Origin of the sequence: Janthinobacterium sp. Ant5-2-1 (genome assembly GCF_001445815.1) — a bacterium.
GTDB lineage: Bacteria > Pseudomonadota > Gammaproteobacteria > Burkholderiales > Burkholderiaceae_D > Janthinobacterium > Janthinobacterium lividum_E.
This window is the reverse complement of record NZ_LNCE01000055.1, coordinates 1-57671: the sequence shown is the minus strand read 5'-3', so window position 1 is coordinate 57671 and position 57671 is coordinate 1. Positions and strand designations below refer to the sequence as shown.

Genomic DNA, 57671 nt, shown 5'->3' with positions numbered 1-57671 from the left:
TGCGACAGTCTGGTCTGCAGTTGTCCATGCGTGGCGCCCGTGTTCCTGGCGCTGCGCTCTATCCACAGCATGCCCAGCGCCATGCGCACGGCCAGCACGGCGGCGCACAAAGCCCACACGCCGACGACGGCGCGCAGCAGCAGGTCCAGGTCGGGCAGGCTGTCGGGTGCCAGCAGGGCGGCGGGCAGCAAGGCGCTGGAGAACGGAGCGCCCGTGGCGTCGCCACCGGCCAGGCGCAGATACAAGCCCGCCGCCGGCCATGCCAGGCAGGCCAGCAGGGCGCCGCAACCGACGGCGTAGCGCGCCTCCGGACGCGCATTGCGCAGGGCCGCCCACGCCAGCGCCGTAGCGCAGCCGATCAGCAAGCCTTGCCACAGGAAGTGCAGCAGGGTCCAGCCCAGCGCTGGCACGAAGCCGCTCATGACTGATCGTCCTTGAGCATTTTTTCGATCTCTTCGCGTTCGGCGCGCGACACGCCCGTGCGCAGCGCCGCCAGCACCAGCGCCTTGGCCGAACCGGCAAAGGCCTTCTGCATCAATTCCTTGAGCAGGTTCGTCTGCAGGCTGTCCTGCGCCTGCGCCGGCGCATACACGTGCGAGCGCTGGCTTTCGTCGCGGATCAGCAAGCCCTTGCCGTGCATGATCTGCATCAGGCGCAGCACGGTGCCATACGTGATGGCCGGCTTGGCCAGCGACATCGCCTCGTGCACCTGCTTGGCCGTGGCGGCGCCCAGCGGCCACAGCGCCTGCAGCAGATCGAGTTCGGCCACCGTCGGTTTCGGGATGTCGTGCGTCTTGGCCATGCGGTTTTCCTCTTGCCTGAAATTCAATAGGGCTAGATTAAACCTTGTAGACAAAAATGTATACTTTAATTTTTGATGGTCTGCAAACGCCCTTTAGGGAAGAGAAAAAGTGTAGACAAGGCTGTTTATAAACGATGCCTGCAGGCGAAAAAAAAGACGCCGCAGCGTCTTTTTTTTGGGGAGAGGGGAGTTAGCCCGCCAGCTTGGCCTTCAGCAGTTCCGTCAGCTGGGCCGGGTTGGCCTTGCCCTTGGACGCTTTCATGGCCTGGCCGATCAGCGCATTGATGGCCGCTTCCTTGCCGGCGCGGTACTGCTCCACCGACTTGGCGTTCGCCGCCAGCACTTCATCGACGATGGCTTCGAGGGCGCCAGTATCCGAAATCTGTTTCAGGCCCTTGGCGTCGATGATGGTGTCGACGAGGTTTTCGTCAGTCGATTTCGCTTCCCACATGCCGGCGAAGACTTCTTTCGCCGCCTTGTTCGAGATCGTGCCGTCGGCGATGCGCTTGAGCATGGCGGCCAGTTGCGCGGCGGAGACGGGCGCGTCGTCCAAGTCCACGCCTTCGCGGTTCAGGGTCGACGACACGTCGCCCATCAGCCAGTTGGCGGCGGCCTTGGCGTTTTCCTTGCCGGCCTTGTCGACCACGGCGACGAAATAGGTGGCCATGGCTTTCGACTGCGTCAGCACCAGCGCATCGTAGTCCGGCAGCGCGTATTCACTGATGAAACGGGCGCGCATGGCGGCCGGCAGCTCCGGCATCGACGCCTTGACGGTAGCGATCCATTCTGGCGAGATGACCAGCGGCGGCAGGTCAGGGTCCGGGAAATAGCGGTAATCCTGTGCGTCTTCCTTGCTGCGCATTTCACGCGTTTCCTTGCGGTCCGGATCGTACAGGCGCGTCGCCTGCACGACCTTGCCGCCGTCTTCGATCAGTTCGATCTGGCGGCGCACTTCCACGTGCACGGCTTCCTCGATGAAGCGGAAGGAGTTCAGGTTCTTGATTTCGCAGCGGGTGCCGAATTCCTTCTGGCCGACAGGGCGCACGGAGACGTTGACGTCGCAGCGGAACGAGCCTTCCTGCATGTTGCCGTCGCAAACGCCCAGCCACATGACCAGCGAGTGCAGGGCCTTGGCGTAGGCCACGGCTTCGGCGGCGCTGCGGATTTCCGGTTCCGAGACGATTTCCAGCAGCGGCGTGCCGGCGCGGTTCAAGTCGATGCCGCTCATGCCTGCATAGTCTTCATGCAGCGATTTGCCGGCGTCTTCTTCCAGATGGGCGCGCGTCAGGTTGACCGTCTTGGTGACGAATTCGCCATCCTTTTCGTAGCCGAAGGTCAGGGCGCCGCCGATGACGACGGGGTCTTCGAACTGGCTGATCTGATAGCCCTTCGGTGAATCAGGGTAAAAATAGTTCTTGCGCGCGAAGACCGAGTGCGGTGCGACGGTGGCGCCCACGGCCAGGCCGAAGCGGATCGCGCGGTCGACGGCCTGCTTGTTCATCACCGGCAGCACGCCTGGCAGCGCCAGGTCGACAGGGCTCGCTTGCGTGTTGGCGTCTGCGCCGTACTTGATCGGCGAACCGCTGAAAATTTTGGATTCGGTCGTGAGCTGCACGTGGTTCTCAAGACCGATGACGACTTCCCATTGCATAGTGTTCTCGCTTATTTTCTGGTGGCGCCGCCTGGGCGGCGCGTCTGTTCTTATTAAATACCGGCAGGGCTGCGCGTATGCCAGTCCGTCACTTGCTGGAACTGGTGGGCGACGTTCAGCAGCTTGGCTTCGCCAAAATAATTGCCGATGATTTGCAGGCCGACGGGGCGCTTGCTGTTTTTCTCGCCTTCGCCGAAGCCGCAAGGTATCGACATGCCGGGCAGGCCGGCCAGGCTGGTCGACAGCGTATAGATGTCGGCCAGGTAGTTCGCCACCGGGTCGTCCGTCTTGTCGCCCAGGTCCCAGGCGACGGTCGGCGCGACCGGACCCATGATGACGTCGCAGACGGCGTTCGGGCCATTCAGGACGGCGTCGAAATCCTGCGCGATCAGGCGGCGGATCTTTTGCGCCTTCAGGTAGTAGGCGTCGTAGTAGCCGTGGCACAGCACATAGGTGCCGACCATGATGCGGCGCTGCACTTCCGGGCCGAAGCCCTGGGCGCGCGACTTCTTGTACATGTCCTGCAAGTCCTTGTATTCGGCAGCGCGGTGGCCATAGCGCACGCCGTCGTAGCGCGACAGGTTCGACGACGCTTCGGCCGGGGCGATCATGTAGTAGGCGGGAATCGACAGGGCCGTGTTCGGCAGCGAGATGTCGACCAGGGTGGCGCCCAGCTTTTCATATTGCGCCAGCGCGCCGCGCACGGCAGCTTCCACGTCCTTGGCCAAACCTTCGCCGAAGTATTCGCGCGGCACGCCGATGCGCAAGCCCGTGAGGGGCTGGCCCAGCTCGCGCGAAAAATCTTCCGCCACGCCGCCTTGTTCCGGCGACAGGCTGGTCGAGTCGCGCTCGTCGAAGCCGGCCATGGCACTCAAGAGCAGGGCGCAGTCTTCGGCCGAGCGGGCCATCGGGCCGCCCTGGTCCAGCGACGAGGCAAAGGCGATCATGCCGAAGCGCGAGACGCGGCCATACGTGGGCTTGATGCCGGTGATGCCGCAAAAAGCGGCAGGCTGGCGGATCGAGCCGCCCGTGTCGGTGCCGGTGGCCGCCGGCGTCAGGCCGGCAGCCACGGCAGCGGCCGAGCCGCCCGACGAGCCGCCCGGCACGGCGTGCTTGTCCCACGGATTCTGTACGGCGCCGAAGGCCGAGTTCTCATTGCCGGAACCCATGGCGAATTCATCGCAATTGACCTTGCCCAAGGTGACCATGCCGGCCGCCTGGAATTTTTCCACCACGGTGGCGTCAAACGGGCTGGCGTAGTTGGCCAGCATTTTCGAGCCGGCCGTCGTGCGCCAGCCTTTGGTGACGAACAGGTCCTTGTGCGCGATCGGCACGCCCGTCAACGGCGTGGCCGTGCCGGCGGCGATGCGTGCATCCGCTTCGGCAGCTTGCGCCAGGGTCAGGGCACGGTCGACGTGCAAGAAGGCGTTCGAGGTGTCCGCTTCGATGCGGTCGAGGAAATGCGTCGCCAGCGCAACGGCGGAAATTTCCTTGTTCTGCAAAAGCGTGGACAGCTGTTTGATGGATTTTGTATGCATGGCGTTTCTATTTTGATATTCGACGGGAAGGCAACAGCATGGAGCGGCGCAGTTACTCGATCACTTTTGGCACCAAGTACAGGCCATCCTGTACCTTCGGCGCCACGGCCTGGTAGGCGTCGCGGCGGTTCGTTTCGGTAGCCAGATCCTCGCGCAGGCGCAGGGCGATATTGTCCATGTGGGCGGCCAGCGGGTGGCTCAGGGGCGCCACGCCATCGGTATTGACGGCTTGCATTTGTTCTGCCAGTGCAAAAATCTTGTTCAATTGGGCCAAAGACGTGACGGCCTGGTCGTCGGCCATTTCGAGTTGGGCCAGGTGGGCGATGCGTTTTACGTCGGAGAGTGTCAGGGACATGGCGAATGGCGCGGAGTGCCGCGCATTAGTATTAAGTTGGCGTTTTGATAAAACGCGGGTATTTACTGCTATTTTGCTCACAAAAATCGAGGAATGCCGCGTAACTCGCGGCTGCAAGAGTCGCACTTTTCCATGGTTTTTGAGCAAATCGCATTCAAATTATAAGGTAGAATGGCGGGTTAATGCGTTGCCGGCGCTGATGGACCGCTGCCGCAGCATAGAAAAGATTGCGCAAGCGCCAAGCGAAACCCGAAAAAATCGCCTCCACGGATTTTCAGGGTGCCTGAAAGCGCCCGCTTTGAAACTCCCCATAAACAGCTTTTGCGCAGCTCGATGCGCTACAGGACACTCATGTTTGGTTTTTTACGCAGGTATATCTCCACCGATCTGGCCATTGACTTGGGCACGGCCAACACCCTTATTTATGTACGCGGCCTCGGTATCGTCCTGGACGAACCATCCGTTGTCGCCATCCGCCAGGAAGGCGGTCCGAATGGCAAGAAGACCATTCAGGCAGTCGGCAAGGAAGCCAAGCAGATGCTGGGCAAAGTGCCGGGCAATATCGAAGCGATTCGTCCGATGAAAGATGGCGTGATCGCCGACTTCACCGTGACCGAGCAAATGCTCAAGCAATTCATCCGCATGGTGCACGACTCGAAATTCTTCCGTCCATCGCCGCGCATCATCATTTGCGTGCCTTGCGGTTCGACCCAGGTCGAACGCCGCGCGATCCGCGAATCTGCCCTGGGCGCCGGCGCCTCGCAGGTGTACCTGATCGAGGAACCGATGGCAGCTGCCATCGGCGCGGGCTTGCCCGTATCCGAAGCGACCGGCTCGATGGTGGTCGACATCGGCGGCGGCACGACCGAAGTGGGCATCATCTCGCTGGGCGGCATGGTCTACAAGGGTTCCGTGCGCGTCGGCGGCGACAAATTCGATGAAGCCATCGTCAACTACATCCGCCGCAACTACGGCATGCTGATCGGCGAACAGACGGCCGAAGCCATCAAGAAAGCCATCGGTTCGGCTTTCCCTGGTTCGGAAGTGAAGGAAATGGAAGTCAAGGGCCGCAACCTGTCCGAAGGCATCCCGCGCTCGTTCACCATCTCCAGCAACGAGATACTCGAAGCGCTGACCGACCCGCTGAACAATATCGTCTCGGCCGTGAAAAACGCGCTGGAACAGACGCCGCCGGAACTGGGCGCCGACATCGCCGAAAAAGGCATGATGCTGACGGGCGGCGGCGCACTGCTGCGAGACCTGGACCGCCTGCTGATGGAGGAAACCGGCCTGCCGGTGCTGGTGGCCGAGGACCCGCTCACCTGCGTGGTGCGCGGTTCCGGGATGGCACTGGAACGTATGGACAAGCTCGGCTCGATCTTCTCCTACGAATAATCTGACAGAAGGGCCGGAAACCATTCCGGCCTTTTTTTGGTTTTGGCGCCGGCGTTTGACCGGGGCCTGCACGTTGGCGCACTGCGCCTGGCCTGATTATTGGAAGTCATGGAATACAGTCCTCCGCCACTTTTCAAACAAGGCGCCTCCGCCCGCGTCAAGATGATGGTGTTCGCCGGCATTTCTATCGCCCTGCTGCTGGTCGATTCGCGCATGCACGCGCTGACTGCCGTGCGCCAGGCCGTCGGCACCGTGCTGTATCCGGTGCAGATGGCTGCCCTGGTGCCGCGCGACGTGGCGCTTGGCGTCGGCAATTACTTTTCTTCGCTGTCCGCCCTGGAAAAACAGGTGCGCGACCTGAAGCATGAACAGATCGCCTCGGCGCAGATCCTGCAGCAGGCGCAGCTCAACATCGTTGAAAATAACCACCTGCGCAAGCTGATGGAAGCGCGCGAGCGCGTGCCCGTCAAGACCTTGATGGCCGAAGTGCTGTACGACACGCGCGATTCGGCCACGCGCAAGATCGTGCTCGATCGCGGTATCCAGCATGGCGTGGAGCTGGGCCGCCCCGTGATCGACAACCTGGGTGTGGTGGGACAGGTCACGCGCGTGTTCCCGTTCACCTCCGAAGTGACCTTGCTGACGGATGAAGAGCAGGCCATTCCCGTGCAGCTGCTGCGCAATGGCGTGCGCAGCGTGGCCATCGGCCGCGGCAAGTCCGGCACCATGGAGCTGCGCTTCACGGCCCCCAGCGCCGACATCCAGATCGGCGACATCGTCATTACCTCGGGCCTCGACGGCCTGTATCCGGCCGGCCTGGCCGTGGCGCGCGTGACCCTGGTCGAGCGCAATGCGCATGGCCCGTTCGGCCGCGTCGTGTGCCAGCCGCTGGCCGGCATTGAACGCAATACCCAACTGCTCATCCTCATGACGTCGCCCGAGATTCCCCCGCGCCCGCCCGCTGAAGATATCAAGACGGGCCGCAAGATCGCCGGCAAGATGGCGCCGATCAAGGACCCTGCCAAGGAGCCTGCCGCTGCGACGCCACCGGCCGCCAATACGGCCACGCCACCGGCCGCGAAACCGCCTGCCAGCCCCGCGCCGAAACCGGCGACGCCTGTAACAACGCCAGCACCTGCCGCCGTGCCACCGAAGGAAGCGACACGATGAACCGCCCGCATTACATCTTGCTACCGGTCAGCCCCCTGTTCATCGGTTTTTCCCTGCTGTGCGCTTTTCTGCTGAACTTGCTGCCGTGGGGGCAGTTCGTCGGCGTGCCCGACTTCGTCGCGCTGGTGCTGGTCTTCTGGGGCATCCACCAGCCGCGCAAGGTCGGCATCGGCGTGGCGTTCTTCATGGGCCTGATGATGGACGTGCACGATTCGACCCTGCTGGGCGAGAATGCGCTGGCCTACACCTTGCTGTCGTATTTCGCCATCATGATGCACCGCCGCGTGCTGTGGTTCCCCATCATGACGCAGGCGCTGCACGTGCTGCCGCTGCTGTTGCTGACGCAGGCGCTGCAATTGCTGACGCGCTTGATCGTCTCGGGCCGCTTCCCTGGCTGGCTCAATTTCATCGAGAGCTTCGTCGCCGTCGCCCTGTGGCCCATCGTCACGTGGATTCTGCTGGCACCGCAGCGCCGCGCCGTTGACCGCGACCATAACCGGCCGATCTGACGAGCGCCTGCCATGACTGAACTCAAGAACACCGAGCGCGAACTGCATTTTTTCCGCATGCGCCTGACCATCCTGGGCGCGCTCGTCTTCGTCTGCTTTTCGCTGCTGCTGGCGCGCTTCATCTGGCTGCAGGTGATCAAGCACGAGGACTACGCGACCAAGGCCGAGGACAACCGCATCGCCGTGGTGCCCATCGTGCCCACGCGCGGCCTGATACTCGACCGCAACGGCGTGGTCCTGGCGCGCAATTACTCGGCCTACACCCTGGAAATCACGCCGTCGAAACTGAGCGCCAGCCTCGATTCCGTGATCGACGAGCTGTCGACCCTGGTGCAGATCGATATCAAGGACCGCCGCCGCTTCAAGAAGCTGCTGGAAGAATCGAAGAACTTCGTCAGCGTGCCGCTGCGCACACGATTGACGGACGAGGAAGTGGCGCGTTTCACGGCGCAGCGTTTCCGCTTCCCCGGCGTCGAGGTGCAGGCGCGCCTGTTCCGCCAATATCCGATGGGCGAAGTGGCGTCGCACGTGGTGGGCTTCATCGGCCGCATCAACCGCAATGAAGCCAAGGCGCTGGAAGAGGGCGAGGACGCGGCCAACTACAATGGCACCGACCATATCGGCAAGGAAGGCCTGGAAAAAAGCTACGAAAAGCAGCTGCACGGCACCACCGGCTACGAAGAAGTGGAAGTGTCGGCCGGCGGGCGCGCCATGCGCACCCTGTCGCGCACTGCGGCGACCCCTGGCAATAACCTGATCCTGTCGATCGACATCGAGCTGCAAAAAGTGGTCGAGGAAGCGTTTGGCGAATGGCGCGGCGCGGCCGTGGCCATCGACCCGGCCACGGGCGACATCCTGGCCTACGTCTCCAAGCCCGGCTACGACCCGAATCTGTTCGTCGACGGCATCGACCAGCAAAGCTGGAACGAACTCAATACCTCGCTGGACCGGCCGATGGTCAACCGTCCCCTGTCCGGCACCTACGCGCCCGGCTCGACCTTCAAGCCCTTCATGGCGCTGGCCGCACTGGAATTGGGCAAGCGCACGCCGAGCCAGTCGATTTCCGATCCCGGTTTCTTCATCCTCGGCGGCCATACCTTCCGCGACGACAAAGTGGGCGGCCATGGCACGGTGGACATGCACAAGTCCATCGTCGTCTCGTGCAACACCTATTACTATCAGCTGGGCCGCGACATGGGCATCGACGCCATTCACGACTTCATGAAGCCGTTCGGTTTCGGCCAGTTGACGGGCATCGACCTGAATAACGAAAAGACGGGCGTGCTGCCGTCGACGGAATGGAAGCGCAACCGCTTCAAGACGCCGCAGCAGAAAAAATGGGTGGGCGGCGACACGATTTCGGTGAGTAACGGCTCCGGCTACAATTCCTACACGCCGCTGCAGATCGCCCACGCGACGGCCAACCTGGCCAATAACGGTGTGGTGATGAAACCGCACCTGGTGAAAATCATCGAAGACGCGGCCACGCGCGCGCGGACATTGACCGTGCCGAAGGAAAGCTATCGCATCGCGCTCAAGCAGGAAAACATCGACACCATCAAGCGCGCCATGGTGGGCGTGACCAGCGAGCAGGGCGGCACGGCCGCGCGCATCTTCACCGGCGTGCAGTACACGGTGGGCGGCAAGACGGGGACGGCGCAGGTGGTGGGCATCAAGAAAAACGAGAAGTACAATGCCAAGCTGCTGGCCGAGCGCCTGCGCGACAACGCCTTGTTTACTGCCTTCGCGCCGGCCGACAAGCCGCGCATCGCGATCGCCATCGTGGTGGAAAACGCGGGCTTCGGCGCCGGCGTGGCCGCCCCGATCGCGCGCAAGGCGCTCGACTACTACCTGCTGGGCAAGCGCCCGAGCGACAAGGAAAAGGACACCACCAAGGTGCCCAAGGAAGATGTCGACGAAGTGCGCACCCTGGAAGAAATCACTGACGAGCAGGCCGCCCCGGCGACTCCTGCCAGGCAATAAGGAAGCACATGCCCATTAACGAGAGGCGCTCGCTGTGGCGGCGCGCCAAACCCTATCTGGCGGTGTTCGACCCGCCCTTGATGATCATCATCCTGATGCTGCTGTGTACCAGCCTGCTGACCCTGTATTCGGCCAGCATCGGCATTCCCGGCAAGATCGAGGACCATCTGCGCAACATCCTGCTGTGCTTTTTCGTCATGTGGGTGGCGGCCAACATCACGCCGCAGATGATGATGCGCATCGCGGTGCCCGCGTACACGGTATCGGTGATCTTGCTGGTGGCCGTGGCGCTGTTCGGCACCATCAAGCTCGGTGCCCGGCGCTGGCTGCATATCGGCGTGATCGACATTCAGCCGTCCGAATTCCTGAAGATCGCCACGCCGCTGATGCTGGCCTGGTTCTTCCAGCATAATGCGGGCGCGCTGCGCTGGAAATCGTTCCTGATGGCGGCCGTGCTGCTGCTGGTGCCCGTCTACCTGATCGCGCGCCAGCCCGACCTGGGCACGGCGCTGCTGGTGGTGGCGGCCGGCTTTACCGTCATCTTCCTGGCCGGCCTGTCGTGGAAAGTGCTGGCCGGCTTGCTGATCACCTTTGTTTCCTGCCTGCCGATCGCCTGGTCGCACCTGCATGATTACCAGCGCGACCGCGTGATGATGCTGATCGACCCGACCAAGGACCCGCTGGGCAAGGGCTTCCATATCATCCAGTCCATCATCGCCATCGGTTCCGGCGGCATGACGGGCAAGGGCTGGACGCACGGCACGCAGGCCCACCTGGAATTCGTTCCGGAGCGCACGACCGATTTTATTTTTGCCGTATATTCCGAGGAATTCGGCCTGGTCGGTAACTTGATCCTGATGCTGATGTATTTGCTGCTGGTGGGACGGGGGATGATGATCGCCGCCAACGCCCCCAGTTTTTTCACTCGCCTGCTGGCAGGAGCGATAACTATGATTTTCTTTACGTACGCCTTTGTAAACATGGGCATGGTCAGCGGCATCGTGCCGGTGGTCGGCGTCCCCCTCCCATTCCTCAGCTATGGCGGCACCGCGCTGCTGACCCTGGGCGTGGCCACCGGTATCCTGATGAGCATTCAGCGCCACCGCAAGCTGGTGCAGACCTGATGCGGGCGCCTTTCGACACCTTCGCCATGCGCGGGCTGAGCCTGGCGGTCTTGCTGACCCTGGCCGCTTGCGGCACGACGCCGCAAAAGCCCGCATCGAACAACGTGCCGCTGCCGTCCGGCGGCAAGGTCAAGGTGCCCGTGCGCCAGGACCCCACCTTGCCGGCATTGCCGGCGGCCGGCTCCGGGCGCGGCGGCTACTACAAGGATGACGGCCCGGGCGACAATCCGCCGGCCAACCTGCGCGACGTGCCCGACGCGGAAGTGCGCAACGAGCCGTATTCGACGCGCTCGAACCGCCCGTATGTCGTATTCGGCAAGACGTACACGCCGATCACCGACAACGAACCGTTCAAGCAGAAGGGCACGGGCACCTGGTATGGCAAGAAATTCCATGGCCAGCGCACTTCGTCGGGCGAAATCTACGATATGTACAAGATGACGGCGGCCCATCCGACCTTGCCGATTCCGTCGTATGCGCGCGTGACGAGCATCGACAGCGGCGAGCAGGTGATCGTGCGTATCAACGACCGCGGCCCGTTCCACGCCACGCGCGTCATCGACGTGTCCTACACGGCGGCGCTGAAACTGGGATTCCTCGGCAAGGGCAGCCACCAGGTGGTCGTCGAACGCCTGCTGCCGGCAGATATCGACGCCATCCTGGCGGCCCGCGCGGCGCCGAAGCCGGTGCCGTCGGTGGTGGCCAGGTCGATCGATACGCCGGCCGACAGCGAACCGGAAATGCGCGCCGTGGTGCAGCCTGAAATCACCGCGCTGTCAGCGGTCGATGCCACCGTGGCCGCGCCCGCGCCAGCGGCGCTGGCCGCCGGCTTCTACCTGCAGCTGGGTGCCTATTCGCGTGCGGATAATGCGGAAGCGGGCCGCGCGCAACTGGCGCCGTATGCGCAAACGCTGGGCAATCTCGATGTAGTGCCGGCCGGCCCCTTGTTCCGCCTGTACGGCGGACCGTTCACGAGCCGCGCCGATGCGGCGCGCGCGGCGGCCAGCCTGCCGGCGTCGGCGGGTGTCAAACCGATCGTCATCGAAAGATAAGCGTAGGTCGGATTAGGCGCAAAGCGCCGTAATCCGGCACGATTGTCAGGTGTCATTTACAGGAGCGCAGTTCCTGCTCTTCGAACTGCTTCGTGATCTCGGCCAGCCGCGTGCGCGTGACGGCGTCGAGGTCGCGGAACTGGTAAGCGAATTGCTTGCTGGCGCTGTAACGGGGCGCGACGCGGGCGCTGTGCACGCCCTGTTTGTTGAGCGATGCCAGCTGGCTTTGCGCGCTCGTTTCCGACTTGAACACACCCAGTGAAATGCCCCAGCGCAGCGGGCTGCTTTCGTTCATGATGAAGTAATTCGTCACGCCCAGCTGCTTCAATTCGCCAGCCTTGCGGTCGGCGCCTTCCTTGCTGCCCTGCGGCGGGATGTACACCATATAGCTGGAAATATCCTGGCCGGCCACGTTGCGGCGCGACTGGCGGTCGCCCAGGTTCAGCGCGGCCACTTGCGCTTCGAAGCGGCGGCCGTCGGCCAGCAGGAAATTGCCCACTTCCGTGCACGCATACGATGGCGGCGCCGCTGGTGCGGCGGCTGCTGGTGTCGCGCCTTCGGCGGCCGGCGGCGCGGCAGACGCCGTGGCCTGCTCCTGCGTCAGCAAGGCGAGCTTGCCCGCCTGCAGCTGGTTTTTCAGGCGCGCCGGTTCGCGCGTCTCGGTGCGAAAACTGCCCAGATAACCCTGGCCGATGGCCAGTACCAGCAGGTTGACGCCGGCCAGCAGCCAGAAGACGAATTTCAGCATACGTGGTTTCCTTGTGTTCCTGCGGCCCCGGCGCGCGCGGCGGCCTGCAGGCCGATCATGACGATATTATCGACCAGGTGCAGCGGCACCGCCAGCGCCAGTGCCGGCGCGATGCGCGGCGCGGCGCCGCCCGACAGCAGGCAGGCGCTGGCGCCGTGCATGCGCACGGCCCGTTCGATGGCGCCCGCCTGGGCCGCCAGGCAGCCCGAAAGGATGGCGTCGTCCGTGTTGTCGGCAAAGCCAGCCGGCAGGGCGGCGCCGCTGGCGATTTGCGGCAGCTGCGCCGTGTTGCGCGCCAGCGAACTGGCCATCAATCCCAGTCCCGGCAAGATCATCCCGCCGAGGAAAACGCCATCGGCCGTGATGGCGTCGATGGTGGTGGCGGTGCCGCAATTGGCGACGATGACGGGCAGGCCCGGCGCCAGCGCCTGCGCGCCGATGGCGGCGGCAAAGCGGTCGCAGCCCAGCTGCGACGGCGCACGGTAGCCATTCGTCAGGCCCGCCAGCTGCGGCAGCGAGACAAAGTCGCGGGCAACGACCGGCAGCATGGCGCGCAGGCGCGTGCCGATGACGGCGCCTGCCACGTTCGACAGCAGTGCTTCATGGATAGCGAGTGGCGCCCACTGCGCGGCCAGGGTGTCGATCTGCGCATGCGCGACGGCGCCGCTGGCCAACCAGCCGCCGGCGGCACTATCTGGGGCCACGAGTGCCCATTTGATGCGCGTATTGCCGGCGTCGATCAGCAGCAGCATGCGCTTACTCCCCCAGCAGGCGCAAGGACACGTCGCCGGACATGACTTCCTGCAGGCCGCCATCGGTGCGCAGCAGCAGGCGGCCCAGGTGATCCACGCCGGCCGCCACGCCTTGCTGCAGCAGCTGGCCGTTGTCGAGGATTTTCACGTGCTGGCCCTGCCAGGCGTGCAGTGCATTCCAGCGCTCCGTGAACGGCGCAAAGCCTGTGTCGTCGAATTCGGCCAGCACGCCGGCCAGGCGGCTCAAGAGGGCCGCCACCAGGGTATTGCGTTCCATCTGCGCCAGCCAGGGCACGGCGGAAACGCTGCGACCGATCTGCCGTTCCAGCGCATCGGGCATCAGCAGATTGATGCCGCAGCCGATCACGGCCCACACGGCGCCATCGGCCGCCTGCTGCGTCTCGACGAGGATGCCGGCCAGTTTATGGCCATCCTTGAGCATATCGTTCGGCCATTTCAGTTGCACCGGCACGCCCAGCGAGGACATGGTTTCGGCCAGCGCCACGCCGACGGCCAGCGGCAATCCCACCAGCTGATGCAGCGGTCCCTTGAAGCGCCAGGCCAGCGAGAACATCAGGCTGGCGTCCGCTTGCGACACCCATGGCCGTCCGGCGCGCCCCCGTCCGGCCGTCTGCTGGCCGGCGATGCGCAGGGTGGGGCCGGCCAGGGTGGCGCAGCGCGCCAGCAGGTCGGCGTTGGTCGATCCCGTTTCGTCGACCACCTCTATGCATACGTGGGCGGCGCCCGTGGCGCAATGGGCGGCGATGGCCGCGCTGTTCAAGTCTGAGTGCTTCGTCATGGTAATTGGATCAGTTGCGCGCCTTGTGCGGCGCATTCGCGAAGGCCCGGTCGTACACGGCATTGGGCAGCGCGCGCAGCAGCTTGGCGACGACGCCCATCTGCCACGGGATCACGCGGTAGCTGTCGCCATCGGCGATGGCGCGCGCGGCCCGCGCGGCGAATTTTTCGGCCGGCATCAAAAAGGGCATGCGGTAGGCGTTGTGGCGCGTCATCGGCGTGTCGATGTAGCCGGGCGTGATGGTGACGACCTTGATGCCCGCAGGTTTCAATTCCAGGCGCAGCGATTCGCAGTAGCTGATGACGGCCGCCTTCGAGGCGCTGTAGGCTTCGGCGCCGGGCAGGCCGCGGATGCCGGCCACGCTGCCGATGCCCACCAGCCGTCCGCTGCCCTGGCTTTTCATGGTGGCGATGAAAGGCGCAAAGGTGGCGACGGTGGCCGTGACGTTGATGGCGATCAGGCGCGCGAAAGCGTCGAGGTCTTCCGCGTGCTCGCTCAAGGTGCCGTAGGACACGCCGGCGCTGGCGATGACGACGTCGATGCCGCCGGCATGGGCGATGAAGTCGCCGGCCGCGCTTTTCAGGGCGGCGTGGTCGCACACATCGACTGCGTAGGCGCGGTGGCGTTCAGGGTGGGGCAGGGAGGCGATCAGTTGCTGCAGCGTGTCGCCGCGGCGGGCCAGCAAGCCCAATTGGGCGCCCTGGCGCGCGTACTGCAGCGCCAGGGCTTCGCCCAGTCCGCTCGACGCGCCCGTGATGAAAATGCGATGCATCAGGCGATGCCCGGGCGCGCCAGGGAAGTGGCCATGCTTATTTCTTTTCCGCTTTGGCTTTCGCGACCAGCACGTCCATCACGGTGAGCGCCTGGGCGTTCAGCTGCTCTTCGTTCTTGGCCGACTTGCTGCCCTGATCGGCTTGCGAAGGCGACGTGATGTAGCGGCCGTCGATGGCGATCATGGGCCAGAACGTCACGTTATAGCCCTGCATCATGGCGTCCGCACGGCGCACGCGGGCCGAGATGCCCATGGAACGGTAGGTGTCGATGAATTTCTGGCGGTCCACGCCCTGCTTGACGACAAAGTCGAAGACGGCGTCGTCGGTGTTCAGGCGGTTGCGTTCCACGTGCATGGCGTGGAAGACGCTGGTGTGCAGCTTGTCGACCAGGCCCATGGCTTGCAGGGTGAAGAACAATCGCTGCTGCGGCGCCACGCTCTCATCGCGCGACACGTGCACGCGCTTGAAGACGATGTTGTCCCCCTGTTTTTTGACCCAGGCCGCCAGCTGCGGTTCGAGCACGTTGCAATGCGGGCAGTAATAGGCGAAGAATTCGGTCACTTCGATTTTCTTGCCCGATTCCGTCGCCTGCGGCGTGGCCAGGGTTTCGTACTCGACGCCATTTTTCGGGTCGGCCGGCGAGGCCGATGCGCCCATGGCGGCCGTGCACAGTGCGGCGGCGATCAGGATGTTCTTCAGAAAACGCATGCTGGTTCCTTATTTTTGGTTGCGGACGACGGCGACGTCGATGCCGTTTTCAGACAGTTTGGTGCGTGCGCGGTTCATCGCTTCGAGCTGGTTGAAAGGCCCGACTCGTACGCGGTGCAGCACGCCGGCATCGGTGCTGCGGTCGCTGATGGCCGCTTCGAAGCCGAGCAGCGCCAGTTTGCCGCGTGTGCTTTCGGCGTCCGACATGTCATGGAAGGCGCCAGCCTGCAGATAATAAATCCATTTGTCGCTGGCTGCATCGGCCTTGGCCTCTTTCACGTCGGCCTTCGCTTGCGGCGCTGGTGCTGCCGCCGGCGTTTTCGGCGCCGGCTTGTCTTTCAACGTACCGATCAATTCCTGCAGCGCGTCCGGCGGCGGTGCCTTCGGCTGCTGCGCTGGAGCGGGTGCGGGCGCCGGTGCGGCTGGCTGCGTTGGCGTGACGATCTCGCGCGGCTCCTTGGAGAAGTCGCGCGCCGCTTCCTTGGCCGCTTCCTTGTTGCCGTACATCGGCTTGTTCGGGTCGGCGATCTGGCCGGCCGTCGGTTCGGCCGATTTGCCGGCCTTGCCCGACTTGTCGGTGAACGGCGAGGCGCCCTTGGTGATCACCAGGGCGACCACCACGGCGATGCCCAGGCCGATGACCAGGCCGATGATGATGCCGACCAGGGTGTTGCCCTGCTGGCGCCGGGTCGAAGAGAAGCGGGAAGCGTGATTCATTGACTGTTTGACCTTCGCGATTACATTTTGTTTGGCGCGGACACGCCGATCAGTGCCAGGCCGTTGCGCAATACCTGGCGCGCGGCGATGACGAGGGCCAGGCGGGCCATCTTGACGGCTTCGTCCTCGACCAGCACTTTTTCGGCGAAGTAGAAGCTGTGCAGGTTGGCGGCCAGGTCGCGCAGGTAGAAGGCGACTTGATGCGGTCCCAGTTCCGCTTGCGCGCGCGCCAGCATTTCCGGGTAGGCGGCCAGGGTCGCCAGCAAGGTCGCTTCGGTCGGCGCCGTCAGTGGGGAAAGGTCGACGTTGGCGACCGCGCTTTCATCGCCGCCCCAGTTTTCCAGGATGCGGCAGATGCGCGCATGCGCGTACTGCACGTAATAGACGGGGTTTTCATCGGTGGTTTTCAGCGCCACGTCGACGTCGAAGACGAATTCCGTGTCGGCCTTGCGCGAGATCAGGAAGAAACGCACGGCGTCGCGGCCCTTGGCGATGTCGCCGCCGCCCGACCATTCGATCAGGTCGCGCACGGTCACGTAGGAGCCGGCGCGCTTCGAGATCTTGACCTCTTCGCCGTCCTTCATGACGGTGACCATCTTGTGCAGCACGTAGTCGGGGTAGCCTTGCGGGATGCCCATGTCGACCGCCTGCAGGCCGGCGCGCACGCGCGCGATGGTGCCATGGTGGTCGCTGCCCTGGATATTGATGGCCTGCACGAAGCCGCGCTGCCATTTCACCAGGTGGTACGCCACGTCCGGCACGAAATACGTGTAGGTGCCGTCCGTCTTGCGCATCACGCGGTCTTTGTCGTCGCCGAAGTCGGTGGTGCGCAGCCACAGCGCGCCATCCTGCTCGTAGGTGTGGCCCGCTTTGATCAATGTTTCCACGGCGCTATTAACCTTGCCGTCCGCGTACAGCGACGATTCCAGGTAGTAATTGTCGAACTTCACGCCGAACGCCTGCAAGTCGATGTCCTGCTCGTTGCGCAGGTAGGTGACGGCGAACGGGCGGATCGAATCGATGTCTTCCACGTTGCCGTTGGCCGACGCAGGCTGGCCATCGCTGGCCGAGACGGTCTTGCCTGCCTTGAAGTCGTTGGCGATATCGGCGATGTAGTCGCCGTTGTAGGCCGACTCGGGCCATTCAGCGTCGCCGGGCTTGAAGCCGCGCGCGCGCGCCTGCACGGAATTGGCCAGGGTCTGGATCTGCACGCCCGCATCGTTATAGTAGAACTCGCGCGTCACTTGGTAGCCTTGCGCGTCGAACAGCGAGGACAGCGCGTCGCCCAGTGCCGCCTGGCGGCCGTGGCCCACGTGCAGCGGGCCGGTCGGGTTGGCCGAGACGAATTCCAGGATGACTTGCTTGCCGGCACCTGCCGTGCTGCGGCCATAGCTGTCGGCCTCGCCCAGGATGGTTTTCACCACGGCCTGCTTGGCGGCGGCGGAGACGCGCACGTTGATGAAGCCGGGACCGGCGATTTCCACTGCCTCGACCAGGCCCTTGCCGGCCGGATTGGCCAGCACGGCCGTCACGATGGTTTGCGCCAGTTCGCGCGGATTCTGTTTCAGCTGCTTGGCCAGTTGCATGGCGATATTGCAGGCGACGTCGCCATGCGATGCATCGCGTGGTCGCTCGAGCACCACGGTAGGCTCAAGCGTAGTGCCGGCCAGGACGGGAGCGAGGGCGGCCTGGAACAGGGCGATGATTTCTTGTTTCTGTTGGGCGAGCATGAGCAGGATGGCGGTGGAACCGCGTTAAGAATGAATAGAATGAATCAAAAAGCAAAACGGACGGCTAGTACACAAGCCGCCCAGACTGCGTTAATTATACTGGTTTGCCGCCGGGAACAATACGCCAGCCGGCAGTGTTCCCGTGCCGGCGTGTTTCACGATATTATCAGGACAGCATGCCCATGTTGGTGCGCGAAAACATCAGCATGGCGCATTCTGCTTGTATATATGCAGTTTTTTGCCGCAATTTACATGTATCGCTGCAATCGCTTGGGCCAGAGGGCGCCACAAACGCTACAATCGACCCTTTATTGATGACGCGCGGCCGCGACTTTGCCTCCATGCAGCCCGCCGCGCGCAGCCACACCGGATAACTATGAACAAGCGCCCCACGCTGAAATTGAAAACCAAGCCGGCGCCAGGCCAGGCTCCTGCCGCCCCGAAATTGCGTCCCAGCTACCATCCCGACCTGAAACCGGTCCTGCAGCCAGGTTTCCAACCCGATTTGCGCGCCGACTCGCTGGCGTTTTGCCTGCTGGGCGCGGCCAATGCCGTAGCGCAAGTACGCACGGGCACGGCCCTGCCGCAGGCGCTGGCCAAGGTGTTTACGCAATCGAACGCCAGCCCGCAGGCGCGCGGAGCCATCCAGGATATTTCCTACCGTACCATGCGCCAGCTGGGCCGCAGCGAAACCCTGGTCGGCCTGATGACGTCGAAGGCGCCCGAGCCGCCGATGCTCGCCGCCCTGCTGTGCTGCGCGCTGTCCCTGATGTCGGCCGAGCCGGGCGAGCAGCCGTATGAGGAATTCACGGTGGTCGACCAGGCCGTCACGGTCGCCACCTCGCACCCTGACCTGGCGCACGCCAAGGGCATGGTGAATGCCGTCTTGCGTCGTTTCTTGCGCGAGCGCAAGTCCTTGCTGGAAGCGGCCCTGCAGCAACCGTTGGCGCAATGGAATTATCCGCAGTGGTGGATCGACTCGCTGCGCCTGGCCTATCCGCGCGATTGGCAAGCCATTTTGACGGCTGGCAATGCCGTGCCGCCATTGACCCTGCGCGTAAATCGCCGCAAGAGCACGGTGGAAGCGTATCTGGCCGTGCTGCAGGAAGCGGGCATTGCCGCGCGCCAGGTGGGGCCGTTCGCCGTGCGCCTGGACAAGCCGATCGGCGTGGCCTTGATCCCCGGCTTCGAGCAGGGCGTCGTTTCCGTGCAGGATGCAGGCGCGCAATTGGCCGCACCGCTGCTGGACTTGCAGGACGGCATGCGCGTGCTGGACGCCTGCGCGGCGCCGGGCGGCAAGACGTGCCACATCCTGGAACTGGCCGACGTGCAAGTGACCGCCATCGACGCGGACGCCAAACGCTTGCCGCGCATCGCGGAAAACCTCGAGCGCCTAGGCCTGGACGCTACCTTGAAGGCGCAGGATGCGCAATCGAGCGCGTGGTGGGACGGCCAGCAGTACGACCGCATCCTGGCCGACGTGCCGTGCACGGCCTCGGGCATCGTGCGCCGCCATCCCGACATTCGCTGGCTGCGCCGCAAGGGTGACGCGTTCCAACTTGCAACACTTTCATCCAAAATTCTTGACAACCTGTGGCAGATGCTGCGCCCCGATGGTAAATTGCTGTTCGTGACATGTTCATTGTGGCCGCAGGAGTCCGAGGCACAGGCGGCGGCATTTGCGGTGCGCAATAATGCCACCCGATTGACAGCGCCTGGCCAGCTGTTGCCGACTGGCAGCGCGGAGCAGGACCATGACGGTTTGTTCTATGCGCTCTTCCAAAAAAATGCGGCTTGAGCGATTCGTCGAATCTTATCCTACGGACTACACCGGCACACTTGTGACAACACGACTCTTCCGACTCCTGGCCCTGCTGCTGATGCTGGCATGTACCATGCCACGCGCGCATGCCGCGGACATGGTCGAGATCACCCGCGCCTACATCGAGTCGAGCGAAGAGGGTTACAAGCTGGCCGCCACGTATTCCTTCGAGCTCAATCACGACCTCGATGATGCCGTGCAGCATGGCGTGCCCCTGTTTTTCACGACGGAAATCGAACTGACCCGGCCCCGCTGGTACTGGTTCGATGAAAAGGCCATCGTGGCGCGCCAGACCAGCCGGCTGTCGTACAACGTGCTCACGCGCCAGTATCATGTGTCGGGCGGCGGCTTGCAGCAAAGCTTTGCCACGCTCGACGATGCGCTGTTCCTGATCCGCCGCCCCAGCCGCTGGCTGGTGGCGCGACGCGGCGAACTGAAAGTGGGGCAGACGTATAACGTCACCTTGCGCATGGGCATGGACCGCGACTACCTGCCCAAGCCGATACAGGTCAATGCCTTCAATAACAGCGACTGGCGCCTGGCTTCGAATAAAAAAACCTTCTTGTATACGGCGGAGTAGTGAGTCAAGCATTGCGCTATCTGCTGGTGGTGGGCGGCGGCATTGTCAGTATCCTGCTGTTCCTGCTGGCGTCGGCTTCCGATAATTCCGGCTTTTTCGACCGTTACTACACCTGGCTGCTGGGCTTGAACGCGGCCGTGGCCGTGTCCCTGCTGGCGCTGGTGGGCATTTCCCTTGGCCGTTTATACGCGCGCTACAAGAGCGGCAAGTTCGGCTCCAAGCTGATGACGCGCCTGGTGATGCTGTTCGCCGCCGTCGGCATCTTGCCCGGCCTCGTGATTTTTCTTGTTTCCGTGCAATTCGTCTCCCACTCCATCGAATCCTGGTTCAACGTCAAGATCGAAGCGGCGCTGGAATCGGGGATTGAGCTGGGCCGTGCCGGCCTCGATGCGGCCTTGGTCGAGCTCGATCACCGGGGCCGCAAGGCCGTCGATGAACTGGGTGCCGACCCGGTGGCTGGTCCGGCTGTGTTGACCAGCCTGCTGCGCGAAGAGGGCATGCAAAATGTTATGCTCGTCAGCGGCGACGGCGTGCTGCTGGCCAGCGCCGGGCCGCACAGCGCGGCCGACTTGCCGACGCCGGCCATGCTGGTGCAGGCGGCCTTGCCGGCCGGCTATGCCTCCGCCGAAGGGGGCCTGGAATTGCACGACGATGGCACGGAATCGGGCGGCGGCGGCTTCCGCGCGGGTACGCCCGCATCGCTGGAAACGGCGGCCAGCCTGCGCCTGCGCGTGCTGGTTGCCGTGCCGGGACCTTCCGTGTCGCCCCGCTACCTGCAACTGCTGCAGGCCGTGCCGCCCAAGCTGGCGACGAATGGCGAAGTGCTGCGCGCCGCCTACAGTGAATACAAGGAACGTTTCGTCGCGCGCGTGGGTCTGCGCAAGATGTACATGGAAATTCTCACCCTGACCTTGCTGCTGGCCATCTTTGGCGCCATCGGCAGCGCTTTCCTGATCGCGGGGAACCTGGCCCAGCCCCTGCTGCTGCTGGCCGAAGGCACGCGCGCCGTGGCCGAGGGCGATTTGTCGCCGCGCCCCATCGTCGCTACCAAGGATGAACTGGGCACCCTGACACAGTCGTTCAACATCATGACGCGCCAGCTGCTCGATGCGCGCACGGCCGTGGAAAGCAACCGCGCCGCGCTGCAAAACGCCAAGGCCCACCTGGAATCGGTGCTGGCGAACATGTCGGCCGGCGTGATGGTGCTCGATGGCGATTTTAAACTGGTCACCTGCAACGAGTCCGTCGAGCGCATCTTGCAACACTCCGGCATGAGCATGGTGGGCCAGCCGCTGGTCCAAATTGCTGGAATGGAAGAGTTTGGCGGCGCCATCATCAGCGCCTTCACGGCGCAAAGCGCGCAGTCGGCATCGGGCCGCAACCAGCAGCGCCTGCACTGGCAGCGGCAAATCGAGATTCCCCGCCGCCTGGGCAGCAGTGCCGACGAGCATGACATTACCTTGCTGGCGCGCGGCTCGCGCCTGCCGCTGGAGTCCGGCAGCGGCTACATCGTCGTCTTCGATGATATTTCCGACGTGATTTCCGCGCAGCGTTCGATCGCCTGGGGCGAGGTGGCGCGCCGCCTGGCGCATGAAATCAAGAATCCGCTCACGCCGATCCAGCTGTCGGCCGAGCGCCTGCAGATGAAGCTGGAAGGCAAGCTGGAGCAGCCGGACGCCGACCTGCTCAGCCGCGCCACCACCACCATCGTCAAGCAGGTTGATGCGATGAAGCGCATGGTCGACGACTTCCGCGACTATGCGCGCACGCCGCCGGCCGTGCTCGTGCCGCTGCGCTTGAACGAGCTGATCGAAGAGATACTGAACCTGTACCTGCGAGGCGACGATGGCGACATCATCCACCCGCTGCTGGCGCCGAATCTGCCGATGGTGATGGGCGATCCGACCCAGTTGCGCCAGGTGATTCATAACCTGCTGCAGAACGCGCAGGACGCCATGGCCGACCTGCCGCCGGACTCGCCGCATCCGCGGATTGACGTAAGGACGGAAGCAATTCATTATCGCAGTGCGGACGGCGGCGTGAATATCGCCGTGCGGCTGGCCATCACGGACAATGGTCCTGGTTTTGCACCAAAAATCCTGGCGCGCGCCTTCGAGCCGTATGTGACCTCGAAGGCCCGCGGCACGGGATTGGGCCTGGCGATGGTAAAGAAAATTATCGATGAACACGGCGGACGCATCGATATCGAGAACCGGGTCGACGGCAGTGGCGCTTCGGTGGTCATTTTGCTGTTAAAGTTAGCTCCCGACACTCCTGCCCAGGAATTCCTGGCGTGAGGGTCTGGTTTAGTATTTAAAACACTAATAAAATCATAGCTGTCCGCCGTGTACATCTTGTGCGCGTCGGCCGGCGAAATGAGGAAGGCAAGACACGAATGGCAAACATACTCGTAGTGGATGATGAAATGGGTATCCGTGAGTTGCTCTCGGAAATTTTGGGCGACGAAGGACATGCTATCCAGCTGGCCGAAAATGCGCAGCAGGCGCGCGAAGCGCGTGCCGCCGGTGCGCCGGATCTGGTATTGCTGGATATCTGGATGCCCGACACCGATGGCGTCACCCTGCTCAAGGAGTGGCAGCGCGATGGCTTGCTGACCATGCCGGTGATCATGATGTCGGGCCACGCCACCATCGATACGGCGGTCGAGGCGACGCGCATCGGCGCCATGAACTTCCTGGAAAAACCGATTGCCCTGCAAAAACTGCTGAAGGCAGTCCAGCAAGGCTTGACGCGGGCCCAGGAAACCGTGCGCGCGCCGAGCGTGGCGCCGCGTCCCGTGGCGCCCGTGGTGGCCGAAGAAAGCAGCCACCCCGTGCCCAGCTTTGGCGGCAGTGCGCCGCAACAGCTGATGGTACGCCCAGGCATCGCCGTACCGGCGGTAGCCGAAGGCCATGGCTACAACCTGTCGTTCGACTTGCCGCTGCGCGAAGCGCGTGATGCGTTCGAGCGCATGTATTTCGAACACCACCTGGGCCGCGAAGGCGGCAGCATGACCCGCGTGGCGGAAAAAACAGGCCTGGAACGCACCCATTTGTACCGCAAGCTGAAACAGCTGGGCGTGGAACCGGGCAAGCTGGCCAAGAAAGGCCTGTGACGTCAGGCGTACGGCGTCCGACGCCGCTGACCCTGGTCAGCGGCGGTCGCGCCGCCGAGCGCGAGGCGGCCATCGCGCAAGCCTTGCAGCCTGCCGAAACGACCGCCGTGATCCTCGAGGGACTCGCTGACGGCAACGCCATCCTGGCCGACCTGGCCGAACAAATTTCCCCTTCCTCATCGTTTCCATTGCAACTGTTGCGCATCGCCCCCGGTTGCCTGTGCTGCAGCGGCAATCTCGTATTGCGTGTAACATTAAATCGTCTGCTGCGCCATCCACCCGCGCGCCTGTTCATCAGCCTGGCCGACGCCTCGCACATCGAACAGCTGCGCACCTGGCTGACCGCCAGTCCCTACGATGTCCTGCTGGCGCTGGAACCGGACTTGCTTGTTTCCTCAACGTAGCTTCCTGATCGTCTTACCGCAGTCGCAGTTTGCATCTCGTTACAACTCTGTAGCCCGCAGGGTGGCATTGCCGCTTGAAATGGCGGCGTGGGAACCCCACCTCTGTCCTGAAACCGCAAGAGTTTCTCTTGCTTGAGCGAAGGATGCAAAATGAACCTGATCTATAACAGCGAACAATATAGCGTCGTGGAATTCGGCGTCGATGGCGACCTGGAAGCCCTGCGCTTTGGCGGCTATGAAATCGTCGACAAGGGGGGCAAGCGGGAAACGTTTATCGCCGGCATCCTTGCGCAAAACTTTCGTCGCGACGTCACCGAGTTGATCGCCAGCGAACCGAGCATGGAAGAGATCGATGAATTCTTGGGCAGCTACGATTCCCTCATGAGCCAGCCCGTCCTGTTGCACTGATCGGATGGCTATCGCCACCATACCAATCCGCCAGGCGGCGTGGTATGGTGGCCGTGTTATCCAGCTGCAAACAGACCATGTGCCAACTTCTCGGAATGAATTGCAATGTCCCTACGGACATTGTCTTTAGTTTTACCGGCTTCGCCATGCGCGGCGGCCATACCGATACCCACCATGACGGCTGGGGCATCGCATTTTTCGAGGGCGCCGGCGTGCGCCATTTCGTCGACCACCAGGCGGCCATCGCCTCGCCCGTGGCCGAACTGATCAAACGCTACCCGATCAAGTCGCGCAATGTCATCGCGCATATCCGCAAGGCCACGCAAGGCCAGGTGGCGCTGGAAAACTGCCACCCCTTCGTGCGCGAACTGTGGGGCCGCTACTGGGTCTTTGCCCACAACGGCGATTTGAAGGATTTCAACCCCGTGCTGACGGGCAGTTACCGTCCCGTCGGCTGCACCGACAGCGAACGGGCTTTCTGCTACCTGCTGCAGGAATTGCACGCGCGCTTTGGCGACGCCGCGCCGGCCTTGTCGCAACTGCATGCCGCCCTGGCGCAGTTGTTGCCCAGCATTGCCGCCCACGGCACGTTCAACATGATGCTGTCGAGCGGCGAGGCGCTGTTTGCCCATTGCTCGACCAGCTTGCACTATCTGGTGCGACAACATCCGTTCCCAACTGCTAAACTCTCCGATGAAGACCTGAGCGTGGACTTTTCCCAGGTGACGACGCCCCAGGACAGAGTGGCCGTGATCGTTACCCAGCCGCTGACGACGAATGAGCAATGGACGGCGTTTGCGCCCGGCGAATTGAAATTATTTGTCGACGGGATAGTACAAGACACGCCAGTGGCCTAATTTGTTGACGACAATAAACTGGATTGCTGCCAAAATACCCACAGCGCGGGCGGAATTCAGCTAAAGTATTGTCAATAGTGAACCTTGATGCGGGCGCGGCGCGGCCGGTGTCACTCGACGTGATTGATGAAGAGTTAATGATCGATATTTCCAGCAACGACATCACCCCGAAACCCTTGCGCGTGCGCGAGTTCTATCTGGGTCGACAACCTATCCTCGACCGCAACCAGGCCCTGTTCGGCTATGAGTTGCTATTCCGCAACGCTCCGGTCGGCCCCGCCAACATTACCAGCGACCTGTCCGCCACGGCGTCCGTGATCGCCCACGCTTCCCAACTGGGCATGGAAAAGGTCATCGGCGACGCGCTCGGTTTCGTCAACGTCGATGCCGACGTGATCATGAGCGACATCTTCGTCTTCCTGCCGCGCGAAAAAGTGGTGCTGGAAATCGTCGAATCGATGCCCGTGACGCCGGAAGTGCGCGCGCGCATCAGCGAACTGGTGGGCCATGGCTTCACCTTCGCGCTGGAAAACGTCGTGTCCGACACGGCGCAAGTGCAGGAACTGTTGCCGCTGGTGCAATACGTCAAGATGGACATGAGCACGGTCGACCCGAAAGTGCTGGCGGCGCTGGCGCCCCGTTTCAAGCAGGAAAACAAGAAACTGGTGGCGGAAAAGGTCGAGACGCGCGAAGAATTCAAGTCGGGCCTGGACCTGGGCTTCGATTACTTCCAGGGTTATTACTTTGCCAAGCCCGCCATCATGACGGGCAAGAAGCTGTCGCCGTCGCAACTGGCTGTCATGGAACTGATGACCTTGGTGACGTCGGACGCCGACAACATGGATATCGAGCGCGCCATCAAGCGCGACGTGTCCTTGGCCCTGAACCTGCTGCGCCTGGTCAATACGCCGGCCGTGGGCGCGCGTCAGCGCATCGATTCGCTGAGCCAGGCCGTCACCGTGCTGGGCCGCCGCCAATTGCAGCGCTGGCTGCAAATCATGCTGTACGCGGAGCCAAGCAAGCGCGGCCATAGCATGACGCCGCTGCTGATGCTGGCCACCACGCGTGGCCGTTTGCTGGAATTGCTCGCGCATAAACTGCGCCCGAACCACGCCCACTCGGCCGATATCGCCTTTACGGTCGGCATCATGTCCCTGATGGATACCCTGTTCGGCGTGCCGATGTCGGAAATCCTCAGCCAGATCGAAGTGATCGACGAAGTGGCTGAAGCGCTGCTGTCGCGCGAAGGTTTCTATGGCGACCTGCTGCGCCTGGCCGAATGCATCGAGCGCATCGAAGACATGGAAGGCGAGATCGTGCCGACCTTGCGCGACCTGGCCATGTCGCCGGACGACCTGGTGGAGCTGGAAATGGCCGCATACGAATGGAGCGATAACGTCGTCCGCTACGCACTGTAGGTCGGATTAGCGCGGCCGCCAGGCCCCGCGTAATCCGACAACATTGTTGGCGATGACTGTGGGGGTGTCGGATTACGCGCAAGCGCTAATCCAACCTACCGACCCGTCAAAAAACAGCCCTGCACGGCGACGCCGTAGCAGGGCTTTTTTACGCCGCTACGCTGCCGCGCCCGGCCAGTGCTTGTGCAGTTCGGGGTCGGTGCGCAATTCCCACAGGGCCAGCACGACGACGGCGATACCGACGAGCAGCTCGTTCCACATGACGACGGGCTGATCGGCCAGCCGCAGTACCCACGGCGAGGCGGCGACCCAGACGCCGACGAGCAGGTTGACGACGACGGCCCAGAAATAGGTCTTGTACAGGTCGAAGGCGGCCAGCACGGCGATCACCAGGCCCGAGACAATGGCGTTCATCATCTGCGGCGAGCCTTGGGGATAGGAAAAGGCCCAGGGCGAGACGACCAGCCATAAGCCCAGCAACAGGATCACCTGATCCTGCCAGCGTTTCAGTTTGAAATTGGTTGCCATATATCCTCCTTGCCAATTGAGAACGGGCCGGAGCGGGCATGCAGCATGCCGGCCGGCATACTGCGTTAGTGCGCTGCGGCGCGCGAAAAGTTCCGCGCGCCGCAGGTCAAGGCGATGGTGTTACGACAGGTTCGGCGCCAGCCAGCGTTCCACGTCCTCAATGTTGACGTTACGACGCTTGGCCATGTCTTCCACCTGGTCCATGCCGATCTTGCCGACGACGAAGTATTTCGACTCCGGGTGAGCAAAATAAAAGCCGGACACGGCCGCGCCCGGGAACATGGCGTACGATTCCGTCAGCTGCATGCCGATTTCCTCGGCCTGCATGACGTCGAACATCTCTTTCTTGACGGTATGCTCGGGGCAGGCCGGGTAGCCGGGCGCCGGGCGGATGCCGACATACTTTTCGGCGATCATGTCGTCGTTGCCCAGGTGCTCGTCCGGCACATAGCCCCACAAATCCTTGCGCACGCGCTCGTGCAGGTATTCGGCAAAGGCCTCGGCCAGGCGGTCCGCCAGCGATTTCAACATGATGGACGAGTAATCGTCGTGCGCATCCTCGAAGCGTTTTTCGTATTTTTCGATACCCAGGCCGGACGTGACGGCAAACATGCCGATGTAATCCTTCACGCCTGATGCCTTCGGCGCAATGAAGTCGGCCAGGCACTGGTTCGGCCGTTGCACGCCATCGACCACGGGTTTCACGCCTTGCTGGCGCATGCCGTAGTAGGTGAACGCCACGGTACTGCGCGTATCGTCCGTGTACACCTCGATATCGTCGTCATTGATGCTGTTGGCCGGCAGCAAGGAGACGACGCCATTGGCCGTCAGCCAGCGTCCGTCGATGAGTTTTTTCAGCAAGGCCTGGCCTTCCGCGTACACCTTGGTGGCCGCGTCGCCCACCACTTCATCCGTCAAAATGGCGGGGAAGGGGCCAGCCAGGTCCCAGGTCTGGAAGAACGGACCCCAGTCGATGTAATTGGCCAGGGTAGCCAGGTCCACGTTCTTGAACACGCGACGGCCGATGAACTTCGGTTTCACGGGCGTGCAGGCGCCGTCGAACGGCACGACCATCCTGTTGGCGCGCGCTTGCGCCAAAGGCAGGATGGGCAGGGCCTTCTTGTTGGCGTGCTGCTCGCGGATGCGCGCGTAATCGGTTTCGATGTCTTCCACGTACTTGTCGCGCTGCTCCGGCGTCAAGAGCGACTGCGCCACGGACACGGAACGCGACGCGTCCGGCACGTAGATCACGGGGCCTTCATAGTTGTGCGCGATTTTCACGGCCGTGTGGGCGCGGCTGGTGGTGGCGCCGCCGATCAGCAGGGGAATCTTGAGCATGCGGAAGTGTTCGTCGCGCTGCATTTCCTTGGCGACATAGGCCATTTCTTCCAGCGACGGCGTGATCAGGCCCGACAGACCGATGATGTCGGCGTTTTCCACCTTGGCGCGGGCGAGGATTTCCGAGCACGGCACCATCACGCCCATGTTCACCACTTCGAAGTTATTGCATTGCAGAACAACGGTAACGATGTTCTTGCCGATGTCATGCACGTCGCCTTTGACGGTCGCCATGATGATCTTGCCTTTCGGCTTGGCGACGATGCCCGTGCGCTTTTCTTCCAGCAGCTTTTCTTCCTCGATGAACGGAATCAGGTGGGCCACGGCCTGCTTCATCACGCGCGCCGATTTCACCACTTGCGGCAGGAACATCTTGCCTTGGCCAAACAGGTCGCCGACCACGTCCATGCCGGCCATCAAGGGGCCTTCGATCACATGGATGGGACGTCCGCCATTGTGCAGCAGTTCCTGGCGCGCTTCTTCCGTGTCTTCCACGATGAATTGCGTGATGCCGTGCACCAGCGCGTGCGACAGGCGCGCCTGTACCGTGCCTTCGCGCCAGGCCAGGGTTTGCGCTTCGGCCTTGCCGCCCGCCTTCAAGGTGCCGGCAAACTCGATCATGCGCTCGGTCGAGTCTTCGCGGCGGTTCAGCACCACGTCTTCCACGCGCTCGCGCAGTTCCGGGTCGAGATTGTCGTATACGCCCACCATGCCGGCGTTGACGATGCCCATGGTCATGCCGGCCTTGATGGCGTGGTACAGGAAGACGGTATGGATGGCTTCACGGGCTGGATCGTTGCCGCGGAAACTGAAGGACACGTTCGACACGCCGCCCGAGATCTTCGCGTACGGCAAGTTTTCCTTGATCCAGCGCGTGGCGTTGATGAAGTCGACGGCGTAGTTGTTGTGCTCTTCGATGCCGGTGGCGACGGCAAAGATGTTCGGGTCGAAAATGATGTCTTCGGGCGGGAAGTCCAGCGCATCGATCAGCAGGTGATACGCGCGAGCGCAAATTTCGATCTTGCGCTCGAAGGTGTCGGCCTGGCCCTTTTCATCGAAAGCCATGACGATGACGGCCGCGCCGTAGCGGCGGCACAGTTTCGCCTGGCGCAGGAATTCCTCTTCGCCTTCCTTCATGGAAATCGAATTGACGATGGCCTTGCCCTGCACGCATTTGAGGCCCGCTTCGATGACGGACCATTTCGACGAGTCGACCATGATGGGCACGCGTGAAATATCGGGTTCCGAGGCGATCAGGTTCAAAAAGCGCGTCATGGCGGCCAGCGAGTCGAGCATCGCTTCGTCCATGTTGATGTCGATCACTTGCGCGCCGTTTTCCACTTGCTGGCGCGCCACGGAGAGCGCTTCGTCGTATTGCTCGTTCAGGATCATGCGCGCGAACGCCTTCGAGCCAGTGACGTTGGTGCGCTCGCCCACGTTGACGAACAGCGACTCGTCATTGACGACGAACGGTTCCAGGCCCGCCAGGCGCAAGTCGTGCGACGGGGCCGGCACCGTGCGCGGCGTGTTTTTCGACAGCAATTGGCCGATGGCGGCGATGTGCTCGGGTGTGGTGCCGCAGCAGCCGCCCGCCATGTTCAAAAAGCCCGCGTCGGCGAATTCGCGCAGCAGGGCCGACGTATCGGCTGGCAACTCATCGAAGCCCGTGTCGCTCATGGGATTGGGCAAGCCCGCGTTCGGGTAGATGCACACGAAAGTGTCGGCGATCTTGGCCAGCTCTTCCGCATACGGGCGCATCAGGGCCGCGCCCAGCGCGCAGTTCAGGCCGATCGTCAGCGGTTTCGCGTGGCGCACGGAATTCCAGAAGGCGGGCACGGTCTGGCCCGACAGGATGCGTCCCGAGGCGTCCGTGACGGTGCCGGAAATCATCAACGGCAGGCGCACGACGGTCGGGTTTTGCTCGTAGAACAGGTCGATGGCGAACAGGGCCGCCTTGCAGTTCAAGGTATCGAAAATGGTTTCCACCAGCAGCACGTCGGCGCCGCCTTCCACCAGGCCCTGCGTCTGCTGCAGGTAGGCGGCCACCAGCTGGTCGAAACTGACGTTGCGCGCGGCCGGGTCGTTCACGTCGGGCGAGATCGACGCCGTCTTCGGCGTGGGCCCGAGGGCGCCGGCGACGAAGCGCGGCTTGTCCGGCGTGGAATATTTATCGCAGGCGGCGCGCGCCAGCTTGGCGGCCTGCACGTTCATTTCATAGGCCAGGTGGGCCATGTGGTAATCGTCTTGCGCGATCGTCGTGGCGCCGAAGGTATTCGTTTCGATCAGGTCGGCGCCGGCCGCCAGGTAGCGCTCGTGGATTTCCTGGATGATATGCGGCTGCGTCAGGGTCAGCAGCTCATTGTTGCCCTTGACGAACAGTTCGCGCGCGCCGCTGTCGGCCGGCGCGGTGAAATCGATGAAGCGGCCGGCGGGACCGCCACGGTAGGCTTCTTCGTCGAGCTTGTACTGCTGGATGATCGTGCCCATGGCGCCGTCGAGGATCATGATCCGCTGCGCCAGGATGGCGCGCAAGGTGGCTTCGGTCGGGGACATGGCGGGGATCACGGTATCGTTCATTTCATGCTTTCAATAGGCAAACGGGCGGCGGCGCGGCGACAAGACTGTACGAGGCGGTTGCGGATCAGCAGGATCAGCTGACGGAGTGTGCCGGCCGGATAGGGCAGGCAGAAGGTGGCAATCGCCTGATTTCACCGGGTCTAAAATTATACGGCATCAGGCTGCTTTGGTTTTAAGCAAAAGCGGCCGATCACCCCACGGCTGGCCTTCTTGCAACACATCGCCTCGCGCCACGTTTGCATCTGAAAATTACATTCCTGAAAATCTTACTCAAAACGTTAATTCTTCCGCCAAAATTGGCAGGAATGCATGTCGTCTAGGCTGTGGAAAAATTTCCACATTATTTGCGCCAGGTCAGAATCTTTTTAATGAATTGAATGGCAATAGCTGCAAAGGAAAATAATTTTGATTTAGGACAATGCAGAGTGAAGTGAATAATTCCCAAAATAAAGGTTTCCAAACAGATACTTTTATTATTATCAAAACCAATTGAATCAAAAGCATTAATAGTTGTCTTTAGGAATCGAATTAACCCATAATATTGGTTCTTCGAAATTACATTCTCACCAAAAGTCACCAATATGTCACATTTCTCTCGTGTCCTCCCCGGCATCGCGCTGTATCAACATGGTTGCCAGCCATGAAAAACCATCTGCTTGTAGCATTGTTTGTCGTGCTGGGCCTGTCCGCTTGCGGCGGGGGGGGCGGTGGTGGCGGTGACACGGTGGTGGCGACCACGTCGGGCAATCCCGTCGTGATTCCTGCTGTGATTCCTGCCGTGACGGCTGTCTCGGCGGCGAATGTCGCCGTTGGCGGCAGCCTGGTGGTGACGGGTAGCAATCTGAGCCGCGTGACGGCTTTCCAGGTGGGTGGCGTGAACGTTACCGCCAGCGCCAGCAGCGACAGCAGCGTGACCCTGGCCATGCCGGGCGTGCCCGTGACGGGCGCCTTGAGCCTCGTCAGCGCCAGCGGCACGGCGGCAACCAGCTATAACGTGAATGTGTATCTGCCGCTGAGCGTGAGCAGTGTCGCGCCGGCAACGGGCGGCGTCGGTTCCAGCGTGACGATCGCGGGCGGCGGCATGGGCGCCGTGACGGCGGTGCAATTCGGCAATGGCGCGGCGGCAACGCCGCAAAGCCAGACGGCCGGCAGCGTGACGGTGGTGGTGCCTGCGGGCGCGGCAACGGGCGCGCTGACGGTGCGCGGGCCCTACAACGATGTCATCAGCAGCGACACGTACACGCTCCTGGCCAGCGTGGCAGTGACGTCGATCACGTCGGCCGTCAATGGCGCGACCTTGTCGGTGACGCTGCAGGGCAGCAATCTCGACCAAGTCAGCTCGGCAACGGTCGGCAGTACGCCAGCCGTCATCGTCAGCGCCAGTGCCAGTCAGCTGTTGCTGTCCGCGCCAGCGTCGGCAACGGGCAGCGTGATGCTGTCGGCCGCTTCGCGCATCGCCGTGAATGCAGGTACGGTGTCGGCCTTTACCCTGGGCAGCATTGATTTCGCGCAGGTACTGAACTTGAACGCCAGCAATGCCGCCTTGCGCTTGACGCGCGGCAAGCCGGCCGCCGTGCGCGTGTCCGTGCTGGCCACGCAGGCCGGCCAGGCCAGCCCGTCCGTGATCCTGAATGCGACGGCCGCCAATGGCAGCAACCTGGGCAGCATCACCATGAGCGGCCCATCGGTCTTGCCGACAACGAAAAGCGATTACAGCTTCAACGGCAATTTCAGCGCCGTCCTGCCATCGGGCTGGATCTTGCCCGGCGTGCGCGTGCGCGTGACGGCCGTGGGCAATGACGGTACGCAAGTGAGCCAGGAAGCGGCGCCTGTCGTGGCCAGCGCAGCGAAAATTCATCTGGTGCTGGTACCGCTGAGTACCGACGATGGCGTGGCGCAACTGCCTGACGCCGAGCTGATCCGCGCTGCACTGACCCGCGTGTATCCGTATGCGACGGAAAATATCAGCATCACCACGCGCGCCCCACTGAGCGTACCTGGCAGCAGCACGGCCGACAGCTGGTGGAGCGATACCCTGGGCAAGCTGGAAAGCCAGCGCGCGCTGGAAGACCGCGGCGCCTATTATTATGGTTTCGTGCCGAAAATGTCCTCCACGCGCGCCGCCGGCCTGGCCTACATCAACCCGCCTGGCAGCAGCAACGACTTCACGTCGGCCATCGGCCTGGACGCCAGGTTCAACAGCATTGCCTCCGTCGATCCCTTCGGCAATAGCTGGCCTGAATGGCTGACCACGATGGTGCATGAGCTGGGCCACAACCACTCGCTGCAGCACGTTGCCTGCGGCGGTCCAGCCAATGCGGCCACCGATTACCCGTACCCTAATGGCGAGCTGGGTCCGCAACCGCTGTACAACAGCAGCTATGCGGGCAGCATCGGCCAGTTGAGCAAGGCAGTGTATGGCGTGACGCCGATGAAAGACGTGATGAGCTATTGCAGCGGTGCCTGGTTCTCCGACTACAGCTATGTGCGCGTGCAGCAATTCCTGGAAAGACGCGGCACGCAGATTACCGGCAGCAATGTGCTGGCCGCCAGCATGTCCGTGGCCGAGCATGGCTATCTGACGATTTCCGGCCGCATCACGCCAAGCGGCGTGGCCTTGCGCCCAGCCGTTGCCTCGTCCACGCGTGTGGGCGCAGCGGCCAGCGGCAGCGGCCATGCCTATACCTTGCGCGTCTTGACGGCGTTGGGACAGACTATCGACTTGCCCTTCGATGGCGTCTCCGTGGCCGACCATGGCGGCAACGCCATGAGCCATTTCCGCGTCAGCTTCGCCAACCCGGGCGACATCAGCGACGTGCAAGTGCTGCAAAATGGCAAGGCTTTGGCCAAGCTGGAGCGCCCGGCGCGCCGCAGCAGGGCAGCCGCCAACGATGCCACGTTCGATGCGGTACAAAGCGGCGGCAAGCTGGCGCTGGCCTGGAATGCCGAGGCGGAACCGTACGCCGCCGTGCTGCACGTGGCTGCCGATGGCCGCAAGACGGTGGTCGCCAGTGACTTGACAGGTGGCAAAGCCAGCGTCGACGTGAGCGCCTTGCCGGCTGGTGGCCGCTTCGAAGTCAGCCTGTCGTCGTCCGTGGGCGCACGCCTGATGAAGGTGCAGCGCCGCTAGGCAAGGGCGCTGGATGCAACAAGGGCTTGCCGCGGCAAGCCCTTTTTTATGCGCGCAGGCATTGGTGCATAAACTGCACAGATCCTGTGCCTGGCGGAGGCTGCCGTTTTATCTCCCGCCTGCCTAGAATGGGGCTTCATCCACTTGCGGAGCATCCCATGCCCATCCTGAACCTGCGTTTATCCACGCCACCCGATGCGCGTCAGTCGGCCGCCATCGCCGCCACCCTGAGCCAATTGACGGCGCAACTGTTGCACAAGGCGCCCGAGCTGACGTCGGTGGCCATCAGCCATCTTGACGCGGCGCACTGGTTTGTCGGCGGGCCGTCCTTGCAGGCGCAAGGCAAGGCCAGTTTTTTCCTCGATATCCTGATCAGCGATGAAACGAATACGGCAGCGGAAAAGGCCGCGTATATCGCCGCCGTGTTCGCCGCCATGCAGGAGTATCTCGGCGCCTTGCACGACGTCAGCTACATCCACGTGCACGATGCGCGCCAGGCGGCCTGGGGCTATGGCGGATTGACGCAGCAGTTCCGCGCCGTGCGCAAGGCGCTGCAGCAGGCCTGATCAATCCCAGCGGCGATCCTGATAGTGCTGCACGGCAAAATCGACGAAGGCCCTGACCTTGGGCGACAACTGGCGGCTGTGCGGATACAGCGCGTACAGAGTGCGTGAACGCAAGGTGTAGCCGGGCAAGACTTCCACCAGCTGGCCACTGCGCAGTGCGTCGCGCACGATGAAGGCGGCCGCGCCGGCAATCCCCATGCCGCCCACGGCGGCTTCACGCAGGGCCACGCTGGTATTGGCTTGCAGGCTGCCGCGCACGGCCACCTTGTGCGCGGCGCCGTCACTATCCGTAAACGACCATTCCGCCGGCTTCTCGCCGGAGGTATACATCAAGCAATTGTGCTGCGCCAGGTCTTGCGGCGTGGCCGGGTGGCCATGGCGGGCCAGGTAGGCGGGCGAGGCGACGGCCACGGTGCGGCTGCTGGCCAGCTGGCGCGCCACCAGGGTGGAATCGGGCAAGCCGCGCGCCAGGCGCAGCGCCACGTCGAAACCATCGTCGATCAGGTCGACGATGCGGTCATTGCAGACGAGATCGATGTGGATATGCGGATATTGGCGGGTAAATTCGGGCAGCCAGGCGGCCAACTCCAGGGTGCCGAAAGCCATCGGCGCATTGATGCGCAGGCTGCCGGACGGCTGCGCCTGGTGCATGGCGACGGCGCGGTCGGCCGCATCGAGGGCGTCGAGGATGTCGCGGCTGGCCAGGTAGTATTCCTGGCCGGCGGCCGTCAGCGCGAAGCGGCGCGTCGTGCGGTTGAGCAGTTGGGCGCCCAGCTGGTTTTCCAGCTGGCGCACCTGGCGCGAGACGATGGAATGGGAAATGCCCAACGCGTCGCCGGCGGCCGTGAAGCTGCCCAGTTCCACGACGCGGCGCAGGGCGCGCAGGGCGGTCAGCTGGTCCATGGGCACGTGCCGGTTTAAACGAAGCGCTTGCCTTCGAGTGGGAAGCCCTTGATGAACTCGGCCGCAGGCAGGCGCTTGCCGCCCGGTTTCTGCAGTTCCGTCAGACGCAAGGAACCATTGCCGCAAGCCACGACGATGCCGTGCTGGGCGTCGGCCGCCAGTACCTGGCCTGGCGCTTCCTTGCTGTCCGCCTCGATCACCTCGGCGGCCCAGATCTTGATGGTGACGCCATCGACCTGGCCGCAGGCGCCGGGAAACGGATTGAAGGCGCGGATTTTCAGGCCCAGTTCCAGCGCTGGCAGGCTGAAGTCGAGCGCCGCTTCTTCCTTGGCGATTTTCGCCGCATAGGTGACGCCCGCTTCCGGCTGCGGCACGGCTTCGAGCGGCTGCTGCTGCATCTTGCGCAGGGTTTCGACGATCATCTTGCCGCCCAGGGTGGCGAGCTTGTCGTGCAAGGTGGCGGTGGAGTCGCCCGCCTCGATGGGCGTGCGCTCGATGGCCAGCATGGGGCCCGTATCGAGGCCTTCTTCCATCTGCATGATGGTCACGCCCGTTTCATCGTCGCCCGCTTCGATGGCGCGGTGAATCGGCGCGGCACCGCGCCAGCGCGGCAGCAGGGAACCGTGGATATTGATGCAGGGTTTGATATCGAGGGTGCTGCGCGGCAAGATCAAGCCGTAGGCCGCCACCACCATGACATCGTAGTCGGTGGCCAGCAGGCGTTCGTGGGCCGCTTTCGCTTCGGCGGCGCGCTGCGGGTCCTTGCTGTCCATGCGCAAGGACAGTGGCTGCAGCACCTCGATGCCGTGCTGCTGCGCATATTGCTTGACGGCCGAGGCATGCAGTTGCATGCCGCGTCCGGCGGGGCGGTCGGGCTGGGTCAGCACCAGCGGAATCTCGAATCCCGCTTCGTGCAAGTCTTTCAGGGCCGTGGCGGCGAATTCAGGCGTGCCTGCGAAGATCACTTTCATATGGTTCCTTGACGTGAGGTGCGCAGGCCCGCGCCGAAGGCGCCAGGCTGGCGTGGTGTAACGACTACTGTTGCTGCTTAGTCTATCAGCTGTGGCTCGAAGTCTGCTTAAAAGCGGCGGTTCTGTGCGCGCAGACTCGCTTCGCGCTCGAGACCACGGATTTCCTTGATCATCTTGGTCTTGATGCGGTTGCGCTTGAGCGGCGACAGGTATTCGACGAATACCTTGCCCAGCAAGTGATCCATCTCATGTTGGATGCAGACGGCCAGCAAGCCATCGGCTTCCAGTTCGTACTGCTTGCCGTGGCGGTCCAGGGCGCGCACCTTGATGCGGGCCGGGCGCTCGACGCCATCGTAGACGCCAGGCACGGACAGACAGCCTTCGTCGTAGACCTGCTTTTCTTCGCTGGCCCAGGTGATTTCCGGGTTGATGAAGACTTGCAACTGGTTTTTCTCTTCGGTGGTGTCGATCACCATCATCTGGATATGCTCGTCCACTTGCGACGCGGCCAGGCCGACGCCAGGGGCGTCGTACATGGTTTCGGCCATGTCGTCGATCAGGGTTTGCAGGCGCGCGTCAAATTCGGTGACGGGCTTGGCGATCGTGTGCAGGCGAGGATCGGGGTAACGCAGGATATTTAATATGGACATACGGATTCGACTGGTTAAGGTGGGCGCCGGTGCGCCGGATTATTCATGCCTGGGCCATGCGAACGATGGCAGGGCTATTTTATTTTTGAGTACGCTACGGCTGGGCGCGTGTGGCGCAACGGCGCGGCAGATGCGTTTGCCAATGCGCTATTCGTTTGCTGCAAAGGGAAATTTTATCACAGACACCCATGGCCCTGTGGGCGGCGGGCCGTTTTGCAGCGCCATTGCACGCATTCTTGCGCGCGTCGGTATCGCGTCCGTGCCATGGCGCTAGCATGGGATGGCACAGTACACAGCGAGGTTGTCATGCATGCAATTGCAACGACGGCAGACACGGCCACGGACCTGGCGGGCTGGCTGCGCCTGCAGCATCTGCCCGGCGTGGGGCCGGTGGCGGCGCGCGCCTTGCTGGCCCGCTTCGGCCTGCCGCCGCAAATCTTTGCCACGTCGTTCGAGGCCTTGCGCGAGGTGGTGCCGGCCAGCGTGGCGCGCGCCATCGTGCAGCCGCCCAAGCCGGTGGCCAACAGCCAGCTCGCGCTCACCCTGCAGTGGCTGGAGCGGCCCGGCAATGCCGTGCTGACCCTGGCCGATGCTGCGTATCCGCCGCTGCTGCTGGAAATCGCCGATCCGCCGCTCTTGTTATATGTGCGGGGACGGGCGGAACTGCTGTCGCGTCCCGGTGTGGCCATCATCGGCAGCCGCAATGCCAGCGCGCAAGGCATGCAGAATGCGGCTGCCTTCGCGCAAGCCCTCAGCGCGGCAGGCCTGACCATCATTTCCGGGCTGGCGCTGGGCATCGACACGCACGCGCACGAGGGCGGCTTGCGCGGCGCGGGCGCCACCGTGGCCGTGATCGGCACGGGCGCCGATCTGGTGTATCCACGCCGCAACCTGGATCTGGCGCAAAGAATCGCCGAACACGGCTGCATCGTCAGCGAGTATGCGCTGGGCTTGCCTGCCATGCCCGGTAACTTTCCGCGCCGCAACCGCCTGATCAGCGGCCTGGCGCGCGGCGTACTGGTGATCGAGGCGGCCGCGCAATCGGGCTCATTGATCACGGCGCGCCTGGCCGGCGAGCAGGGGCGCGACGTGTATGCCTTGCCCGGCTCCATCCATGCGACGTTGGCCAAGGGCTGCCATGCGCTCATCAAGCAGGGGGCCAAGCTGGTCGAGTCGGCCGATGACGTGCTGCAAGAGCTGCAGTGGCTGGGCGGCGTTCCCATGGCGCCGCCAGCGGTGGAGGACGAGACGCCGCTGCTGGCCGCGCTGGGCCACGATCCCCACGATGCCGATACCCTGGCCGCGCGCAGCGGCCTGGCCATGGGCGCGCTGATGGGCGAATTGCTGGCGCTGGAGCTGGCGGGGCGGGTCGAACGCTTGCCGGGAGGACTGTTTCAACGCTGCAAATGACAGCTTGTCACTTGTGTGGCGGCCTTGCCGCACGGGCGCGCTTTGTCTGTGCGCACCCTTGTGTCTTAGCGAGCTTAGCTGCTAGAGTAGAGCCATGTTCGATATCCTGGTGTACCTCTACGAGACTTACTATCGCCCCGATGCCTGCCCCGAGCCGGCAGTCCTGGCGCGCAAACTGTCGGCCGTCGGTTTCGACGACGTGGAGATTTCCGAAGCGCTCGTGTGGCTGACGGACTTGAACGCCATGGCCGGCGTCGAACAAATCCTGACGGCCAGTTCCACGGGCACGCGTTTCTATGTACAGCAGGAAAGCGACGTGCTGGGCACGGCCGCCATCGGTTTCATCCAGTTCCTGGAAAGCGCCAAGGTGCTGTCGCCGCTGCAGCGCGAAATCGTCATCGAACGGGCGCTGGCGCTCGACGAGGCGCCCGTGTCGCTGGGCAAGCTGAAAGTCATCGTGCTGATGCTGCTGTGGAGCCAGGGCAAGGAACCGGACGCCCTGATGTTCGACGACTTATTTGTCGACGACGAAGATCTCCCGCCGCGCTTATTGCACTAATATATACCCATATTCTTCGCTGTCTGCCCGACCCTGGCGCCGCCGCCGCGCCATCCCCTTTACTATGTGCTGCACCGGCGCGCACGCCAGGCCATTGTGTTTGCGCCTGCGCATTCTTGCTTGCAGATAACTTGCCGAATTCTTCAATAGGCGCTTATCATTGGCCGCTTGACAAGACCACAAGTCACTGTGCCTTGCGCAGACAAAAGCGTCGGCGCCTGGCAATGCACTGTATGATGCGCATGCTGAAACTATCCTAGAGCATTTTTCGAGACTAAAAAATATGACAAAAACCCTCATCATCGCCGAGAAGCCTTCTGTCGCGAACGATATCGCGAAGACGCTTGGCGGCTTTACCAAGCACGATGAGTACTTTGAATCGGATGAATACGTCCTGTCGTCGGCGGTCGGCCACTTGCTGGAGATCGCCGTACCGGAAGAATTCGACGTGAAGCGCGGCAAATGGAGTTTCGCGCACTTGCCGATGATTCCACCGTATTTCGCGCTGAACCCGATCGCCAAGACGGAAGCGCGCCTCAAAGTATTAAACAAGCTGATCAAACGCAAAGACGTCACCACCCTCATCAACGCATGCGATGCGGGGCGTGAAGGCGAGCTGATTTTCCGCCTGATCGCGCAAAACGCGAAAGCCAAGCAACCGGTCAAGCGTTTGTGGCTGCAGTCGATGACGCCGGGCGCCATCCGCGACGGTTTCTCGCACCTGCGCAGCGACGAGGAAATGCTGCCGCTGGCAGACGCGGCCCGCTGCCGTTCGGAAGCCGACTGGTTGATCGGCATCAATGGCACGCGCGCCATGACGGCGTTCAATTCGAAAGAAGGCGGCTTCTACCTGACGACCGTGGGCCGCGTGCAAACGCCAACCCTGTCCATCGTCGTCGAACGCGAAGACAAGATCAAGAAATTCGTGCCGCGCGACTTCTGGGAAGTGCGCGCCGAATTCGTCTGCGCGGCCGGCATCTATGAAGGCCGTTGGCTCGACACGAAGTTCAAGAAGGACGAGAACGATCCCGAGAAGCGCGCCGAGCGCCTGTGGAGCAAGACGGCTGCCGACTCGATCGCCACCGCCTGCCGCGGCCGCCAAGGCATCGTCACGGAAGAATCGAAACCGACCACCTCGATGGCGCCGGGCCTGTTCGACCTGACCAGCCTGCAGCGCGAAGCGAACTCGCGTTTCGGCTTCTCCGCTAAAAATACCCTGGGTCTGGCCCAGGCGCTGTACGAAAAGCACAAGGTGCTGACATATCCGCGTACCGATTCGCGCCACCTGCCGGAAGACTACATGCCGACCGTGCTGCAGGCGCTGGAAACGGTCAAGGAAAACAGCAACTACCACCAGTTCGCCAAGCAGATCATCGACAAGGGCTGGGTCAAACCGAACAAGCGCATCTTCGACAACACGAAGATCTCGGATCACTTCGCGATCATCCCGACGACGATCGCGCCAAAGAATTTGTCCGAGCCGGAACAAAAATTGTACGACCTCGTCACGCGCCGTTTCATGGCCGTGTTCTTCCCGCCTGCGGAATTTCAGGTCACCACGCGCTACACGGAAGTGTCCGGCCATCAGTTCAAGACTGAAGGCAAGGTCATGACCAATCCGGGCTGGCTGGCCATCTACGGCAAGGAAGCGTCGACGGACGCCGACAAGGAAAGCAATGGCAACGGCAACCTGGTGCCCGTCGCCAAGGGCGAGAAAGTACAGACGGAAAGCGTCAACGCCAACGGCCTGGTCACCAAGCCGCCAGCGCGCTTCACTGAAGCAACGTTGCTGTCGGCCATGGAAGGCGCCGGCAAGCTGATCGACGACGACGAGCTGCGCGATGCGATGGCCGGCAAGGGCCTGGGCACGCCAGCGACGCGCGCCGCCACCATCGAGGGCTTGCTGACGGAACGCTATCTGATCCGCGAAGGCCGCGAACTGATTCCAACTGCCAAGGCGTCGCAGCTGATGACCTTGTTGAAAGGCCTGGGCGTCAATGAATTGACGGCGCCGGAGCTGACGGGCGAGTGGGAATACAAACTGTCGCAGATGGAAAAAGGCAAGATTTCGCGCGAAGAATTCATGCGTGAAATCGCGCAGATGACGCAAATCATCGTCAAGCGCGCCAAGGAATACGACAACGACACGATCCCGGGCGACTACGCTACCCTGGAAACGCCATGCCCGAATTGCGGCGGCGTGGTGAAGGAAAACTACCGCCGTTTCGCCTGCACCAAGTGCGAATTCTCGATGAGCAAGACGCCGGGTTCGCGCCAGTTCGAAATCGCCGAAGTGGAACAATTGCTGAAGGACCGCACCATCGGCCCGCTGCAAGGCTTCCGTTCGAAGATGGGCCGTCCGTTCGCCGCCATCCTGCGCATCGTGCGCGATGAAGAGATCAAGAATTTCAAACTGGAATTCGATTTCGGCCAGAACGACGAGAGCGAAGATGGCGAAGGCGTCGATTTCACGGGCCAGACGCCCGTGGGTCCTTGCCCCAAGTGCAACGCCGGCGTGTACGAAATGGGCCTGGCCTATGTGTGCGAGCACAGCGTGGCCAAGCCGAAGACGTGCGACTTCCGCAGCGGCCGCATCATCTTGCAGCAGGAAATCTTGCCGGAACAAATGGCAAAACTGCTCAACGATGGCAAGACGGATTTGTTGCCGGGCTTTGTTTCGCAGCGTACCCGCCGCCCGTTCAAGGCATTCCTCGTGCGCGGCAAGGATGGCAAGGTGAGCTTCGAGTTTGAAGAGCGCAAGGCCAAGCCGGGCGCCAAGACCAAGGCGGCAGCCGCCGAGGTCGAAGGCGAAGAAGGCGCGGCGCCAGCGAAGAAAACGGCCGTCAAGAAAGCGGCAGCCGTCAAAAAGGCGCCAGCCAAGAAAGCCACGGCCGTGAAAAAGCCGGCCGCCAAGAAGGCGCCGGCGAAGAAAGCGGCAGCGGCCGAGTAATCGGGCGCCAGCCAAACAAAAGCCAGGGAGTTCCCTGGCTTTTTTTACGTCCCGATTTTCTTGGCGTGAGTCTGACGTTTAGTCGAGGTAGTCGGAATACTCGCGCTGCGCGTAGTTCTGCAAATTCGCCCACGGCTGCGCCTTGCTGACGGTCGGCTGCAGCTTGACGTCGACCCGGCGGTAGAAGGTATTCGCGCGGTCGCCGCTTTCGATAATCAGCGGAATCTGCTTTTGTTCATCCCACAGGATGCGCTGGAACACGCCATTCTTTTCCACTTCGCGCCAGCGTGCGCCCGTCACGTTCGACGCCTGTTTCGACAGCGGCATGGCGGCCACCAGTTTCGGGTCCAGCAGATAAAAACTGTTTTCCCAGGAGCCGTCGAAATTGACGTTTTCGTATTCGGCCTTGGGGATGGCGACGACGATCTTGTCATGCGCATCGATGTATTCCACGCGCACGGTATTTTTTTCCAGCATCACGTGGCGGGGGATCAGCACGGGATTGAAGTGCTTGTGCTCATGCTGCGTGGCCTTCAGCGCCACTTTGGTGTTGTCGCCATGCTTGTGGCCCGCATGCGCGTCCGTCGACGGCGCCAGCACGCGCTCGACCCACACATGGCCGGGGCGGCGCAGCATCTTTTCTTCGTAGCGGCTCTCGCGCGTCACGCCTTCCGGCGTCAGGACGCGGCTGTAATAGGTGATGCCCAGGTCCAGGTCGGCAGGAGCGGAAGGAGGCGCGGCGGTGGGGGCAGCTTGCGCGCCGGCGGCAAAGCCGGCGGCGAGGAGGACGGCGATCAGGGATGATTTCATGGTGGTGCCTTTACGTGCAGAGGGGCGGAGGGCCTACGCCATCCGCCCCGGTGGGGTTACCGTGTTGATGTGGATCAGAAGCCGAAGGCCGCCTTCAGCAAGTCAAACACCTTGGTGTTGTCCAGGGTGCCCTTGAAGGACTTGGCGCCGGCGCCCGTGGCCAGCAGCTTGACGTCGCCGCCGCCGTGGGTTTCGCTGGCCAGGCGCACGCCTGTTTCTTGCAGGTAGTTGTCTTTCAGTGCCGTGGCGCTGTCGACGTTGCTGCGCAGGTCAGGGCGGTTCGGGCCGTTGCCGAACACCAGGGTGGTGTAGGTATTGCCATCGGCATCCTTGCTCGGCTGGTTATCCTTGTAGCCGCGGTTGATGTCGAGGATAGGATTGCCGCGCTTGCCGTAGCCGTTGAAGGCCAGGGTGTGGTCATGGTCGGCCGTGACGACGATCAGGGTATTGGCCAGGGTCGGATCGGTTTCCTTGATCTTGGCGATGGCGGCCTTGATGGCGTCGTCGAAGGCGATGGTGTCCGTCAGCGCGCGCTTGGCATTGATGCCATGCAAGGCGTGATCGATGCGGCCGCCTTCGACCATCAGGAAGTAGCCGTTCGTGTTTTTCGACAGCAAGTCGATGGCCTTGAGGGTCATTTCCGACAGGCTAGGCTGGGTCGCGCCTTCGCCCAGCGGCGGCGTGGCCGTGCGGTCCAGTTCATATTCCAGGTGGCTGCGGGTGCTGTACAGGCCGATGAATTTCTTGCCGCTCTGCGCTGCCGCCATTTCCGCTTTCGTCGCGGCCACGGTGTAGCCCTTGGCGGCAAGTTCCGTCAACAGGTTGCGGCCATCGGCGCGGCCATATTTGTTGCTGGCCGACCAAGGTGTGAAGTGGTTGCGGCCGCCACCCATCAGCACGTCGACGCCATCGCCCAGGGCCGCGTTGTAGCCCGCGCCGCCTGGCACCGCTTGCGCGGCGATCGCGTATTGCGCATTGCGGTTGCAGATGTGCGAGAAAGTTGTTGCCGGTGTGGCGTGCGTCAATTCCGTGGTGGTGATGGCGCCCACGGCCTTGCCCTTGGCTTTCGCCAGTTCCAGGATGGTCGGCGCGCTCTTGCCGCCGGCCGGGCAATTGTCCACGCCCAGGTTGCCATTGGCGTCGCGGCCGGGTTCCTTGGCGATCGTGTCCTGCGCCATCGAGATGACTTCATTGTTCATCTTGACGCCGGTCATGTAGGCGGCCATCGAAGGCGCGCTGTCCGTCGTTTGCGCATCGTTCGAGAACGTCTTGATGCGCGCCGTGCGCTCCAGCGTGTCCATCGTCAGGCTGCCGTCTTCGCCGTATTTGTAGATGCGCGACGCCGTCACGACGGATGGTCCCATGCCGTCGCCGAGGAAGAAGATGACGTTTTTGGCGTCGGCGGCGTAGGCGCCGTTGGCAACGCTGGCGGCCACGAGCGTGGTCAACAAGGAGAGTTTCAATGCGGATTTCATGATTTTGTCCAATTTTTGATGTCTTGGGGATTACAGACCGCCGGCCGTCTTGACCAGGCCGAATACTTTGGTGTTGTCGATGGTGCCCAGGAAGGTTTCCGAACCCTTGCCGATGGCGCCCAGGAAGACGTCGGTGCCGCCGTGGGTTTCGTTGCCCGCCGCCGTGCGGATCACCGCTTCCTGGTGGTAATTGTTGGCGCTGGTGACGGTTTCATCGAGGCTGGCCATGGCGGCGCGGCTCGACTGGGTGCGGTTTTCGCCATTGCCGAAGCCGATGATCGAATACGGTGCACCATCGAGGTCTTTTTCGACCGCGCCGGTGACGTAGTTCTTCACCACGCCCAGCACGCCAGGGTTGCCGGCAGCCGTCTTACCCGTGCGCTTGGCGTAGCCGTTCAGTACCAGGGTGTGGTCATGGTCGGCCGTGACGACGATCAGGGTATTGGCCAGGGTCGGGTCGGTAAGCTTGGCTTTGTCGATGGCGGCCTTGATGGCGTTGTCGAACGCGACCGTGTCTTGCAGCGCTTTCTTGGCTGTCGTTTCGTGCAGCGCATGGTCGATGCGGCCGCCTTCGACCATCAGGAAGTAACCTTTCTTGTTCTTGGCCAGCACGTCCATGGCCTTGGTGGTCATGTCCGCCAGGCTAGGCTCCTTGGCGGCATCGCGGTCCAGGTCGTAGCTCATGTGGCTGGACGTGAACACGCCGAACAGGCGCTCCGTCTTGGCGGCATCGACGGCCTTGAAGTCGGTGGCCGTGTTGGCGACCGTGTAGCTTTTCGCTTTCAGTTCGGCGACCAGGTCGCGCCCGTCGGAACGCTTGCCGCCATCCTTGAACGGTTTGAAGAATTGCGCGCCGCCGCCGAGGACCACGTCCAGGCCGGCGGTGCCCAGCGCGCTGTTGTAGCCCGTGCCGCCTGGCACCAGGGCTGCGGCGATATCGTTTTCCAGGTCACGGTGGCAGATGTGCGAATAGGTCGCGGCCGGCGTGGCGTGCGTTACGCGCGCCGTGCTGACGACGCCGGCGGCAAAGCCCTTGGCCTTGGCCAGTTCCAGCAAGGTGGTGGCGGGCGTGCCGTTGCCGGTGCCGCATTTGTTGACCAGCTTGTTGCCGTTCGCATCCGTACCCGGATCGATGGCGACCGTGTTGGCCGACATCGAGATGACTTCATTGTTCATCTTGACGCCGGTCATGTAGGCGGCCATCGATGGCGCGCTGTCCGTCACTTGCGCGTCGTTCGAGAACGTCTTGACGAAGGCCGTTTCCGGCAGGGTGTCCATGGTCAGCGAACCTTCTTCGCCCACCGAATAGATGCGCGCGGCCGTCATGGTGGTCAGGCCCATGCCATCGCCGAGGAAAAAGATGACGTTTTTCGGCGGCGCTTCAGCCACTACTTCTTCTTTTTTGGCGTCGCTGCCGCAGGCGGCCAGCATCAGGGTGATGGCGACGCTGCAGCCAGCGACGGAAATTTTTCTGCGTGTCATGTGGTTCATCCGGCTAGGTTTGAAAGAGCTAGCAAGATAACAATCCAATGTGACGCCATCATGACGCTGTGACACATTTGCTGTTCGATGGTCGGATTGCATCGAAATATGAAACAAACTATTGCGCTTTAACGGGTTTTTCTACCGAACCGAGCAACGTAAGATGCAGTCATCCCAATCATCTTGTGAAGGCAGATCATGTTCTCCAAAACCATCAGCAGCGTTCTTGTTTCCACCGTGTTTGCCGCCAGCGCCGCCTCGGCCGCCGCCAGCGCTCCCCTGACCCTGGAAGTATTCAACCCGGGCGAAGAGGCCATCTTCCCCGTCGCTTCCGTATTGGTTGCGGGCAAGCATGACGCCGTGCTGATCGATGCGCAGTTCTCGCGCGCCGAAGCGCAAAAGCTGGTGGAGAAGATTCGCGCCAGCGGCAAGAAACTGACGACGGTCTACATCAGCCACAGCGATCCCGATTTCTACTTTGGCCTCGACGTGATCAAGGCCGCCTTCCCGCAGGCGAAAATCGTTGCCACGCCGGAAACGGTCGCCGAGATCCGCCGCAAGGCCGACGCCAAGGTCGCCTACTGGGGCCCGATCCTGAAAGACAATGCGCCGAAAAGCATCGTCATTCCGGAAGCGTTGAAAGGCAAGCACATCGCCCTGGAAGGCCAGTCGCTGGACATCGCCGGCCCGACGCCAGCGCGCACCTATGTGTGGATTCCATCGATCAAGGCCGTCGTCGGCGGCGTGGTGCTGTTTGGCAACTTGCACGTGTGGACGGCCGATACGCAAAGCGCGCAATCGCGCCAGGACTGGCTCAAGACCCTGGACGGCATCGCCGCCCTGAAACCGGTGACCGTCGTGCCTGGCCACTTCAAGGTCGGTTCGCCCCTGACGCCGGACAGCATCGGTTTTACGCGCGACTATCTGGTGACGTTTGAAGAGGAAACGGCCAAGGCCGCCAATTCGGCCGCCCTGATCGAGGCGATGAAAATGCGCTATCCGAAGCTGGGCCTCGATGGCGCCTTGGAAACTAGCGCGAAAGTGGCCAAAGGCGAAATGAAATGGTAAGCGGCAACAAGGAGGCTCCCATGCCCACACTGCACTACATTTTCGACCCGCTATGCGGCTGGTGTTACGGCGCCGCGCCACTGGTCGAGGCGGCGCGCGCCGTGCCCGGCCTGACGGTGGCCTTCCACGGCGGCGGCATGATGACGGGCAGCAATCGCCGCCAGATCACGCCTGAATGGCGCGGCTATGTGCTGCCGCATGACCGGCGCATCGAGCAATTGTCGGGCCAGCCATTTGGCGATGCTTATATGAATGGCTTGCTGAACGATACGACGGCCATGATGGATTCCGAACCGCCGATCACGGCCGTCCTGGTGGCTGAAGTCCTGGCCGGCAAGGGCCTGGACATGCTGCAGCGCGTGCAGCGCGCCCATTACGTGGACGGCTTGCGCATCGCCGACGCTCCCGTGCTGGTGACCTTGGCGCAAGAGCTGGGCATGGATGGGGCGGCATTCCAGTCCGAATATGCGCGCCAGACGGGCGCTGCCACGCAGCAGCACATCGACGCCAGCCGCGCCTTGCTGGCGCAGGTGGGCGGCCAGGGCTTTCCCACATTCGTGCTCGACGATGGCAGCGGCAAGCTGTCCGTGATCGATATCGGCGGCTTCCTGGGCCAGCCGGCGAAGTTGCAGGCGCAGCTGGGCGGCGTGTGCGATGCACAAGGGTGTGCATTGTAAATAGCTATCGGTTTGATAAAATCAATTATCTTTTCCTTTGTTGTTGACCTCGTTACACTGGTTCCATTAGTCACAACGAAGGAAAAGCAGCCATGAGCCAACAGCCGCCATTCAGTACAGCCTCGGGCATCCCCGTCGCCGACAACCAGAATTCCCTCAGCGCCGGCCCCCGTGGCCCGCTGCTGCTGCAAGACTTCCATCTGATCGAAAAACTCCAGCATTTCAACCGCGAGCGCATCCCTGAGCGCGTCGTGCACGCCAAAGGTTCGGGCGCCTACGGCACCTTTACCGTCACGCACGACATTTCGCGCCTCACCAAAGCCAAGCTGTTCAGTGAAGTGGGCAAGCAGACGGCCACCTTCGCCCGTTTTTCCACCGTCGGTGGCGAACGCGGCAGTGCAGACACGGAACGCGACCCGCGCGGTTTCGCCGTGCGTTTTTACACGGAAGAAGGCAACTGGGATTTGGTTGGCAACAACACACCGATGTTCTTCATCAAGGACCCGATCAAGTTCCCCGACTTCGTCCACACGCAAAAGCGCGATCCGCATAGCAACTTGAAATCGGCTGAAATGATGTTCGACTTCTGGAGCCATGCGCCGGAAAGCCTGCATCAGGTCACCATGCTGTTCTCGGACCGGGGCACGCCGGACGGCTACCGGCACATGGATGGCTTCGGCAGCCACACGTATAGCCTGATCAATGCCGACGGCCAGCGCGTGTACGTGAAATGGCACTTCAAGACGCGCCAGGGCATCAAGAATCTGCCTGCCGCGGAAGCGGGCCGCCTGGCCGGTGCCGACCCCGACTACGCCCAGCGCGACCTGTTCGGCGCCATCGAGCGCGGCGATTTCCCCCAGTGGGAAGTCAAGCTGCAGGTGGCGACGCAGGAGCAACTCGATGCATGGGAACAGCGCACGGGCTGGAACCCGTTCGACCTGACGAAAGTGTGGCCGCACGCGGACTTCCCGCTGCTGCCGGTCGGTATTTTCGAATTGAACCGTAACCCGGAAAATTACCACGCGGAAGTCGAGCAGGCGGCCTTTTCGCCGGCCAACGCCGTGCCAGGCATGGGTTACTCGCCGGACAAGATGCTGCAAGGCAGGCTGTTCGCCTACCACGACGCCCAGCTGTACCGCGTCGGCACGAACCACCAGCACTTGCCCGTGAATGCGGCCCGCTGCCCCTTCCATAACCAGCAGCGCGACGGCGGCATGGCGATCCACAATGGCGGCGCGGCACAGAACTACGCGAACGTGGCGGCGGCAGGCACGCAGCCGCAAGGGCTGGGCCATGGCGAGGGAGCGCTGGCGCTCGATGGCGGCGCGGCGCGCTACGACGGCCGCGGCGTGGAAGACGACTTTACGCAGGCCGGCAATCTGTTCCGTCTGATGTCGGCTCAGGCGAAGCAAAACCTGTTCGACAATCTGGCCGGTCCCCTGAGCCAGGTGCGGCCGGAAACCTTGCAGCGTCAACTGGACCACTTCGACCGGGCCGATGCCGCCTACGGCGCCGGCGTACGGGCCGCCTTGCAGGCGCGCGGCGTGGCGCTGTAAGCGGGTGGCAGGCGGAACTTGCTTGTTCCGCCTGTTGTTGATGCAGCACAAATTAGAGCTGAATACCAAATATTGCCGTATGGACATATTTACCGCCCATGCGTAGACTTGTCGGTCTGATCTGACTAGAAAGTCTTGCAATATGAATATGGCGAAGCTGTCGGTGCATGGGGACGACCCCACGCTCAAATCCATTCTCGAAGTCTTGCCTACCGATCCGGAGCGGCAATGGCGCAAGGGCGAGGCGAAGGGCGCGAATCGCGTGCATCTCGATTCCGGCTTTGAAGTGCTGATCGCACAGGCGCCCAAATCGCAAGTGTTACCCTCGCGCATACGCAGCTATCTGGCCGAATGCCGCTCGCGCGGCGTCACGTTCACGATGCCGCGCATCGTGGCCGAGCTGCAACTGGAGCTGAACGGCGACGACACGGTCGATGCGCCGCTCGATTTGTCGCTGGCCGACATGCAGCACCTGACGGAAATGGGCATCAGCCTGAGCCTGGTGACGCGCTGCGCCACAGCTTGACTCTCCTGTAATACCGAAGTGGTCGCCTGTATGCACGGGCGGCCATTGTTCGTCACGGCTCTTCGAGCTCGACGGTGACCATATTGTCGTCCGGCTTGCGGTCGATCAGCTTGTTGTCGGGGTCGATGCCCGCCTTGCCGGGCCGGCTGCCGACGATGACGGTGTAGCTCGCCTGACGGGCCGTCATGCGCAGACGCTCGCGCAGCAGCGGATGGCCATTCGCGTCGTCGACGCCGATCTCGATCCAGTCGTGCAGGGGCGCGTCGTGTTCCTCTCCCTGTTCGCCGGCCGTCAATTTGCCCGCCTGTACCTTGATGGTGACGGCGTACTTGCCGTCGCCGCGCTTGGTGGCCGTGGCCGACAGGGCGCGGTTGTCGAACAGCACGATTTTCTCGAACAGGTCGTCGATCAGGTAAGCCTGCTCGGGCGGCGTCACCTGGCGCAAGCCGGCAATCAGGGCCGTCACGCTGGCATACGGCGGGCCTTTCTGGCCATAAGTCTTGAGCAGGTCGCGCAGCACGCCGTTGACCTTGTCTTCGCCGATGATATCTTGCAGCAAGTACATGGCCAGGCTGCCCTTGTGGTAGTGGATGTAGGGCTGGTTTTCATTCTCGGCCAGCGGCAATTCCTTCTTGCGCTCTTCGCTGCGCCCCATCAGGTATTGATTCAGGTCATAGCGCAGGAAGCGGCGCATCTTGGCCGGCCCCACGGTTTTCTTCATCACCATCAGCGCCGAATATTCGGCCAGGGTTTCGCTGAGCACGGTGGCGCCGCGCGTGTTGCCGCCCACCAGTTGATGCGCCCACCACTGGTGCGCCACTTCATGCGCCGTGATGTAGAACGGATAGTCGATGTCCTTCGGGTTCTTGTCGTCCACCTTGGCGATGAAGCCCAGGCCTTCCGAGTATGGAATCGTGTTCGGGAACGATTGCGCAAACGTGGCGTAGCGGGGGAACTCGACGATGCGCAGGACCTTGTGCTGGTAGGGGCCGAAGTTTTTCGTGTAGTACTCGAGCGCTTCCTTGCTGCCGCGCACGAAACGATCGAGATTGTATTCATGTCCCGGGTGGTAATACACGTCGATGGCCACGTCTTGCCAGCGCTCGTGCCTGACGGCGTAGCGGGCGGACTGGAAGGCGTAGAAATTCAGGATAGGCTGGTCCATCGTGTAATGGAAGTAATGGCGGCCCTTGGCGATCCAGTCGTTGTCCAGCATGCCCGGCGCGATGGCCGTCTGGCCGTCGACCGTGCTGACGGTGGCGTCAAAGTTGATGCGGTCGGCGTCGTTGCTCACGTAATTGTCAGCCAATCCCTTCGCATCGTCGCGCGGTAAGGCCCGTTCGCGCGCCGGCAAACCGTGTTTCTTGCGGTCGCGCGGGTCCGTCAATTCCTGTTGCGGCTGGTAGCCGATGTGCGGCAGCACGGCATTCGTGAAGAAGGTGCCGTTGGCCACGACGGGCGTGTCCTGGCCCAGGCCGAAGATGCCGCGCGGCGCATAGCGGATGTCGAAATCGAGGCCTAGGGTGGCGCCCGGCGCCAGCGGCGCGGCCAGGCGGTAGCTGTAAAAGCCGAGCTTGCCGTCATCGAGGCCTGGATGCACGCGCGCGTCAAAACGCAGGCGCATGGTGGCGGTCGGATCTTGCTGCACAAAAATGTGGCTGATCGGCAGGCTGGTCTTGTTTTGCAGCAGATAGCGGCCCGTGACGGCCAGGGTGCGCTGCGCCGGGTAGATGGCCACGTCGAGCTTCACGTCGGTGATTCTCGGCTGCGGCGTGGCGGCAAACTTGCGGTACTGGCGCTCGATGCTGGCGCGGTCCGCATCGCGGGAAAACTCGGACTGGTAATCGTTGGCCACGTGGAAGACGTAGAACAGCACGCCGCCGGCGAAGACGAAGATCAGGGCGCCGCCGGCAAAGCTGGCCAGCACGCCGTGCGTGAGGCCATGGCGCGCCAGGCGTAGGCGGATGCGCCAGCTGTCCTGCGCGCCGCGGGGCCAGAACAGCAGCGACAGCACCGTCAGCATGACGGCCGCGCCGCTCCAGTACAGCAAGTACCAACGCTCGCGCAACACAAAGTGGCCGGCGCCGTTCATGGCCGAATACACGACCTCGGGCGTGCTGCCGTACAGCAGCAGCGGGTCGCCCAGGCCCAGCGAGGAAAAGCTGATGCTGGCGATGTGGTACAGAATCATGGCGAAATACGCCAGGTATTTCTGATTGATCAGCACCTGCACGAAGATGGCCAGCACGGCCACCAGCGCATAGTAGGGCAGGTGCGACAGGAACAGCGATTCCAGGTACAGGCCAGGGTCGAGGCGGTAATAGCCCTTGAAGACCTGGATCGACATGCCGCACAGCATGATGACCAGGCTCAGCAAGGCTTGCAGGCCGACCAGCGCAATCAGTTTCGACAGCAGGGGCAGCCAGTTCGGCACGGGCAGGGCGTCGAGCATCTGATACGTGCCCGCCTCGCGTTCGCGCCACACCAGCTCGCCCGCATAAAAGGTGGTAATGATCAGCATGAACAGGGCGAACGAGGCGCTGACCATGTCCAGCACCTTTTCCGTCACGGGATAGGTATTCGTGCCGTAGATGGAACCCATGTCGAGCGCGCCCGCATACATGGTCAGCACGCCGGCCAGCACGATGACGACAAAATAGATGTTCTTGATGGTTTCGCGCAGGTTCAGCCAGCTCATCTTGAGGAGCAGGGCGGCCAGGTTGCGCTGCGCGAAGTCGGGCGTTTCCTGCGTGGACAGCGAGGCGTTCGACAGGCGCTGCGGTGCCTCGCCCTCGCTGCGGCGCCTGGTGGCGCCCGCGTCCGTCGTCGCGTGGAACTGGAAGCGCCAGTAGCCGAGCAGCAAGGCCACGAGGGCAAAGCCGGACCAGATGGCGCGGTTCAGCAGGTACACGCCTTCCAGGGTCACCAGGCGCGTGTTGCGCTCCGCGTTCGGCCAGTATTCCGTCAGGCGTATCAGCGCCGTCGTGCCGAAAGGGTCGATCAGGGCGGCCAGGGTCTTGTAGTCGAGGTCGCGCGCCAGCGACGGCGCCACCAGGTAGCCGATCAGCATGACTACCGAGCTGATGTACACGGGCAGCATGCGCCGCGTCAGGGCCGCGATGACGAAGAAGATGGCGCCGAAGATGAACAGGTTCGGCAGCAGGGTAAATACATACGGCATCAGGTAAGCCAGCGCTCGCTGCGGCCCCAGCCGTTCCGGATCGATGCCGGGCAGCCAGGCACCCAGCCAGGCACCGATCACGATGCTGGAAAACACCACGGCCAGCACCAGATAGGCGCCGAGGAAGCGCCCGAATACGTACTGGTATTTCTTGATCGGCGCGCTGAAGAAGAAATGCTGCATGCCGTATTCGAAATCCTGCTGCACCGAGCGGCCCATCATGGCGGCCACGACCACGGCGCCGAAGCAGCCCAGTACGCTGCATGTGAACGCCAGCGAGCGCGGTGCGTTGATCAGGAACTTGCCGCCGAAACTGATGCTCGCTTCCTTGAAGACGCCGCCGGCGGCCGCCATCCACAGCATGGCCAGCGCCAGAAACATGGCGAAATACACCCAGGTGGACAGCAGCTTGAGCCGCTGTCGCGCTTCAAAGCGGGCGATGGCAAACATGGCCGCCCCCTCAGTCGCACTGCGGGGCGACGCGGTGGCGCCCGGCAATGGTGGCGAAATACAGGTCTTCCAGGTCGCCGATGGCTTCCTCGAAGCCATCGCCCGGGTCGTCGTCGCTGTAGACGTGGATCAGGGTGCGGCCCGACAGCAAACGCGTGGAAATGACGGCGTGGCGCTGCTGGAAGCTGGCCAGCTCCTTCTTGTCGACAAAGCGCGCCCAGATCTTGCAGCTGACTTCGTCGATCAGTTCCTGGGTCTTGCCGCACAGCAGTAAATGGCCCTTGTTGATGATGGCCATGTTGGCGCACAGGTCGGCCACGTCGGACACGATGTGGGTCGACAGGATCACCGTCTTGTCTTCGCCTATGTCGGACAGCAAGTTGTGGAAGCGCACCCGCTCCTGCGGGTCGAGGCCGGCCGTCGGCTCGTCGACGATGATCAGTTTCGGGTCGCCCAGCAGCGCTTGCGCGATGCCGAAGCGCTGGCGCATGCCGCCGGAAAAGCCGCCCAGGCGCTGGTGGCGCACGTCGAACAGATTGGTTTGCTGCAACAGGCCATCGACGACTTCGCGCCGGCGCGCCCGCTGCGACAAGCCTTTTAACATGGCGAAGTGGTCGAGCAGCTCGTAGGCCGTCACTTTCGGGTACAGGCCGAAGTCTTGCGGCAGGTAGCCGAGCATGCGGCGGATCTCGTCCTTGTCGTCGAGTACGTCGTAGTCGCCGAAGAAGATGGAGCCGGAATCGCATTCCTGCAGGGTAGCCAGGGTGCGCATCAGGGTCGACTTGCCGGCGCCGTTCGGGCCCAGCAAGCCGAACATGCCCGGCGGTATCGTCAGCGAAACATTGTCCAGCGCCACTACGCCATTTGCGTAGGTCTTCGACAATTTGCGGATCTGCAATTCCATACAACTCCTAACTCATGCGTTGCTGCCCGATGCGACAGGGCTACTCTATGCTGGCATTGTATTGAATTTAAGACGTACTGGGCAGTTGCATGCGATACACGGCATTTTCGCGTGCCCAGAGTGCAGCCGGGCGGGGTGGATGGCACCCCGCTGCGAGTCATATGGCAAGTTTAGTTACGGAACAACACTGATTCACGGTTGAACCACCAGCGGCACAGCATCAAGAGCGCGCCCGCGATCACCGTCGTCGAGGCCAGGATGACGCCGAACATGCGGTAATCCATGGTGCCCTTGACCAGTTCCTTCATGGCAAGCGACACATTCGTCAGCGGCACCATGGCCCATATCCAGTTCAGCTCGACGCCGGGCAGCATGGCCGCCACCGTGGGCAGGATGACGAACAGCATCAATGGCGTGATCATGCCGGCCGCTTCCTTGTAGCTTTTCGCGTAGATCGAGATCGACAGCAGCAGCGAGGCAAAGATGGCGGCCGTCGGCACCAGCATCAGGGTCACCATGGCCAGGTCGGGCAAGCCGATGCTGCGCACCATGACGGCCATGTTGCCTTCGAGCGAACTGCCGAAGATGGCCAGCAGGGCGCCCATGCTGCCCACCATCAGCACGGCCGAGGTCATCCCGACGGTAAACAGCACGAGGAACTTGGCCACCACGATGGCGCTGCGCGGCACGGGCGCCAGCAGCAGGGTTTCCAGGGTGCCCCGTTCCTTCTCGCCCGCGCCCAGGTCGATGGCCGGGTACATGGCCGCCGTCAGGCACACCATCAGCAGCAGGTAGGGCAGCATGCCGCCGACGATGGCGCCCATCTGCTCGCGCTCGTTGGCCGTCGATTGCTTGTCGAGCACGATGGGGTGCAGGGCAAAGGCAAGCTGGGCCGGACTTAGGTTCAGGGCCGACAGCGCGCTTTCGCGCAGGCTGGCGTTGTAGGCTTCGACGATTTCGCGCACCCGCTGCTGGGTCACGTCGACCGTGCTGGCGCTGTTGTAATGCAGGGTGACCTTGGCTTGCTGCTGTTGCTTCAGCGCCTCTTCAAATTGCGGTGGAATGACGACGGCAAACTTGATCGTGTCGTCGCCGATGGCGCGGCGAATCTCTCCCTCGCTGGCCAGCGGCACTTCGCGCAGGTTGTGCTGCTGCGCAAAGCGCGCGCTCAAACCCGGCGAATGGTCCTTGCCGAACAGCGCGTAGCGCATTTCCGCCGTTTTCGCGCTCTTGAACATATTGCTTGAAACATAAGCGAAGCCGCCAAAGATCAGCGGCATGGCAAAGATGGGGATGAGGATGGTGAAGATCAGCGTCTTGCGGTCGCGCGTGAGTTCCAGCAACTCTTTCAGATAAATGGTCCACATGGCTCATGCTCCCTGGTTGATGACGCTGACAAAGGCGTCGTACAAGTCCGCGCTGCCGCCCAGGTGGCGCAGTTCGTTGACCGTGCCATTGAAGGCGGTGGTGCCGCGGTTGATGATGCAGACGCGGTCGCACAGCTTTTCCACTTCGTGCAGGTGGTGCGTGGAAAAGATCAGCGGCACGCGCAGCGCCTTGTAGCTGGCGATGAAGTCGAGCAGGATCTTGGCCGACATCACGTCCAGGCCCGTCGTCGGTTCGTCAAGGATCACCACTTGCGGCTCGTGCACGACGGTGCGGGCGATCGCGCACTTCTGTTTCATGCCCGTCGATAACTGATCGGCCCGCTTGCCGCCGTATTCCTCCATCTGCAGCAGGGAAAACAGCTCGTCGCAGCGGCGTTTCAGCTTGTCGGCCGGCATGCCATGCAGGCGGCCAAAGTATTCGACGTTCTCGCGCGCCGTCAGGCGGCCGTACAAGCCCGTCGAACCTGACAGAAAACCGATGCTCTGGCGCGCCACCAGCGGCTGGCGCAGCACGTCGACGCCGTTGACGAGGGCGCTGCCCGCGTCCGCCTGCAAGGCCGTCGACAGCAGGCGCAGGGTGGTCGTCTTGCCGGCGCCATTCGGCCCCAGCAGGCCCAGCACTTCACCGGGGGCGCAGCTGAAACTGACGTCGCGCACGGCGTGAAACCAGCCATCGTGTTCGCGCGGATCGCTGACGTGCACGCTTTTGCCCTTGTGGGGCGGCATGCGGAAACGTTTTGCCAGGTGCTTGACCTCTATCATGTGCATCATCCATTCAGTGGTGAACAACGAGAGTAGCATGCAAAAAATGTAACTTGCAAGGTGGAAATATCGTTTGGTCTATTGAAAAAAACAGCATCTTCATGCAAGCTGGCCCGGTGGGCGCCGGCGGACGGCGCGGGAGAGCGCAAATGCAAACGATCGATCAGGCGATGCAGGACAAGGTACTGGCCGTGGCCCGCGCCGGCATGACCAGTGCCGAAGCCATCGGTTTCTTCCGCGTCAGCCTGGGGCTGTACTACCTGGCCGGCCTGATGACGGAGGAAACGCTCGATTTCAAAGAGATCGACGCGAAGTACAACCGTTTTATCTACCACTCGATAGGTGGCGGGCACAGCATCGCCAGCGTGCTGCAATTCATGAGCGGCGAGAAAGTCTTGCGCGTGCTGCAATCGGAGCGTTTTCGCGCCGCGTTTGCCCAGCACTGCCCGGACATTCCCGTCGACAGTATTTCCTTCCTGATTTCACTGAATCTGGGCGTGGCGAAAAGCCTGTCCGGCCTGGACGCCGTCGGCCCCGTGGTGGACTGGATCGAGCAGGAAAAAGCGCGCACAAGTCAATAAAGCCCCGATCCCCCTGCGCGCGGCGTGGGGACGGCTGGCCGCTATCGTCCTATAATTCATGTTTTCCCTTACATGAAATAGCCACGATGACCGCGAACCGCCATTTTGACCCCCTGGATCGTTTGATTGTTGGCGCCGACAAGGCCCTGCGCGTCATGGCAGGCGTGGCCTCGGCCTCGCGCCCCACGCCAGCCGCGCATGCGCCCGATGCGGAACTGAGCCCGGCCGAACAGCGCCACAGCGCCGGCTTGATGCGCGTCAACCATGTGGGCGAAGTGTGCGCGCAAGCCCTGTACAACTCGCAGGCGCGCTATGCGCACAGTCCGGCCATCCGCGCCCAGTTCGACGAAGCGGGACGCGAAGAGGAAGACCACCTGGCCTGGACGGCGCAGCGCCTGACGGAGCTGGGCTCGCGTCTGAGCCTGCTCAATCCCCTGTGGTATGCCGGTTCGTTTGCGCTCGGCACCATCGCCGCGCGCATGGGCGACGGCCGCAGCCTGGGTTTTGTGGTGGAAACGGAACGCCAGGTGGAAGCGCACCTGGCCAGTCACCTGGAGGAGTTGCCGCCGCAGGACGCGAAATCGCGCGCCATCGTCAAGCAGATGGCTATCGACGAAGTGGAGCACGGCGCCGCCGCCCAGCGACTGGGCGCCATCGATACCCCTGCGCCCGTGAAGGCGCTGATGGGGTTGATGGGTAAAGTGATGACGAAAACCGCCTATTACATCTGACAGGTCGGGTAGGTCGGATTAGGCCGCCGGCCGTAATCCGACAACATTGTTGGCGCTACCGGTGTCGTCGGATTAGCGGGGCCTTGCC

General features: G+C 62.7%; 49 protein-coding genes (1 of these 49 running past the window's edge). 25 read left to right on the top strand and 24 right to left on the bottom strand.

Features of this window, described 5'->3' with window-relative positions:
- The 5 genes from ASN89_RS18270 to gatC form a co-directional block, all read right to left on the bottom strand.
- Positions 1-422, bottom strand: the 5' end (the start) of a protein-coding gene (locus tag ASN89_RS18270) for a M56 family metallopeptidase (RefSeq protein ID WP_058050261.1). It extends 826 nt beyond the left edge of the window; only the first 422 of its 1248 coding nucleotides appear in the window; the start codon lies at positions 420-422; its stop codon lies beyond the left edge, outside the window.
- Positions 419-802, bottom strand: coding sequence for a BlaI/MecI/CopY family transcriptional regulator (locus tag ASN89_RS18265; RefSeq protein ID WP_058050260.1), 384 nt, complete (start codon positions 800-802; stop codon positions 419-421). The genes ASN89_RS18270 and ASN89_RS18265 overlap by 4 nt, the downstream gene beginning before the upstream one ends.
- Before the next feature lie 190 nt (positions 803-992).
- Positions 993-2468, bottom strand: a complete 1476-nt coding sequence (gene gatB / locus ASN89_RS18260; protein WP_260687384.1) for an Asp-tRNA(Asn)/Glu-tRNA(Gln) amidotransferase subunit GatB — start codon at positions 2466-2468, stop codon at positions 993-995.
- 38 nt (positions 2469-2506) lie between these two features.
- Positions 2507-3991 (bottom strand): Asp-tRNA(Asn)/Glu-tRNA(Gln) amidotransferase subunit GatA, encoded by a 1485-nt coding sequence (gene gatA / locus ASN89_RS18255; protein WP_058050259.1) that lies wholly within the window; start codon positions 3989-3991, stop codon positions 2507-2509.
- A gap of 52 nt (positions 3992-4043) precedes the next feature.
- Positions 4044-4346, bottom strand: coding sequence for an Asp-tRNA(Asn)/Glu-tRNA(Gln) amidotransferase subunit GatC (gene gatC, locus ASN89_RS18250; protein ID WP_046683487.1), 303 nt, complete (start codon positions 4344-4346; stop codon positions 4044-4046).
- Positions 4347-4697: 351 nt separating this feature from the next.
- Between gatC and ASN89_RS18245 the strand changes: the two genes are divergently transcribed.
- From ASN89_RS18245 to ASN89_RS18220, 6 genes are all read left to right on the top strand, one after another.
- A complete protein-coding gene (locus ASN89_RS18245; RefSeq protein WP_010393186.1) occupies positions 4698-5741 on the top strand; it encodes a rod shape-determining protein in 1044 nt (347 codons plus the stop codon).
- 108 nt (positions 5742-5849) lie between these two features.
- Positions 5850-6911 (top strand): rod shape-determining protein MreC, encoded by a 1062-nt coding sequence (mreC, locus tag ASN89_RS18240; RefSeq protein ID WP_058050258.1) that lies wholly within the window; start codon positions 5850-5852, stop codon positions 6909-6911.
- Positions 6908-7420 carry a rod shape-determining protein MreD gene (gene mreD / locus ASN89_RS18235; protein WP_034749354.1) on the top strand — a complete coding sequence of 171 codons (513 nt, stop codon included), beginning with the start codon at positions 6908-6910 and terminating at the stop codon, positions 7418-7420. Before mreC ends, mreD begins: the two co-directional genes overlap by 4 nt.
- A 12-nt stretch (positions 7421-7432) precedes the next feature.
- On the top strand, positions 7433-9403 hold the full coding sequence (gene mrdA, locus ASN89_RS18230) for a penicillin-binding protein 2 (RefSeq protein ID WP_046683485.1): 1971 nt from the start codon (positions 7433-7435) through the stop codon (positions 9401-9403).
- 8 nt (positions 9404-9411) lie between these two features.
- A complete protein-coding gene (gene rodA, locus ASN89_RS18225) occupies positions 9412-10527 on the top strand; it encodes a rod shape-determining protein RodA (protein WP_046683484.1) in 1116 nt (371 codons plus the stop codon).
- On the top strand, positions 10527-11579 hold the full coding sequence (locus ASN89_RS18220; RefSeq protein ID WP_058050257.1) for a septal ring lytic transglycosylase RlpA family protein: 1053 nt from the start codon (positions 10527-10529) through the stop codon (positions 11577-11579). The genes rodA and ASN89_RS18220 overlap by 1 nt, the downstream gene beginning before the upstream one ends.
- A 52-nt stretch (positions 11580-11631) precedes the next feature.
- Here the strand turns inward: ASN89_RS18220 and ASN89_RS18215 are convergent, their stop codons facing one another.
- From ASN89_RS18215 to argS, 7 genes are read right to left on the bottom strand one after another with little or no spacing between them, the layout of a single operon-like run.
- Positions 11632-12327, bottom strand: coding sequence for an SPOR domain-containing protein (locus ASN89_RS18215; protein WP_058050256.1), 696 nt, complete (start codon positions 12325-12327; stop codon positions 11632-11634).
- Entirely contained in the window at positions 12321-13079 is a 759-nt protein-coding gene (locus ASN89_RS18210) for a type III pantothenate kinase (RefSeq protein WP_058050255.1), read from the bottom strand. Before ASN89_RS18210 ends, ASN89_RS18215 begins: the two co-directional genes overlap by 7 nt.
- 4 nt (positions 13080-13083) lie before the next feature.
- Positions 13084-13878: a biotin--[acetyl-CoA-carboxylase] ligase gene (locus ASN89_RS18205; RefSeq protein ID WP_058050254.1), complete on the bottom strand. Its 795-nt coding sequence runs from the start codon at positions 13876-13878 to the stop codon at positions 13084-13086.
- A 10-nt stretch (positions 13879-13888) separates the two neighbouring features.
- Positions 13889-14650 (bottom strand): SDR family oxidoreductase, encoded by a 762-nt coding sequence (locus tag ASN89_RS18200; RefSeq protein ID WP_046683479.1) that lies wholly within the window; start codon positions 14648-14650, stop codon positions 13889-13891.
- 37 nt (positions 14651-14687) lie between these two features.
- Positions 14688-15359 carry a thiol:disulfide interchange protein DsbA/DsbL gene (locus tag ASN89_RS18195; RefSeq protein WP_058050253.1) on the bottom strand — a complete coding sequence of 224 codons (672 nt, stop codon included), beginning with the start codon at positions 15357-15359 and terminating at the stop codon, positions 14688-14690.
- A 9-nt stretch (positions 15360-15368) separates the two neighbouring features.
- Positions 15369-16076: an SPOR domain-containing protein gene (locus tag ASN89_RS18190; RefSeq protein ID WP_046683477.1), complete on the bottom strand. Its 708-nt coding sequence runs from the start codon at positions 16074-16076 to the stop codon at positions 15369-15371.
- A gap of 20 nt (positions 16077-16096) precedes the next feature.
- Positions 16097-17806 (bottom strand): arginine--tRNA ligase, encoded by a 1710-nt coding sequence (gene argS / locus ASN89_RS18185; RefSeq protein ID WP_046683476.1) that lies wholly within the window; start codon positions 17804-17806, stop codon positions 16097-16099.
- A 376-nt stretch (positions 17807-18182) separates the two neighbouring features.
- Here argS and rsmB point away from each other — a divergent pair, with 376 nt between their 5' ends.
- The 8 genes from rsmB (at position 18183) to ASN89_RS18145 (ending at position 26410) form a co-directional block, all read left to right on the top strand.
- Positions 18183-19604 carry a 16S rRNA (cytosine(967)-C(5))-methyltransferase RsmB gene (gene rsmB, locus ASN89_RS18180; RefSeq protein ID WP_058050252.1) on the top strand — a complete coding sequence of 474 codons (1422 nt, stop codon included), beginning with the start codon at positions 18183-18185 and terminating at the stop codon, positions 19602-19604.
- A 97-nt stretch (positions 19605-19701) separates the two neighbouring features.
- Positions 19702-20208, top strand: a complete 507-nt coding sequence (locus tag ASN89_RS18175) for a DUF4390 domain-containing protein (protein WP_235194189.1) — start codon at positions 19702-19704, stop codon at positions 20206-20208.
- Complete coding sequence (locus tag ASN89_RS18170) at positions 20208-22505, top strand: sensor histidine kinase (RefSeq protein ID WP_046683473.1); 2298 nt, start codon at positions 20208-20210, stop codon at positions 22503-22505. Before ASN89_RS18175 ends, ASN89_RS18170 begins: the two co-directional genes overlap by 1 nt.
- Positions 22506-22603: 98 nt before the next feature.
- Entirely contained in the window at positions 22604-23323 is a 720-nt protein-coding gene (locus ASN89_RS18165) for a response regulator (RefSeq protein WP_034749318.1), read from the top strand.
- A complete protein-coding gene (locus ASN89_RS18160; protein WP_058050251.1) occupies positions 23320-23727 on the top strand; it encodes a hypothetical protein in 408 nt (135 codons plus the stop codon). The genes ASN89_RS18165 and ASN89_RS18160 overlap by 4 nt, the downstream gene beginning before the upstream one ends.
- Positions 23728-23877: 150 nt before the next feature.
- Entirely contained in the window at positions 23878-24135 is a 258-nt protein-coding gene (locus tag ASN89_RS18155; RefSeq protein WP_034749313.1) for a DUF3567 domain-containing protein, read from the top strand.
- A gap of 77 nt (positions 24136-24212) precedes the next feature.
- Positions 24213-24992: a class II glutamine amidotransferase gene (locus ASN89_RS18150; RefSeq protein WP_082654636.1), complete on the top strand. Its 780-nt coding sequence runs from the start codon at positions 24213-24215 to the stop codon at positions 24990-24992.
- Between the two features lie 137 nt (positions 24993-25129).
- Positions 25130-26410, top strand: coding sequence for an EAL and HDOD domain-containing protein (locus ASN89_RS18145; protein WP_035824533.1), 1281 nt, complete (start codon positions 25130-25132; stop codon positions 26408-26410).
- Positions 26411-26566: 156 nt separating this feature from the next.
- Here ASN89_RS18145 and ASN89_RS18140 read toward each other — a convergent pair whose 3' ends face one another.
- Both ASN89_RS18140 and metH read right to left on the bottom strand, forming a co-directional pair.
- Positions 26567-26938, bottom strand: a complete 372-nt coding sequence (locus tag ASN89_RS18140) for an SPW repeat protein (protein WP_046683470.1) — start codon at positions 26936-26938, stop codon at positions 26567-26569.
- 120 nt (positions 26939-27058) lie between these two features.
- Positions 27059-30853: a methionine synthase gene (metH, locus tag ASN89_RS18135; RefSeq protein ID WP_200969073.1), complete on the bottom strand. Its 3795-nt coding sequence runs from the start codon at positions 30851-30853 to the stop codon at positions 27059-27061.
- A gap of 640 nt (positions 30854-31493) precedes the next feature.
- Here metH and ASN89_RS18130 point away from each other — a divergent pair.
- Both ASN89_RS18130 and ASN89_RS18125 read left to right on the top strand, forming a co-directional pair.
- Complete coding sequence (locus ASN89_RS18130; protein ID WP_152988608.1) at positions 31494-33983, top strand: IPT/TIG domain-containing protein; 2490 nt, start codon at positions 31494-31496, stop codon at positions 33981-33983.
- Between the two features lie 158 nt (positions 33984-34141).
- Positions 34142-34549 (top strand): tautomerase family protein, encoded by a 408-nt coding sequence (locus ASN89_RS18125; RefSeq protein WP_058050248.1) that lies wholly within the window; start codon positions 34142-34144, stop codon positions 34547-34549.
- Here the strand turns inward: ASN89_RS18125 and ASN89_RS18120 are convergent, their stop codons facing one another.
- The 3 genes from ASN89_RS18120 to def form a co-directional block, all read right to left on the bottom strand.
- On the bottom strand, positions 34550-35452 hold the full coding sequence (locus ASN89_RS18120) for a LysR family transcriptional regulator (protein ID WP_058050247.1): 903 nt from the start codon (positions 35450-35452) through the stop codon (positions 34550-34552).
- Positions 35453-35466: 14 nt separating this feature from the next.
- The gene (gene fmt / locus ASN89_RS18115; protein WP_058050246.1) at positions 35467-36423 is read right to left on the bottom strand and encodes a methionyl-tRNA formyltransferase; all 957 of its coding nucleotides are present in this window, start codon (positions 36421-36423) and stop codon (positions 35467-35469) included.
- A 107-nt stretch (positions 36424-36530) separates the two neighbouring features.
- Positions 36531-37073 carry a peptide deformylase gene (gene def, locus ASN89_RS18110; protein ID WP_034749294.1) on the bottom strand — a complete coding sequence of 181 codons (543 nt, stop codon included), beginning with the start codon at positions 37071-37073 and terminating at the stop codon, positions 36531-36533.
- A gap of 306 nt (positions 37074-37379) precedes the next feature.
- Between def and dprA the strand changes: the two genes are divergently transcribed.
- From dprA to ASN89_RS18095, 3 genes are all read left to right on the top strand, one after another.
- Positions 37380-38483, top strand: coding sequence for a DNA-processing protein DprA (gene dprA, locus ASN89_RS18105; protein ID WP_058050245.1), 1104 nt, complete (start codon positions 37380-37382; stop codon positions 38481-38483).
- A gap of 94 nt (positions 38484-38577) precedes the next feature.
- Positions 38578-39042, top strand: coding sequence for a DUF494 family protein (locus ASN89_RS18100; protein WP_046683463.1), 465 nt, complete (start codon positions 38578-38580; stop codon positions 39040-39042).
- A gap of 283 nt (positions 39043-39325) precedes the next feature.
- Positions 39326-41992, top strand: a complete 2667-nt coding sequence (locus ASN89_RS18095; protein ID WP_058050244.1) for a DNA topoisomerase III — start codon at positions 39326-39328, stop codon at positions 41990-41992.
- 78 nt (positions 41993-42070) lie between these two features.
- Here ASN89_RS18095 and ASN89_RS18090 read toward each other — a convergent pair whose 3' ends face one another.
- From ASN89_RS18090 to ASN89_RS18080, 3 genes are all read right to left on the bottom strand, one after another.
- Complete coding sequence (locus ASN89_RS18090) at positions 42071-42802, bottom strand: hypothetical protein (RefSeq protein ID WP_046683461.1); 732 nt, start codon at positions 42800-42802, stop codon at positions 42071-42073.
- 74 nt (positions 42803-42876) lie between these two features.
- Positions 42877-44277, bottom strand: a complete 1401-nt coding sequence (locus ASN89_RS18085) for an alkaline phosphatase (protein WP_058050279.1) — start codon at positions 44275-44277, stop codon at positions 42877-42879.
- Between the two features lie 30 nt (positions 44278-44307).
- Positions 44308-45759 (bottom strand): alkaline phosphatase, encoded by a 1452-nt coding sequence (locus tag ASN89_RS18080; RefSeq protein WP_200969071.1) that lies wholly within the window; start codon positions 45757-45759, stop codon positions 44308-44310.
- Positions 45760-45957: 198 nt separating this feature from the next.
- On the opposite strand from ASN89_RS18080, the gene ASN89_RS18075 reads away from it, so the two are divergent.
- From ASN89_RS18075 to ASN89_RS18060, 4 genes are all read left to right on the top strand, one after another.
- On the top strand, positions 45958-46827 hold the full coding sequence (locus ASN89_RS18075) for an MBL fold metallo-hydrolase (RefSeq protein WP_058050243.1): 870 nt from the start codon (positions 45958-45960) through the stop codon (positions 46825-46827).
- A 20-nt stretch (positions 46828-46847) separates the two neighbouring features.
- Positions 46848-47504, top strand: coding sequence for a DsbA family protein (locus ASN89_RS18070; RefSeq protein ID WP_058050242.1), 657 nt, complete (start codon positions 46848-46850; stop codon positions 47502-47504).
- A gap of 92 nt (positions 47505-47596) precedes the next feature.
- On the top strand, positions 47597-49060 hold the full coding sequence (locus ASN89_RS18065; protein WP_058050241.1) for a catalase: 1464 nt from the start codon (positions 47597-47599) through the stop codon (positions 49058-49060).
- Positions 49061-49202: 142 nt separating this feature from the next.
- Positions 49203-49586: a hypothetical protein gene (locus ASN89_RS18060; RefSeq protein WP_058050240.1), complete on the top strand. Its 384-nt coding sequence runs from the start codon at positions 49203-49205 to the stop codon at positions 49584-49586.
- 52 nt (positions 49587-49638) lie between these two features.
- Here the strand turns inward: ASN89_RS18060 and ASN89_RS18055 are convergent, their stop codons facing one another.
- The 4 genes from ASN89_RS18055 to ASN89_RS18040 form a co-directional block, all read right to left on the bottom strand.
- Entirely contained in the window at positions 49639-53217 is a 3579-nt protein-coding gene (locus ASN89_RS18055) for an ABC transporter permease/M1 family aminopeptidase (protein WP_058050277.1), read from the bottom strand.
- Between the two features lie 10 nt (positions 53218-53227).
- Positions 53228-54121, bottom strand: coding sequence for an ABC transporter ATP-binding protein (locus ASN89_RS18050; RefSeq protein WP_046683456.1), 894 nt, complete (start codon positions 54119-54121; stop codon positions 53228-53230).
- A gap of 170 nt (positions 54122-54291) precedes the next feature.
- Positions 54292-55488: an ABC transporter permease gene (locus tag ASN89_RS18045; RefSeq protein ID WP_058050239.1), complete on the bottom strand. Its 1197-nt coding sequence runs from the start codon at positions 55486-55488 to the stop codon at positions 54292-54294.
- 3 nt (positions 55489-55491) lie between these two features.
- The gene (locus tag ASN89_RS18040; RefSeq protein ID WP_058050276.1) at positions 55492-56271 is read right to left on the bottom strand and encodes an ATP-binding cassette domain-containing protein; all 780 of its coding nucleotides are present in this window, start codon (positions 56269-56271) and stop codon (positions 55492-55494) included.
- Between the two features lie 149 nt (positions 56272-56420).
- Here ASN89_RS18040 and ASN89_RS18035 point away from each other — a divergent pair, with 149 nt between their 5' ends.
- Positions 56421-56852, top strand: a complete 432-nt coding sequence (locus ASN89_RS18035) for a hypothetical protein (protein WP_046683454.1) — start codon at positions 56421-56423, stop codon at positions 56850-56852.
- A gap of 86 nt (positions 56853-56938) precedes the next feature.
- Positions 56939-57583 (top strand): 2-polyprenyl-3-methyl-6-methoxy-1,4-benzoquinone monooxygenase, encoded by a 645-nt coding sequence (gene coq7, locus ASN89_RS18030; protein WP_046683453.1) that lies wholly within the window; start codon positions 56939-56941, stop codon positions 57581-57583.
- Positions 57584-57671: the final 88 nt, after the last annotated feature.

What these genes read in the sequence shown, in the direction of transcription:
- ASN89_RS18265 (WP_058050260.1), bottom strand. Translation starts at nt 802, where the DNA reads ATGGCCAAGACGCACGACATCCCGAAACCGACGGTGGCCGAACTCGAT.
- gatA (WP_058050259.1), bottom strand. Translation starts at nt 3,991, where the DNA reads ATGCATACAAAATCCATCAAACAGCTGTCCACGCTTTTGCAGAACAAG.
- gatC (WP_046683487.1), bottom strand. Translation starts at nt 4,346, where the DNA reads ATGTCCCTGACACTCTCCGACGTAAAACGCATCGCCCACCTGGCCCAA.
- ASN89_RS18245 (WP_010393186.1), top strand. Translation starts at nt 4,698, where the DNA reads ATGTTTGGTTTTTTACGCAGGTATATCTCCACCGATCTGGCCATTGAC.
- mreC (WP_058050258.1), top strand. Translation starts at nt 5,850, where the DNA reads ATGGAATACAGTCCTCCGCCACTTTTCAAACAAGGCGCCTCCGCCCGC.
- mreD (WP_034749354.1), top strand. Translation starts at nt 6,908, where the DNA reads ATGAACCGCCCGCATTACATCTTGCTACCGGTCAGCCCCCTGTTCATC.
- mrdA (WP_046683485.1), top strand. Translation starts at nt 7,433, where the DNA reads ATGACTGAACTCAAGAACACCGAGCGCGAACTGCATTTTTTCCGCATG.
- rodA (WP_046683484.1), top strand. Translation starts at nt 9,412, where the DNA reads ATGCCCATTAACGAGAGGCGCTCGCTGTGGCGGCGCGCCAAACCCTAT.
- ASN89_RS18220 (WP_058050257.1), top strand. Translation starts at nt 10,527, where the DNA reads ATGCGGGCGCCTTTCGACACCTTCGCCATGCGCGGGCTGAGCCTGGCG.
- ASN89_RS18215 (WP_058050256.1), bottom strand. Translation starts at nt 12,327, where the DNA reads ATGCTGAAATTCGTCTTCTGGCTGCTGGCCGGCGTCAACCTGCTGGTA.
- ASN89_RS18210 (WP_058050255.1), bottom strand. Translation starts at nt 13,079, where the DNA reads ATGCTGCTGCTGATCGACGCCGGCAATACGCGCATCAAATGGGCACTC.
- ASN89_RS18205 (WP_058050254.1), bottom strand. Translation starts at nt 13,878, where the DNA reads ATGACGAAGCACTCAGACTTGAACAGCGCGGCCATCGCCGCCCATTGC.
- ASN89_RS18200 (WP_046683479.1), bottom strand. Translation starts at nt 14,650, where the DNA reads ATGCATCGCATTTTCATCACGGGCGCGTCGAGCGGACTGGGCGAAGCC.
- ASN89_RS18195 (WP_058050253.1), bottom strand. Translation starts at nt 15,359, where the DNA reads ATGCGTTTTCTGAAGAACATCCTGATCGCCGCCGCACTGTGCACGGCC.
- ASN89_RS18190 (WP_046683477.1), bottom strand. Translation starts at nt 16,076, where the DNA reads ATGAATCACGCTTCCCGCTTCTCTTCGACCCGGCGCCAGCAGGGCAAC.
- argS (WP_046683476.1), bottom strand. Translation starts at nt 17,806, where the DNA reads ATGCTCGCCCAACAGAAACAAGAAATCATCGCCCTGTTCCAGGCCGCC.
- rsmB (WP_058050252.1), top strand. Translation starts at nt 18,183, where the DNA reads ATGAACAAGCGCCCCACGCTGAAATTGAAAACCAAGCCGGCGCCAGGC.
- ASN89_RS18175 (WP_235194189.1), top strand. Translation starts at nt 19,702, where the DNA reads ATGCCACGCGCGCATGCCGCGGACATGGTCGAGATCACCCGCGCCTAC.
- ASN89_RS18165 (WP_034749318.1), top strand. Translation starts at nt 22,604, where the DNA reads ATGGCAAACATACTCGTAGTGGATGATGAAATGGGTATCCGTGAGTTG.
- ASN89_RS18155 (WP_034749313.1), top strand. Translation starts at nt 23,878, where the DNA reads ATGAACCTGATCTATAACAGCGAACAATATAGCGTCGTGGAATTCGGC.
- ASN89_RS18150 (WP_082654636.1), top strand. Translation starts at nt 24,213, where the DNA reads ATGTGCCAACTTCTCGGAATGAATTGCAATGTCCCTACGGACATTGTC.
- ASN89_RS18145 (WP_035824533.1), top strand. Translation starts at nt 25,130, where the DNA reads ATGATCGATATTTCCAGCAACGACATCACCCCGAAACCCTTGCGCGTG.
- ASN89_RS18140 (WP_046683470.1), bottom strand. Translation starts at nt 26,938, where the DNA reads ATGGCAACCAATTTCAAACTGAAACGCTGGCAGGATCAGGTGATCCTG.
- metH (WP_200969073.1), bottom strand. Translation starts at nt 30,853, where the DNA reads ATGAACGATACCGTGATCCCCGCCATGTCCCCGACCGAAGCCACCTTG.
- ASN89_RS18130 (WP_152988608.1), top strand. Translation starts at nt 31,494, where the DNA reads ATGAAAAACCATCTGCTTGTAGCATTGTTTGTCGTGCTGGGCCTGTCC.
- ASN89_RS18125 (WP_058050248.1), top strand. Translation starts at nt 34,142, where the DNA reads ATGCCCATCCTGAACCTGCGTTTATCCACGCCACCCGATGCGCGTCAG.
- ASN89_RS18120 (WP_058050247.1), bottom strand. Translation starts at nt 35,452, where the DNA reads ATGGACCAGCTGACCGCCCTGCGCGCCCTGCGCCGCGTCGTGGAACTG.
- fmt (WP_058050246.1), bottom strand. Translation starts at nt 36,423, where the DNA reads ATGAAAGTGATCTTCGCAGGCACGCCTGAATTCGCCGCCACGGCCCTG.
- def (WP_034749294.1), bottom strand. Translation starts at nt 37,073, where the DNA reads ATGTCCATATTAAATATCCTGCGTTACCCCGATCCTCGCCTGCACACG.
- dprA (WP_058050245.1), top strand. Translation starts at nt 37,380, where the DNA reads ATGCATGCAATTGCAACGACGGCAGACACGGCCACGGACCTGGCGGGC.
- ASN89_RS18100 (WP_046683463.1), top strand. Translation starts at nt 38,578, where the DNA reads ATGTTCGATATCCTGGTGTACCTCTACGAGACTTACTATCGCCCCGAT.
- ASN89_RS18095 (WP_058050244.1), top strand. Translation starts at nt 39,326, where the DNA reads ATGACAAAAACCCTCATCATCGCCGAGAAGCCTTCTGTCGCGAACGAT.
- ASN89_RS18090 (WP_046683461.1), bottom strand. Translation starts at nt 42,802, where the DNA reads ATGAAATCATCCCTGATCGCCGTCCTCCTCGCCGCCGGCTTTGCCGCC.
- ASN89_RS18085 (WP_058050279.1), bottom strand. Translation starts at nt 44,277, where the DNA reads ATGAAATCCGCATTGAAACTCTCCTTGTTGACCACGCTCGTGGCCGCC.
- ASN89_RS18080 (WP_200969071.1), bottom strand. Translation starts at nt 45,759, where the DNA reads ATGACACGCAGAAAAATTTCCGTCGCTGGCTGCAGCGTCGCCATCACC.
- ASN89_RS18075 (WP_058050243.1), top strand. Translation starts at nt 45,958, where the DNA reads ATGTTCTCCAAAACCATCAGCAGCGTTCTTGTTTCCACCGTGTTTGCC.
- ASN89_RS18070 (WP_058050242.1), top strand. Translation starts at nt 46,848, where the DNA reads ATGCCCACACTGCACTACATTTTCGACCCGCTATGCGGCTGGTGTTAC.
- ASN89_RS18065 (WP_058050241.1), top strand. Translation starts at nt 47,597, where the DNA reads ATGAGCCAACAGCCGCCATTCAGTACAGCCTCGGGCATCCCCGTCGCC.
- ASN89_RS18060 (WP_058050240.1), top strand. Translation starts at nt 49,203, where the DNA reads ATGAATATGGCGAAGCTGTCGGTGCATGGGGACGACCCCACGCTCAAA.
- ASN89_RS18055 (WP_058050277.1), bottom strand. Translation starts at nt 53,217, where the DNA reads ATGTTTGCCATCGCCCGCTTTGAAGCGCGACAGCGGCTCAAGCTGCTG.
- ASN89_RS18050 (WP_046683456.1), bottom strand. Translation starts at nt 54,121, where the DNA reads ATGGAATTGCAGATCCGCAAATTGTCGAAGACCTACGCAAATGGCGTA.
- ASN89_RS18045 (WP_058050239.1), bottom strand. Translation starts at nt 55,488, where the DNA reads ATGTGGACCATTTATCTGAAAGAGTTGCTGGAACTCACGCGCGACCGC.
- ASN89_RS18040 (WP_058050276.1), bottom strand. Translation starts at nt 56,271, where the DNA reads ATGATAGAGGTCAAGCACCTGGCAAAACGTTTCCGCATGCCGCCCCAC.
- ASN89_RS18035 (WP_046683454.1), top strand. Translation starts at nt 56,421, where the DNA reads ATGCAAACGATCGATCAGGCGATGCAGGACAAGGTACTGGCCGTGGCC.
- coq7 (WP_046683453.1), top strand. Translation starts at nt 56,939, where the DNA reads ATGACCGCGAACCGCCATTTTGACCCCCTGGATCGTTTGATTGTTGGC.